Annotated in this window: 41 protein-coding genes, 2 tRNA genes and 1 pseudogene; 23 read left to right on the plus strand and 21 right to left on the minus strand. The window is 53.3% G+C overall.

What is annotated here, in order from left to right; genetic code table 11:
• Positions 1-995: M14 family metallopeptidase (locus VB712_RS09280; protein ID WP_323254280.1), on the minus strand; the 995-nt coding region annotated here is incomplete at its 3' end.
• Positions 996-1256: 261 nt separating this feature from the next.
• Here VB712_RS09280 and VB712_RS09285 point away from each other — a divergent pair.
• Both VB712_RS09285 and VB712_RS09290 read left to right on the plus strand, forming a co-directional pair.
• Positions 1257-3422: an ATP-binding protein gene (locus VB712_RS09285; protein WP_323254281.1), complete on the plus strand. Its 2166-nt coding sequence runs from the start codon at positions 1257-1259 to the stop codon at positions 3420-3422.
• Between the two features lie 103 nt (positions 3423-3525).
• A complete protein-coding gene (locus tag VB712_RS09290) occupies positions 3526-4902 on the plus strand; it encodes a diguanylate cyclase domain-containing protein (RefSeq protein ID WP_323254282.1) in 1377 nt (458 codons plus the stop codon).
• Here VB712_RS09290 and VB712_RS09295 read toward each other — a convergent pair.
• Together VB712_RS09295 and rpaB are read right to left on the minus strand one after the other, a co-directional pair.
• Positions 4893-5543, minus strand: a complete 651-nt coding sequence (locus VB712_RS09295) for a cofactor assembly of complex C subunit B (protein ID WP_323254283.1) — start codon at positions 5541-5543, stop codon at positions 4893-4895. The genes VB712_RS09290 and VB712_RS09295 overlap by 10 nt on opposite strands.
• A 7-nt stretch (positions 5544-5550) precedes the next feature.
• Complete coding sequence (rpaB, locus tag VB712_RS09300; protein ID WP_323254284.1) at positions 5551-6279, minus strand: response regulator transcription factor RpaB; 729 nt, start codon at positions 6277-6279, stop codon at positions 5551-5553.
• A gap of 434 nt (positions 6280-6713) precedes the next feature.
• On the opposite strand from rpaB, the gene radA reads away from it, so the two are divergent.
• Complete coding sequence (gene radA, locus VB712_RS09305; RefSeq protein ID WP_323254285.1) at positions 6714-8165, plus strand: DNA repair protein RadA; 1452 nt, start codon at positions 6714-6716, stop codon at positions 8163-8165.
• A 47-nt stretch (positions 8166-8212) separates the two neighbouring features.
• Here the strand turns inward: radA and VB712_RS09310 are convergent, their stop codons facing one another.
• Positions 8213-8794 (minus strand): Spy/CpxP family protein refolding chaperone, encoded by a 582-nt coding sequence (locus VB712_RS09310; RefSeq protein WP_323254286.1) that lies wholly within the window; start codon positions 8792-8794, stop codon positions 8213-8215.
• 484 nt (positions 8795-9278) lie between these two features.
• Here VB712_RS09310 and VB712_RS09315 point away from each other — a divergent pair, with 484 nt between their 5' ends.
• The 5 genes from VB712_RS09315 to VB712_RS09335 all read left to right on the plus strand — a co-directional run bounded on the left by VB712_RS09315 (position 9279) and on the right by VB712_RS09335 (position 13631).
• The gene (locus VB712_RS09315) at positions 9279-9806 is read left to right on the plus strand and encodes a hypothetical protein (RefSeq protein ID WP_323254287.1); all 528 of its coding nucleotides are present in this window, start codon (positions 9279-9281) and stop codon (positions 9804-9806) included.
• Positions 9807-10039: 233 nt separating this feature from the next.
• The gene (gene era / locus VB712_RS09320) at positions 10040-10981 is read left to right on the plus strand and encodes a GTPase Era (protein WP_323254288.1); all 942 of its coding nucleotides are present in this window, start codon (positions 10040-10042) and stop codon (positions 10979-10981) included.
• Between the two features lie 16 nt (positions 10982-10997).
• Positions 10998-12329, plus strand: a complete 1332-nt coding sequence (locus tag VB712_RS09325; RefSeq protein WP_323254289.1) for a GTP-binding protein — start codon at positions 10998-11000, stop codon at positions 12327-12329.
• A 7-nt stretch (positions 12330-12336) separates the two neighbouring features.
• Entirely contained in the window at positions 12337-13494 is a 1158-nt protein-coding gene (xseA, locus tag VB712_RS09330; RefSeq protein ID WP_323254290.1) for an exodeoxyribonuclease VII large subunit, read from the plus strand.
• Positions 13495-13559: 65 nt separating this feature from the next.
• Positions 13560-13631: transfer RNA gene (locus VB712_RS09335), tRNA-Gln, on the plus strand.
• A 161-nt stretch (positions 13632-13792) separates the two neighbouring features.
• Here VB712_RS09335 and VB712_RS09340 read toward each other — a convergent pair.
• Together VB712_RS09340 and VB712_RS09345 are read right to left on the minus strand one after the other, a co-directional pair.
• Positions 13793-14167 (minus strand): hypothetical protein, encoded by a 375-nt coding sequence (locus VB712_RS09340; RefSeq protein ID WP_323254291.1) that lies wholly within the window; start codon positions 14165-14167, stop codon positions 13793-13795.
• A gap of 54 nt (positions 14168-14221) precedes the next feature.
• A tRNA-Val gene (locus VB712_RS09345) sits at positions 14222-14293 on the minus strand.
• 192 nt (positions 14294-14485) lie between these two features.
• Between VB712_RS09345 and VB712_RS09350 the strand changes: the two genes are divergently transcribed.
• The 3 genes from VB712_RS09350 to VB712_RS09360 all read left to right on the plus strand — a co-directional run bounded on the left by VB712_RS09350 (position 14486) and on the right by VB712_RS09360 (position 17039).
• The gene (locus tag VB712_RS09350; protein ID WP_323254292.1) at positions 14486-14944 is read left to right on the plus strand and encodes an NUDIX hydrolase; all 459 of its coding nucleotides are present in this window, start codon (positions 14486-14488) and stop codon (positions 14942-14944) included.
• Between the two features lie 107 nt (positions 14945-15051).
• On the plus strand, positions 15052-15879 hold the full coding sequence (locus VB712_RS09355) for an alpha/beta hydrolase (RefSeq protein WP_323254293.1): 828 nt from the start codon (positions 15052-15054) through the stop codon (positions 15877-15879).
• Entirely contained in the window at positions 15876-17039 is a 1164-nt protein-coding gene (locus VB712_RS09360; RefSeq protein ID WP_323254294.1) for a glycosyltransferase family 4 protein, read from the plus strand. The genes VB712_RS09355 and VB712_RS09360 overlap by 4 nt, the downstream gene beginning before the upstream one ends.
• Here VB712_RS09360 and VB712_RS09365 read toward each other — a convergent pair.
• The 7 genes from VB712_RS09365 to VB712_RS09395 all read right to left on the minus strand — a co-directional run bounded on the left by VB712_RS09365 (position 17036) and on the right by VB712_RS09395 (position 24371).
• Positions 17036-17902 carry a pentapeptide repeat-containing protein gene (locus VB712_RS09365; protein WP_323254295.1) on the minus strand — a complete coding sequence of 289 codons (867 nt, stop codon included), beginning with the start codon at positions 17900-17902 and terminating at the stop codon, positions 17036-17038. The genes VB712_RS09360 and VB712_RS09365 overlap by 4 nt on opposite strands.
• 246 nt (positions 17903-18148) lie before the next feature.
• Positions 18149-19078, minus strand: a complete 930-nt coding sequence (locus tag VB712_RS09370; RefSeq protein ID WP_323254296.1) for a hypothetical protein — start codon at positions 19076-19078, stop codon at positions 18149-18151.
• A complete protein-coding gene (locus VB712_RS09375; protein ID WP_323254297.1) occupies positions 19075-20046 on the minus strand; it encodes a hypothetical protein in 972 nt (323 codons plus the stop codon). Before VB712_RS09375 ends, VB712_RS09370 begins: the two co-directional genes overlap by 4 nt.
• 152 nt (positions 20047-20198) lie before the next feature.
• A complete protein-coding gene (locus VB712_RS09380; RefSeq protein ID WP_416236300.1) occupies positions 20199-22673 on the minus strand; it encodes a glycogen/starch/alpha-glucan phosphorylase in 2475 nt (824 codons plus the stop codon).
• Positions 22674-22874: 201 nt separating this feature from the next.
• On the minus strand, positions 22875-23087 hold the full coding sequence (locus VB712_RS09385) for a DUF2839 domain-containing protein (protein WP_323254299.1): 213 nt from the start codon (positions 23085-23087) through the stop codon (positions 22875-22877).
• A gap of 69 nt (positions 23088-23156) precedes the next feature.
• Positions 23157-23549 (minus strand): DUF4346 domain-containing protein, encoded by a 393-nt coding sequence (locus tag VB712_RS09390; RefSeq protein WP_323254300.1) that lies wholly within the window; start codon positions 23547-23549, stop codon positions 23157-23159.
• Between the two features lie 39 nt (positions 23550-23588).
• Positions 23589-24371: a response regulator transcription factor gene (locus tag VB712_RS09395; protein ID WP_323254301.1), complete on the minus strand. Its 783-nt coding sequence runs from the start codon at positions 24369-24371 to the stop codon at positions 23589-23591.
• 196 nt (positions 24372-24567) lie between these two features.
• On the opposite strand from VB712_RS09395, the gene alr reads away from it, so the two are divergent.
• The gene (gene alr / locus VB712_RS09400; protein ID WP_323254302.1) at positions 24568-25737 is read left to right on the plus strand and encodes an alanine racemase; all 1170 of its coding nucleotides are present in this window, start codon (positions 24568-24570) and stop codon (positions 25735-25737) included.
• Between the two features lie 22 nt (positions 25738-25759).
• Positions 25760-27697, plus strand: a complete 1938-nt coding sequence (locus VB712_RS09405) for an FAD-dependent oxidoreductase (RefSeq protein WP_416236301.1) — start codon at positions 25760-25762, stop codon at positions 27695-27697.
• 143 nt (positions 27698-27840) lie between these two features.
• Here the strand turns inward: VB712_RS09405 and VB712_RS09410 are convergent, their stop codons facing one another.
• From VB712_RS09410 to murC, 3 genes are all read right to left on the minus strand, one after another.
• Positions 27841-28185, minus strand: coding sequence for a YbaB/EbfC family nucleoid-associated protein (locus VB712_RS09410; RefSeq protein WP_323254321.1), 345 nt, complete (start codon positions 28183-28185; stop codon positions 27841-27843).
• 125 nt (positions 28186-28310) lie between these two features.
• Positions 28311-29291: a UDP-N-acetylmuramate dehydrogenase gene (murB, locus tag VB712_RS09415; RefSeq protein WP_323254305.1), complete on the minus strand. Its 981-nt coding sequence runs from the start codon at positions 29289-29291 to the stop codon at positions 28311-28313.
• Positions 29292-29382: 91 nt separating this feature from the next.
• Complete coding sequence (murC, locus tag VB712_RS09420; protein ID WP_323254306.1) at positions 29383-30846, minus strand: UDP-N-acetylmuramate--L-alanine ligase; 1464 nt, start codon at positions 30844-30846, stop codon at positions 29383-29385.
• A 463-nt stretch (positions 30847-31309) separates the two neighbouring features.
• Here murC and VB712_RS09425 point away from each other — a divergent pair, with 463 nt between their 5' ends.
• The 3 genes from VB712_RS09425 to nfi all read left to right on the plus strand — a co-directional run bounded on the left by VB712_RS09425 (position 31310) and on the right by nfi (position 33616).
• The gene (locus VB712_RS09425; protein ID WP_323254307.1) at positions 31310-32326 is read left to right on the plus strand and encodes a type I glyceraldehyde-3-phosphate dehydrogenase; all 1017 of its coding nucleotides are present in this window, start codon (positions 31310-31312) and stop codon (positions 32324-32326) included.
• A gap of 97 nt (positions 32327-32423) precedes the next feature.
• A complete protein-coding gene (locus VB712_RS09430) occupies positions 32424-32978 on the plus strand; it encodes a Uma2 family endonuclease (RefSeq protein ID WP_323254308.1) in 555 nt (184 codons plus the stop codon).
• A complete protein-coding gene (gene nfi / locus VB712_RS09435; RefSeq protein WP_323254309.1) occupies positions 32975-33616 on the plus strand; it encodes a deoxyribonuclease V in 642 nt (213 codons plus the stop codon). Before VB712_RS09430 ends, nfi begins: the two co-directional genes overlap by 4 nt.
• Here the strand turns inward: nfi and VB712_RS09440 are convergent.
• Positions 33613-34011: a hypothetical protein gene (locus VB712_RS09440; RefSeq protein WP_323254310.1), complete on the minus strand. Its 399-nt coding sequence runs from the start codon at positions 34009-34011 to the stop codon at positions 33613-33615. The genes nfi and VB712_RS09440 overlap by 4 nt on opposite strands.
• A gap of 207 nt (positions 34012-34218) precedes the next feature.
• Here VB712_RS09440 and VB712_RS09445 point away from each other — a divergent pair, with 207 nt between their 5' ends.
• Both VB712_RS09445 and VB712_RS09450 read left to right on the plus strand, forming a co-directional pair.
• Complete coding sequence (locus tag VB712_RS09445; RefSeq protein ID WP_323254311.1) at positions 34219-34704, plus strand: J domain-containing protein; 486 nt, start codon at positions 34219-34221, stop codon at positions 34702-34704.
• Positions 34705-34714: 10 nt separating this feature from the next.
• On the plus strand, positions 34715-34987 hold the full coding sequence (locus VB712_RS09450; RefSeq protein ID WP_416236302.1) for a DUF3143 domain-containing protein: 273 nt from the start codon (positions 34715-34717) through the stop codon (positions 34985-34987).
• 39 nt (positions 34988-35026) lie between these two features.
• Here VB712_RS09450 and VB712_RS09455 read toward each other — a convergent pair whose 3' ends face one another.
• Together VB712_RS09455 and VB712_RS09460 are read right to left on the minus strand one after the other, a co-directional pair.
• A complete protein-coding gene (locus tag VB712_RS09455; RefSeq protein ID WP_323254313.1) occupies positions 35027-35539 on the minus strand; it encodes a pentapeptide repeat-containing protein in 513 nt (170 codons plus the stop codon).
• Positions 35540-35541: 2 nt separating this feature from the next.
• On the minus strand, positions 35542-37011 hold the full coding sequence (locus VB712_RS09460; RefSeq protein WP_323254314.1) for an LCP family protein: 1470 nt from the start codon (positions 37009-37011) through the stop codon (positions 35542-35544).
• Between the two features lie 227 nt (positions 37012-37238).
• Between VB712_RS09460 and VB712_RS09465 the strand changes: the two genes are divergently transcribed.
• The 4 genes from VB712_RS09465 (at position 37239) to VB712_RS09480 (ending at position 42403) form a co-directional block, all read left to right on the plus strand.
• Complete coding sequence (locus VB712_RS09465) at positions 37239-38297, plus strand: mannose-1-phosphate guanylyltransferase (RefSeq protein WP_323254315.1); 1059 nt, start codon at positions 37239-37241, stop codon at positions 38295-38297.
• 6 nt (positions 38298-38303) lie between these two features.
• Positions 38304-39623, plus strand: coding sequence for an ATP-binding protein (locus VB712_RS09470; protein ID WP_323254316.1), 1320 nt, complete (start codon positions 38304-38306; stop codon positions 39621-39623).
• Between the two features lie 46 nt (positions 39624-39669).
• A complete protein-coding gene (locus tag VB712_RS09475) occupies positions 39670-40212 on the plus strand; it encodes a hypothetical protein (protein ID WP_323254317.1) in 543 nt (180 codons plus the stop codon).
• A gap of 214 nt (positions 40213-40426) precedes the next feature.
• Positions 40427-42403: a ShlB/FhaC/HecB family hemolysin secretion/activation protein gene (locus tag VB712_RS09480; protein WP_323254318.1), complete on the plus strand. Its 1977-nt coding sequence runs from the start codon at positions 40427-40429 to the stop codon at positions 42401-42403.
• Here VB712_RS09480 and VB712_RS09485 read toward each other — a convergent pair.
• Positions 42400-42774 carry a DUF1499 domain-containing protein gene (locus tag VB712_RS09485; RefSeq protein ID WP_323254319.1) on the minus strand — a complete coding sequence of 125 codons (375 nt, stop codon included), beginning with the start codon at positions 42772-42774 and terminating at the stop codon, positions 42400-42402. The two genes, VB712_RS09480 and VB712_RS09485, sit on opposite strands and share 4 nt — an antisense overlap.
• 219 nt (positions 42775-42993) lie before the next feature.
• Between VB712_RS09485 and VB712_RS09490 the strand changes: the two genes are divergently transcribed.
• Complete coding sequence (locus VB712_RS09490) at positions 42994-44778, plus strand: M61 family metallopeptidase (protein ID WP_323254320.1); 1785 nt, start codon at positions 42994-42996, stop codon at positions 44776-44778.
• 170 nt (positions 44779-44948) lie between these two features.
• Here VB712_RS09490 and VB712_RS09495 read toward each other — a convergent pair.
• Positions 44949-45112 (minus strand): annotated as a pseudogene (locus VB712_RS09495) (photosystem II q(b) protein); the annotation flags it as partial.

The raw sequence follows: 45112 nt of genomic DNA on the forward strand, positions 1-45112 counted from the left end.
CGTTTGAAATTCAATATAATCACCATAACACGACTGGCCCAAGGAGGGCGACTAAAGTCCCTCGTGTCGTCTTTCATCCCCGCAATAAATTGACGTTGCTCTAAGACTCCCGCACTATTTTCGTAAATGCGCAGATCTGCTGGGGGCATCTCTTCATCGGGCTTATAACTGTGGGGGCGCAGGAGCACGCCGCTCATCGTGTGGAAGGAAATGGCGGCGGTGAGGTTGCGGGCTTGGGCAATAAACTCAACAGCGGCCCGCACCTCCGGTTCTGAGGTGGGGTAGGGGCCGGCTCCCGGTTGTTCGGATTGCGATCGCCAGGCCGCCGGAAAATTGCGGTTAAAATCTAACCCCTCCGGTACTGGCCGACGGGGAATGAGCAAGCCATCATAATTCAGAATTTCCCCCTCCGGCAGCAGCCGGTAATAGTCTCCCCCCGTTGCCGTCGGTTCGCGGGGAACCATGAGGCGGGGATCGGCGGGGTAGGCTTGCCAATGGCCTTGGGGATCGGGAATGCGCATCAACAGAATCCGCCCATCCCCATCCATATCCTGGGGGATTAACCCCTCAGGCAGGGGATCGGGATCCGGATAAAGCCTTGTTCCGGAGCGGACAAAACGGGGGCGATCGCCTAACGCCCACTCGGCCCCATCGGGGTTGAGGCGGGGGCAAATATAAAAGGCACGAGTATCTAAACAGCGCGTAATCTCAGGATCCTGGCCGTATTGAGTGACCAAGGTATGGATGAGATAAAGGGCTGCGGTGGAGGCCGCCACCTCAATACTGTGGATATTGCCATCTACCCATAAACTGGGTTTGATCGCAGCGGCTCCCGTCGCTTGGTTCGTCACGGTCAACAGCCAAATCTCCCGCCCCTCATGGCTTTGGCCAATACTCTGACATTGGAGAAGCTGGGGATAGGCTTGGGTATAGGCGATCAGATGCTCCCGGAGTTCATGGTAACGATAGTAACGGTCAAAGGTGGGGGGAACCATAGCGGGGCAAAAGGGAGACCAGCGCACTATTCTATCAAGAAAATGGGTAGAGGCAGAATTCTCTAGGGCGTAATCGTAATCTCCTGAAATCTTTGGTGTAGCATGGATGGTAAACGTTAGAGTTATGATGATTTGCTTCCCGATCTCCCTTCAATCACAGCCCATGATTTCCAGGAATTCTCCTTTCATCCCATTAGGGTAAAGATTGCCATTTTGCGTCAAGGAGAAGGCTTCCGTCCCCCAGTAGAGCAGTTAATCAGCATGAAAACTGAGGCATTAGAAACACTGACCAAGCAGGAACTGATTCGCTGTATTCAAGCATTGAAACAAACGGGTCATGATTCAAAACAGAGTGGCTGCTCTCATGCAGCCTATGAGCGTATTGCCGATCTAGAGCAGCAACTTCAGCAAAAAAACCACCAATTGGCCAATTATATCCGGCAGATTGAAACCCTCACCGCTGCTGTGGCTGCTGTGGAGGAGGGGCAATTTACTACCCAAGGATTACAAGCGATGGGCGATCGCCCCGATGAATTGGGGGAACTCGCCCGCTGTTTTCAGCAGATGATTGGCAACTTAAAATCTCGGGAGCAGCAACTGGCGGAAGCCAAGGAGCAATTGGCCGCCGTGCTCAATGCTGTGCCGGGAACCATTGCCTGGATCAGTGCAACGGGGCATTACATTGGCGTAAATCGCCATTTAGCGGATATTGTCAATCTTGATCCTCAGGATTTTGAAGGCAAAGAACTGGGGTTTTTAAATAGCTCTTCAGATTTTACCCAATTTATTAACGCCTTTTTACGCAGCCCTGCCACATCTTTGACCACGGAGTTACCCATTCCCGTGCGGGGCCAACTTTGCCATTATATGTTAGTGGCGCAAAAATACCATCAAGGCCAGGCGATGGTGTTGGTGGGTATTGATATCACCGAAAAACAACAATATTTTAATCATTTAGAGCAACGGGTTGCAGAGCGCACCCTTGAGTTAGCCATTGAAAAAGAGCGGGCGGAGGTAGCCAACCAAGCGAAAAGTACATTTATTGCCAATATGAGCCATGAGTTACGCTCCCCCCTGAATGCCATTTTGGGCTTTGCCCAGTTAATGATGCGATCGCCTCATCTCGATCCGGAACAATTGGAAAATGTCACCATCATTAACCGCAGCGGCGAACATCTGTTAAACCTAATCAATCATGTCCTCGATTTATCAAAAATTGAAGCAGGAAAAACTGCCCTTGCGCCTAAGAATTTTGATCTGCATCGCCTCCTTGATGATCTCGAAGATATGTTTCATCTCCGAGCAGAGAGTCAGAATTTACAACTGATTTGCGATCGCTCCCCCCAAGTTCCCCGCTACATTCGCACCGATGAAGTCAAACTTCGCCAAGTCTTAATTAATCTCCTCAATAATGCGATTAAATTCACTAAAATTGGGGGCGTATCGGTACAAATTGAAAGCGAGCCTGCCCTTGGCGAGACCCAAGCGATTACCTTCAGCGTCAGTGATACCGGCGTGGGCATTGCCCAAGAAGATCTGACCCAAATTTTTGAAGCCTTTGGCCAAACCCAAGCGGGTCAAGAATACCAAGAAGGAACAGGCTTAGGACTACCGATTAGTCAAAAATTTGTCCAACTCATGCAAGGCAATATTGAAGTTGAAAGCCAAATCGGGGTAGGCAGCCGCTTCTACTTTACAATCCCGGTGGAAGTGGTTGATCGCCAAAGTATCCCGGAATCCCGCACCCCCCAACGCCGTGTCCTCACCCTGGCCCCCAACCAACCCCAATATCGTATTTTGGTTGTAGATGATCAAGAAAGTAATCGACGGCTTTTGCGTAAACTATTGGCATCCCTTGGATTTGATGTGGAAGAAGCAGAAAATGGCCAAGCGGCGATCGCCCAATGGCAAGCCTGGCAACCCCATTTAATTTGGATGGATATGCGGATGCCCGTCATGGATGGCTATGAAGCAACCCGGCGGATTAAAAGTACCACCCAGGGCCAAGCCACCGCCATCATTGCCCTCACCGCCAGTGTATTAGAGGAGGAAAAAACTGTCGTCCTCTCCGCAGGCTGTGATGATTTTATCCGCAAACCTTTTTTGGAAGACACCATTTTTGAAACCATGGCCAAGCATTTAGGGGTTGAGTACCTCTATGCCGATACGCAAGAAACCCCCAATGACACCCTGATTCCCCCCCTGATCCCGGAAACCTTTGCCGCCATGCCTATCCTGTGGCAAACTCAACTTTACCAAGCGGCAACCGACTGTGATGATGAACATCTCCGGCAATTAATTGCAGATATTCCCTCTAGTCAAAGCGATTTGATTCATGCCCTCACGCATCGGGTGAATAACTACCGAATGGATGAAATTTGTGAAGCGCTGCAAGCTACGATTACAGCCTGTTCAGAACCAATCTGAATCCATGCTTAAAATCTCTCTGCCGGAAAAAGGGATTTAATCTGAGCATAACGGCTGAAGCAATGGTGAATAATCTGTACTCATTTTCTTGATCTTTAAATTTATGACTGTTAAACAATGCTCAGGGAATATCCTCATCGTTGATGACTTGCCCGAAAACTTAAGGGTTCTGTCCCAAATGTTGGAAAATCAAGGCTATAAAGTTCGTAAAGCCATCAATGGTAAAACCGCTTTGCGGGCAACCCAATCCACGCCCCCGGATTTGATTTTACTCGATATTCAAATGCCTGAAATGAATGGCTATGAAGTTTGTGAACAGATCAAAAAAACGGCGACTACCCAGGATATCCCGATTATTTTTATTAGTGCGCTGGATGAAGTGTTTGATAAGGTTAAAGCCTTTCGGGTGGGGGGGGTTGACTATATTACCAAGCCATTTCAAATTGAAGAAGTCCTGGCCCGGATTGAAACTCAACTGACAATCCAAAAACAAAAGCAACAGCTTCAATTGGAAATTGAACAGCGCCGAGAAGCGGAAGAAGTGCTTTATCAATCCCGGGCTATTTTAGCCAGTGTTTTAAATGCTTCACGGGATGGGATTGCGGCAATGCAGGCCCATCGCAATAATTTAACCGGCGATATTGAGGATTTTCGCTGTTTAGTGGTTAATCCGGTGATTGCTCAACTATTGGGCCATCGGAAGGAAGAGTTAACGGGTAAAACTGTCCTGAAGCAGTTCCTGAGTCGCATTGAACCCCGTTTATTTGAGGCCTTTGTGGCGGTGGTGGAAACCGCTGATCCCCTTGAGCAGGATTTCCGCTATTGCCATGAGGGCGAAAACCATTGGTATAACATCACAGCGGTGAAATTAGGGGATGGTTTTTCGGTGACGATTCGGGATATTACGCAACAGAAGGAAATTATTCTTTCCCTTCAGGATCAAAATGAAGAGTTGGCGGAACTTTCCACCATTGACGGTTTAACCCAAGTGGCTAATCGTCGCTATGGGGATATTTATCTTTATCAACAGTGGCAACATTTAATCGAAGAGGGGCGATCGCTCGCCTTAATCCTCTGCGATGTGGATTGCTTCAAAGAATATAACGACACCTACGGCCATCAAGCCGGGGACACCTGTTTAACGCAAATTGCCCAAACGATTAAAAACTTTCTCCGTCGCCCGGAGGATCTGGTTTCCCGCTATGGGGGGGAAGAGTTTCTCGTCATTTTGCCCAATGCCGATGTCAACTGGGGGATGCAGGTGGCGGAACTGGTGCGCACGTCTGTCCTGGCCTTGGAAATTCCCCATAGCTCTTCGGTGGCGGATCAATTTGTCACCGTGAGTATGGGGGTGGCGGCCATGTGTCCCAGTCAGAGCTTGACTATGGATGCGCTCATCGAACAGGCAGATCAGGCGCTCTATAATGCCAAACAATCGGGCCGCAACTGCACGATTATCGCCCCAGGGATTCAATCTTGAAATTCTTCTGTAAGGCTATTGGCCAATTTATCCGCCAACCCCGCAATCCAGCGTTCATCCTGCTGCGTATAACTGCGGGGAGCATTGGCCCCCAAAATTAATGCCCCTTGATGGCCCAAAGGTTGACAGATTAACCCTTGGGTATTGCTGGGCAGATAATCAAATTCAATGCGACCGGGATAGAGTTTGAGGGCCACTAAATAGACAGGTTTTTGTTGTTCCATCACCCGCTTGAGGATCGCCTTGGGGGTGACATCGGCTTTGGGGGGGAGGATGCCTCGCCGCAGCAGGACTTGACCTTGGTAATAGACGAGGAGCGATCGCGTTGCGGTATTGGTGAGCAATTGATGGGAAATCCAAGCCAATTCCGTTTGTAGAGCCGGGGAAAGCGTCGGGGCAAAACTCAAGACCTCCTCTCCTTCTAGCTCTACCACTTCCGGGGGTTGGGGCTGGATCTGCTGCCAAAGCAAGCCAATCAGGATCAATAATGCACTCAGTAAAATTCCCAGAGCATCAGAGCGAGATTGAGTGGTGCTGATGTCAACCGTTAGGCTCCGATTGATGAGCAACAATATTCCCCCCATCACACCGACAACGAGGGGCAGTTTTCGTAAAACTCGGTTGGGATCAGCAGCGGCCATGATCGGGTTATTCTTCCCCCGGTTCGAGAATGCGCTGGAAAAGGTAGCCGGTTCCCCTGGCGGTGAGAATTAATTCGGGATTGCTGGGATCATCCTCCAGTTTGGCCCGTAGCCGCGAAATATGCACATCCACCACCCTTGTATCCACATGGCGTTCAGGGGTATAGCCCCACACCTCTTGGAGAATTTCGGAGCGGGAAAAGGCTTCCCCGGAACGGCTCACCAGTAACTCCAGCAGACTAAACTCCATGCCCGTGAGGCGGATCCGTTCATCGCCTTTATAAACTTGGCGTTTGTTGGTGTCGATTTTAATCGAACCCACTTGAATTACGCCGGAACTGGGGATGCCCGATGCACCATTTTTATCCACTCGGCGCAGCACCGAACGAATGCGGGCCTCTAGCTCCTTAGGGGAAAAGGGTTTCACTACATAGTCATCCGCCCCTAGCTCTAAGCCGGTAATCCGATCTGCCACATCACCTAGGGCTGTGAGCATAATAATCGGAATATCCGATTCTTTGCGCAGTTCTTGACAAACACCATAGCCATCAAGCTTTGGCATCATCACATCTAAAACGACTAAATCTGGCTCACTGATGCGGAAGGTGTTGATGGCTTCTTCGCCATCAGCGGCGGTGACGACATCGTAGCCAATCATGGATAGACGAGTTTCCAAAATGCGCCGGATACTCGCTTCATCGTCAACAACAAGAATTTTTTCTTTATGAGTTTCCAATGAACTCAACACTCCTTATCTGTTCTGGGACGGTGATCTGCAAGCCATTAACGGCGTAAGCGTTAGGGCTTGCGGTGGGGTGGACATGAACTCCTGAGGTTCAACCAGGAGGCTTAGGGATTCAGTGATCTCTTCAGGTAAACCCTGATACAAATCCCCGAACCGAAGGCTGATGCCCCAGCCTGTGTAACAAATCTTATCTGAATATTATCCTGTCTGGGGGGAATCTCAAGGGTTGATCGCGATCTTTTTGAAGAATTGTCGCTGATTTTAAGATTCTTTTTAGGGTTTTTGGGGGGGAATTCTGGCCAGTTGTGGGCAGAAAGGGGGGCGATCGCTCCTTTTGGCCCATCGACTTGGGGGCAAGGCGGTAGATTTACCAGCAGTCCCGGGGGGGACGGGCTACATTGAAGGGGTGAAATTCCAGAGAGGCGATGGCGAAACCGCGAACCCTTTATCTCTGTCGTGAATGTGGGGCGGAATCTTCCCAATGGTTTGGGAAATGCCCCAGTTGTGGCACGTTTGGCACGTTGGATGAGCAGATTCAGGCCCCAGCAACTACGGCTCATCCTGGCCGCACGAAGACGAAATCTCCAGTGGGGCAAAAAAAACCTCACCCCCGCCAAGCCCAGCGGTTTTCTGAGATTTCTGATGAAGCAACGTTACGGATTAGCTCCGGTTCTGGGGCGTTTGACCGGGTGCTGGGGGGGGGGATTGTGCCGGGGTCTTTGGTGTTGATTGGTGGGGATCCGGGTATTGGCAAATCGACGCTGTTGTTGCAAACGGCCAATCAGTTGGCGGGGGGGGGCGATCGCGTCCTCTATGTCAGTGCGGAGGAGTCGGGGCGACAAATTAAGCTGCGGGCGTTGCGGCTCCAGGGGGATCAGGCTCCGGAGGCGGCAATTCTTGATCAACACCTTTATATTTTGCCGGAGACAGATCTAGAGGATATTTTGCGGGAAATTGAGGCGTTGCAACCGGCGATCGCCATTATCGACAGTATCCAAACCGTTTATTTCCCCGCTCTCACCTCTGCGCCGGGATCGGTGTCCCAGGTGCGGGAATGCACTTCGGCGTTGATGCAGATGGCGAAGCGGGCCAATATTGCGATGCTGTTGGTGGGCCATGTGACGAAGGAGGGGGCGATCGCTGGCCCTCGCGTCTTGGAGCATTTGGTGGATACGGTGCTGTATTTTGAGGGCGATCGCTATGCTTCCCATCGGCTGCTGCGATCGGTGAAAAACCGCTTTGGGGCCACCCATGAAATCGGCATTTTCGACATGGGCGATCGCGGCCTTTTGGAAGTCCCCAACCCTTCCGAATTATTTTTAGGCAATCGGGAAAGCCCCACCCCAGGGACAGCAACGATTGTGGCCTGTGAAGGGACGCGGCCCATTGTCGTGGAATTGCAGGCTTTGGTCAGTCCGACGAGCTACGCCTCCCCCCGTCGCTCCACCGCTGGTGTGGACTACAGCCGGTTGCAGCAAATTTTGGCGGTGTTGGAAAAACGGGTGGGGATTCCCCTTTCTAAACTGGATGCCTATGTTTCCTCCGCCGGGGGGTTGGCGGTGGCGGAACCGGCGGCGGATTTGGGGATGGCGATCGCCGTCGTGGCCAGTTTTCGCGATCGCCTCGTCGATACCCACACGATTTTGATCGGCGAGGTGGGTTTAGGGGGGCAAGTGCGATCGGTGACGCAAATTGAATTACGTTTACGGGAAGCCGCCAAGTTGGGCTTCAAACGGGCGATCATTCCCCAAAACCAAGCCTACAGCGAGGGCCTCGGTTTGGAGATTATCCCGGTGAGCCGGGTGATTGATGCAATTATCGCCGCTCTGCCCCCCCAAGCCCGCTACGATGCTTCCCCGGAGCGGGAGCAAGGTTAATGCGAAAAATCCCCGCAATTGCTGGCATTGCGGAGATCAGGTAATGATTAACGATTCATCGGCCGAGCATTGGGACGATTGCTAGGGCCTTGGCCCGTACCATCACCATTGCCCGGGCGGTTGCCGGGGCCGCGACCCATGCCCCCCATCTGGCCGCGCTGACTGTGCATTTCCTGCAATTTCGCCTGTTGTTCCGGTGTCAGCACCTCATGCACCGCCATCATCGTCGAAAAATGGCGATCGCCCATCTGTTGGCGCAAGGCCTGCATCCGGTCATGTTGCGCCTGTAACTCCGCTTGCGATGCGCCACTGGTCATCAGCGTATGCATCTGTTCGCGGGCCGCTTCCATTTCCTGCAACAGCGGTTCATTGGCAGTCTTCGCCTCCGCAAAAATGTTTTGGATTTGGCTCCGCTGGGCATCACTTAAGCCCAGTTGATCCGCCATCCGCAACAGGCGTTCACCGGGTTCGCCCATGGGGCCCATCCCCGGCTGGCCGGGAGGACCCGCTTGGGCCACCTCTACAGGCACAGCGTTAGCCTCAGGCATGGGGGGCGTGAATAACATCCAAGCAGCCAGGGGAGCAGCAACGGTGGTAATCGTCAGTAAGGTTAAAGCGTAGCGTTTCATTAGGTTTAATCCTGTCTTAGTCTGTAAGGGTCAATCTCAGGGATTGCTTTGAATACTTTCATCCTAGAGAGTTTCCCCGCTAATGCCCTGAGTCGATGGGTTCAAATTCCCTAGGCCTTTCTGGGGGGGCGGATCGTGACTTTTGGCCCATAGGTTAAGGGAGAAATGGGTTCAGATTGCCCATGATTAAGGGTTTGGGGGCGATCGCCTCTGGTGAAAATCACCACCGGCATTGTAGGTAAAGACCGAGTGTTTTATTGATTTCTAGTGATTTTGAGATTAACCATCATGGATTTATATCCAAACCCACTGTCTATCTCTATTGTGCATCTTAGTTACCATAGTTATTAAGCTGTTGATTTTTTAAAAAAACTGACTATAATAAGGCGATGCTTGCCTATCAAAATATTGCTGTCTCCAATATCGACGATGGCAATTCAACTTTTAATTGATCGTTCTTTTTTGGTGAGGAGTTGCCTGTCCTATGAAAATCTCGAAAATTTTAGTTCTGTTGGTAGCGACTTGCTTTTTAGCAACGACTGTTGTTGCCTGTGGCGGTGGTAATACCGATAGTGCTGGCGAGTCTGAAGAGAGTGAAGAAGTAGCAGAAGAGGCAGAGGAGGAAGAAGTCTCTGCGGATGAAGCAGCGGAAGAAGAAGTAGCTGAAGAGGAAGAAGCGACAGAAGGGGAGGAAGTCGCAGCAGCGGAAGGCGAAGAAGAAGGTGAGGTTGAAGCGGTTGAGTTTACCCTTGTCAACGAAACCGATCGCCCCTTGACTGAATTTTATGTTTCAGCACCTGAGGACGAATTATGGGGAGAAAACTTAATTCCCGAAGGGTATATCCTTGCCTCTGGTTCCGAAGTGGGCGTGATCATTGATGATGGTCGCCCGGGTTGTGACTACGACATTAAGGGTGTTTTAGGTGAATCTGAGGATGGTTCTGTGGGTGCAGGAGAACTGATTCACAGTGGGGTAGAAATTTGTGATGGAGCGGTCTACACCTACAAATAACGGTAGTCCTACAAGCTTGACGTTAGTTACTGTTAAAATCCTTGCTGTATAAGGCTTTTAGCTCAGGATCATTACCTATTTTGGGCAGTACCCCAAATAACTTCGTTGCTGGGTGCATCTGCCTAGGGGGCCTTGTTGCGGTGGGGTAGCTTCCGCATCAGGCTAGAGTCGGGCCTGCCAAGGTCATCGGCCCCTTGTTTTATGATGGAGGCATGATTTATCCCACCGCCTCCATGACCTCACTCCCTGCTGATTTGATTACCGTTCCCCAGGCTCCCCCCGGTTTTAAATCGGGGTTTGTGGCCATTGTGGGGCGGCCCAATGTGGGGAAATCCACGCTGATGAATACGTTGGTGGGGCAAAAAATTGCCATCACTTCCCCCGTGGCCCAAACCACCCGCAACCGGCTGCGGGGGATCCTCACCACCGATCAACAGCAAATTATTTTTGTTGATACCCCCGGTATCCATAAGCCCCACCATGAATTAGGGCGGGTGTTGGTGCAAAATGCCCGCGCTGCCATTGATGCGGTGGATTTGATTTTGTTTGTTGTCGATGGTTCCGTGGAACTGGGGGGGGGCGATCGCTTCATTGTCGAACTCCTCAAAAAAAGTAAAACTCCCGTGCTATTGGGGCTGAATAAAGCCGACCAACAGCCGGAGGAAGCTGAAGCCATGGATCGCACCTACGCCGATGTGGCCGATGCGGAAGGCTGGGCCTGGGGGAAATTTTCCGCCCTCACTGGGGAAGGCTTAACGGAATTACAGGGGGAATTGGGCGATCGCCTCGAACCCGGCCCCTACTATTACCCCCCAGATCTCGTCACCGATCAACCGGAACGGTTCATCATGGGGGAACTAATCCGTGAGCAACTCCTGCTGCTCACCCGTCAAGAAGTCCCCCACTCGGTCGCCATCACCATTGATCGCGTTGAGGAATCCCCCGAAATTACCCGCGTCCATGCCGCCATCAATGTGGAACGGGGTTCCCAGAAAGGCATCGTCATCGGTAAAAATGGAGCCATGCTCAAGGCGATCGGCACCGCCGCCCGCGAACAGATCCAAAAACTGATCGCCGGCCCGGTGTACCTCGATCTCTTCGTCCGCGTTCAACCCAAATGGCGACAATCCCGCCTCCGGTTGGCGGAATTGGGCTATCGCGTTGAACAGGATTAGCCCCCGATTAACCCCCATGTCTTCCCCCGACCAAGCCGCCCAACGCAGTCTCCAGCAAACGCTGCAATGGTATAGCAGCTTTCACCGCCACGGCCGCTATCGCCCTAGCCCCGAACTCCAAGCCGCCGTCCGCCCCCAACTGCAAACCCTCCAAGCCGCCTTAACGAAACTGGAACACAACGCGATCCGAATCGCGGCCTTTGGGTTGGTGAGCCGGGGGAAATCGGCGGTGCTCAATGCCTTGATGGGGGAGCAAACGCTGATCACCAGTCCGATTAATGGCGAAACGAAATACCCCCAATCGGTGCGGTGGCAGGTGGGGGATGGGGTGCAAATTGAATTGATTGATACGCCGGGCTTGGATGAAATTGCCGGCCAGGCGCGGGCCCAAATGGCCCAGGATGTGGCGCGGCAGGCGGATTTAATCCTGTTTATTGTGGCGGGGGATATGACGCGGACGGAGTATGAAGCCCTGCGGGATTTACGCCAAAGCCAGAAGCCATTAATTTTGGTTTTTAATAAAATTGATCTTTATCCAGAACTGGATCAGGGGTTGATCTATCAGCAGTTACAGCGGTGGGCGGGGTCGGGAGCAGAGGATCGGGCGTTACAGGCGTTGCTGTCTCCGGCGGAGGTGGTGCGGGTGGCGGCGGCTCCGGCTCCGGTGTTGGTGCGATCGCAATGGCCCGATGGCCGCATTCAGGAAACCTGGGAAACGCCGCCCCCGAATATTGAACCGCTGCGGGGGAAAATCTTGGAGCTACTCCAACGGGAGGGGCGATCGCTCCTCGCCCTCAATGCTTTAGTCCAGGCAAGGGAAGCAACGGAAACCCTGGTGCAAAAAACCCTGGAACTGCGGGCTACGGAAGCCGAGACGATGATTCTACAATATGCGCGGTGGAAGGGGTTGATCGTGGGGTTAAACCCGATTGTGGTGTTGGATGTTTTAGGGGGGGCGATCGCCGACCTCGCCCTGATTCGCAGTTTAGCCAAACTCTACGGCCTGCCGATGACCAGTTTTGCGGCGGAAAAATTATGGCGAAAAATCCTGTTTAGTTCCGGTACGTTGTTACTCTCAGAATGGGGCAGTACCTTGGTATTGGGAGCGGGAAAAACCGCCAGCCTCGGGGAGCCTTCCCTCTGGGGAACCTGGACAACCACCGCCCTTCTCCAGGGGGGTTTAGCCGCCTATGGGGCCTATGTGGTGGGCAAAGTGGCCCAGCAATACCTTGAACAGGGTTGCACTTGGGGAGAAGGGGGCATCAATACAACCATCCAAACCATTCTCAACCAAATGGATCGCCACATGGTACTCGCCCGTCTCCGTCAAGACTTGCAACATTTTTAAATCAACCATGGACACGCTCAACAATGCCCTTTCGGTGGCAGGTTTAACCGATTACCTGAAAAGCACCCTCGAAGAAGACCCCAACCTCCGCCATATTTGGGTGGTGGGGGAGGTGACAGCGGCCAAACAGCATCCGGTGGGGCTATTCCTGACGTTGGGCGACCCCGATGCGGAGGCCCAAATTCAGGGGGTGGTGTGGAATGGGGTGCGATCGCGCCTCAAGCATCAACCCCGACCCGGCGAACGGGTGGCGGTGTTAGGCTCCCTGAGCCTCTATAGCAAACGGGGGGAATATCGTCTCCAGATTGTCCAAATTCTCCCCCAGGGGGAAGGATTCCAGGCGCTGCGCTTGCAACAGTTGCGATCGCGCCTCGCCGCTGAAGGCCTCTTTGATCCGCTGCAAAAACGCCCCCTTCCCCCCCATCCCCAAACCATCGCCGTGATCACCGCCCCCACTGCTGCGGCTTGGGGAGATATCCAACGCACGATCTCATCCCGCAATCCGGGGATAACGCTCCTGTTTGCCCCCGCCACCGTCCAGGGGGAACAGGCCCCCCCTAGCATTGCCGCCGCCTTTGCTCAGGTGGAGCGGGATGGCCGGGCGGAGGTGGTGATTTTGGCACGGGGGGGCGGTGCCACGGAGGATCTGGCTTGTTTTAATGATGAGCGGGTGGTGCGGGCCATTGCGGAATGTACCCGCCCGGTGGTGACGGGGATCGGCCATGAGCGGGATCAGACGTTGGCGGATCTAGTGGCGGATGTGAGCGTGCATACGCCGACGGCGGCAGCGGAATGGGTGGTTCCCCTGGCGAGTCAGCAATGGCGGGAGCATCAACAGCGGGGCGATCGCCTCCATCGTGCCTTTACCCATCGCCTCAACCAAGAACAAAACCGCCTCACCCAATTAAAAACCCGCCTTGGCCGTCTCCCCCATCAAGCCCATAGCCTCCAACAGGCCCGGATTCGCCATCAAATCCTCCGGGAAAAACTAGCGGCCCTTGATCCCCATGGGGTTTTGCAACGGGGGTATGCGATCGCCCAATATCCCCAAGGGGGTTTACCCTTGGTTGCGGATCTGCGGGGGGGAGAAACGTTAATTTTGCATTTGGCCGATGGTCAAGTGGAGGTGCGGGTGATGGCCATTGGAACAGATCCGAAAAAATAAGCCGAAAACCTTGACAAAATCCCGAACGACGCTGCTATACTTACAAAGGTTAAAACAAAACGTATTGGGGCGTCGCCAAGCGGTAAGGCATCGGGTTTTGGTCCCGACATTCCCAGGTTCGAATCCTGGCGCCCCAGCTTTCAAAGGCGAGAAGCATTGACTTCTCGCCTTTTTGTTGTCTTGGAGCGCATTGTTGTCTTGGGGCGAAAAATTTTTGTGCCTCCGGCAGGCTTACGCCAACGCCCCTACAGGGATCCTCTAGATCGACGACCGATTCAGCCGACCACTGAATGCCCCATTAAACCCGCGTTAGGAGTTGATTGAGAATCTCCTGGCCCCGCCCATTAAACACCTGCACCCGAATCGTGTGGGGTTCACTGGGTCGCCAAGCCACCTGATAACGAATATCACCATTGCGCCAAGTATAAATACGCCGTTGGGCATTGCCGCCCACCGTTGCCCCTTGCAGGCTAATGCTGCTCCCGTTGCGCTTATGTTCACCATAATAGGTGAGTGTATTGTTGTAGTAGTCGATCGCAACGTACCAAGTGCTATTGGCAAAGTTGCCCACCGGCAAGCTTTGTGCCTCTACGGCTGCGGGCCAACTCCCCTGAACGACCAAGGGCGTACCTAATCCCAAAAGCGCAATCAGTGCGAATTCACTTACTTTCATCGGTCTATTACCAAAAAGGGTTAAACCGTTCCAGTATATTCGCGTTCTTAAAAATGGGCGATACTGGATTTGAACCAGTGACCCCTTCCGTGTGAAGGAAGTGCGCTACCCCTGTGCTAATCGCCCGTAGTCCTTTACCTTAAGGGACAGGAATCAAGCTTGTCAAGTCTTTTCCTCGGCAGTAGGGGCGAAAAATTTTTAAGGGCGAAAAATTTTTCGCCCCTACAACGATTTGGGAGAATGTCCCTATTCGCATCGCGTACCGATCAATGCTACAACCAGATTCCAGATAGCCTAACGTTGCAGAGGGATGGAAGAATGTTGCGCCGCTGGAAGCAGTTTATTTTTACCGTCCTGGGGATTATTTTTCGTCATCCGGTCACAGGCACAACGCTGATTCCGATTTTGCCTGATGGTCGCATTGTTCTAGTCCGGCGACGGGATACGGGAACTTGGGGGTTGCCCGGTGGTTTAATTGATTGGGGTGAAACCATCTCCGAATGTGCCGGGAGGGAACTCAAGGAAGAAACCGGCCTGGATTTGGTGGCGATTCAGCGCCTGGTGGGGGTTTATTCTGCCCCTGATCGCGATCCCCGCTTGCATTCCCTCAGTATTTTGTTGGCGGTGACGGTGCGGGGACAGTTTGCGGTGGGGGATGCGGTGGAAATTAGCCATGTGCAAGCCTTTGAGCGCGATCGCCTCCCCTTGGGTAATCTCAGCCATGATCATGACCGCCAACTGCAAGATTATCTCAAGGACTTAACCACTATTGCCTAGGAAAACCCTGAACCGAGAAAAATTTTTTTGCAATTTGTAAAATTTGTGAAATCATGGGTCACAACGCTTACTAAAATTGCTCGCTTCTTAGTAGTTGAATGATTACAATGCAGGCTCCGCCAATTCGCATCGCTCGCATTCGCCTTGCTCAAGGGCAAATCTTTTGGCGTGAAGTGGGCAAAGGCTCAACGATTATCTTTCTCCACGGCGCATTGACTAACGGCAGTCAATGGCTGCCGATTTTAGACCAATTGGGCTGCCGCTACCATTGCATTGCTCCGGATCTCCTGGGTTGTGGGGAATCAGAATCGCCCCCAGCGGCCCAGTCCATTCATTCCCAAGCGGAATGTTTAGCGGACTACATTGAAGCCCTCCATTTAGAGGATGTGTATTTGGTGGGCCATTCCATGGGGGCTTGGATTGCCTCCCATTATGCGATCGCCCATCCTGAGCGGATCGCGGGGATGATCCTCCTCGCCCCGGAGGGGGTGGATTTGCCCGATCGCCACCAACGTTGGGCCCAAGAATTGCAACTCACCAGCCCCATGCCCCTCATTCCCTGGGGTCTCAAGTTGATTAAACCTTTCAGCAAACTGTTCAACCGTCACCACAGGATCAGCCAACTTTTAGATTATCGCCATCAACTCCTGGCCTGTCCCACCAGTTGCCGGTTGTTGTTTAAGCGACGGGAAGCCGAAATTGCCCAGGAGATGCTCAATGAGAAATTAGGGGATTTGAAAACCAAAATCCTCGTTTTACAAGGGGGCCAGGATCACCCGATGCAAATTCTCCAAAGTAAGACCTATACCAAGCTGGCCCCCTATGCCAAGCTGCGGATGCTCAAAAATGGCGGCTGGGATTTGGTGGAGCAATGGTCGGAGCAGGTGGCCCGGGAAATTGAACAATTTTTAGTGACGACGGTGACAAGGCGATGAGCCATGTGCTGATCATTGCTTCGCACCCGATTCCCTACATTGCCCCCCTGTTTCGGGAAATGGTGGCTCAGGGGTGGTCTTTTGAAGTGGTTTATTGCTCTGGGGAGGGTTTGGAGGCTTATCAGGATCAGGATTTTGGCGAGGCGATCGCCTGGGATCTCCCCCTCCTCTCTGGTTATCCCGCCCAAATTTTACCCAATCAATCCCCTTGGCCGGGCTTAGGGCGGTTTTGGGGGTTGTGCAATCTTCAACTTTGGCAACAGGTGAGGGGGGCGGATGTGGTGATTTGTTATACCGGCTATGTTTACGCCAGTTTTTGGATTGCGGCCCTCAGCGCCCAATGGCATCGCAAGGGCTTTATTTTTAGCAGCGATGCCCATAGCCTCGCCTCCCGCCATGGCCAAACCTGGAAAGCTAAACTGAAACCCTGGATTTTACCCTGGCTCTACGGTGTGGGGGATAGTATTTTAGTTTCCACAGGCTTGGCGGTGGAGATGGTGGCGGGTTTGGGGATTGAGCGCGATCGCATTTTTTTCACGCCCTTTGTGGCGGATAACGCTTGGTGGCTAGCCCAATCGGCTCAGGTGGATATTGCCGCCGTGCGGGCGGAATGGGGGATTCCCCTCGATGCCGTCGTGATCATCTTTTGTGCCAAGCTTCAGCCCTGGAAACGGCCCGCTGATCTCCTCGCTGCCTTTCAAACCGCCAATGTTCCCAATAGTTATCTCCTCTACATTGGCAATGGCCCCCTCCGGGACGAACTCACCAGCCTGGCCCAGGGGGATGAGCGGGTACGGTTCCTCGGTTTTTGCAATCAAACACAATTACCGGCGATCTACACAGCGGCGGATCTGCTTTGCCTCTGCTCCGATTATGAACCCTTTGGCGTGGTGGTCAATGAGGCGATGCTCTGCGGTTGTGGCGTGGTGGTGAGCGATCGCGTTGGGGCGCGGGAATTGGTGGAGCCGGGGAAAACGGGGGCGATTTATCCCTGTGGCGATCGCCCTGCCCTCAAGGCTGTTTTACAGGATCTCCTAGCCGATCCCCCCCGGCTCCGGCAAATGGGCCAAGCCGCCCGCGAGCGCATGGCCCAATGGTCGCCCCGGCAAAATGTTGCGGCTCAAGGGGAGGCGATCGCCCGCGTTCTCCAAAATCGCTAAACCGCCCAACTTAGGGTTGGCTCAACCCGACGAAAACTCAACCTTGGCGTTTCTGGAATCTGAATTTGGGCCCCCTCCCAATCCACCCCACTGAGGATCGCCCGCTCCCAATTTACCTGTTGCAATGTGGCTTGCTTGAGAATCGCATCCGTAAGATTAGCCCGCTCTAAAGAAGCTCCCGACAAGTTCGCTTGCGTGAAGTTCGCCCCCTGAAGATCCGCCCCCTGGAAATGGGCCGATTGGCAGTTGGTCGCCGTCAGATTGGCCCCGCTCAACTTCGCCCCCTGGAGGCGGGTATCGGTGAGGTTTACCCCTTCAAGATCCATCCCACTGAGATCCACATCCCGGACAAAGGCCGCGCTCAAATTAACACCATTGAAAGATGCGCCGCTGACATTCGCTTCACTGAGACGCGCTTCTGCTAAATTCGCCCAATTGAAATTACTGCCGCTGAGATTAGCTTGACGGAGATTGACCTTTTGGAGATTGGCCCCACAAAGGTTTGCGCCCCAGAGATTAGCGCGGCGCAGGTTCGTATGACTGAGATTGGCCCCTGCTAATTTAGCGCGGGGGAGTTTGGCCTGCACCATAAAGGCCCCCGAGAGATTGGCTTTGGTTAAATCCGCATCCGCCAGCTTACTATCGCTGAGTTTAGCGCATTGCAAATCTGCCCAATTCAAACAGGCTCCGGTGAAATCCGCTTTCGTCAAAAAGGCGCGACTCAACTGCACACCCCGTAAATTGGCTTCGCGAAAGTTGACCCCGATCAGGGTTTGACCCCGCAGGTCTGCACCACTGAGGTCAATGCCACTGAAATCACGTTGGCCGCGCTCATATCGTTGGAGAAGTGAATGAACATCCATAGGGGCAATTCACTAAATGGGGTGGAAAAGCCAGCGATCGCCCGACAACCCTGACGCATCTTCGCTATCTTTTGCCTATTGTAAGGGCGATTTCTGCTGCCTTGAATCTCAAGCCGCCAATCTCCCCCAATTGTTTAAAAAAGTTTAAAAATCTACAATCCTCACTCTCCTGTTGCCATCACTGGTTGCCATCACTTCCGAGATTTTACGGAGGAATTGAAACAGAGGGGCAAAGGAGCCAAAAAGCTACAAAGAATAGATTTGGCCATCCAGTAAAATGCGTGTGATCCCCTTCGCTTGTAAATAAACACGGGTTTTTTCAAACAGCTTACTATCGGGAACTTTAATCACTCGATGCGATCGCTGCTGAGAAAATCGCCGGGCCACCCGATGATTATCAAAAATGGGTAACGTCCGTTGGCCCGTTTCATCGGAGGGAATGGCCCCCAAATCGCCAAATTCATGGAGGGGGCGGGTAATCAGTTCCGCCATGCGGTCAATCACCAGATAACAAGTACGGGGCAGGGTAGCGCGGGAAAGGGGTAGGACTTCCACCTCCGTAGGGGAAGATACGGACGGGGAAAATTCCGCAGGATCCTCGTCGTCTTCATCATCATCGTCCTCCTCCTCATCCCAATCGCCATCATCATCAAATTCATCATCCTCATCCCCCAAAGGATTGACGTTATCCTCCAAAATATCTGCGATCGCCTCCTCCGGTTCCTGCTCCTGCTCTGGGGTTGAGGTGCTATTAACCCCCGTTGTAATAATACGACGGGCTTTTTTCGGCATGACGATCGGGTTCAAGTCAACGGATTCAGTCTCCGTCGGCGTGGACACCTTGGGTTCAGGGGCAATCGGTTCGGGAAAAATGACGGCTTCCGGTGGAGGGGATGGCCGCTTTTGTGGCTTCGGTGTCGCCGATTGAACAGGTTCCTCATCCTGATGGGTATATTGCTTTAACACCGTTGCCGCTCCATTGGGGGTGCGGCTCAGGCGTTTTTGTTGGATCAGGTGTTCATATTCCTGTTCATTCAAACGACTTTTGAGAAAGCGACTAATGGTCGAACTACTCACACTAAAGCGTTCCGCCAGCGTTGAGGTGGTCTCATGGGGGGTTTGATACAGGGTGAGAATTTCCTGCTTATCGGACTCCGTTAACTTTCTGGGACTCATGCTTCTTCTGCGGTAGCGGTGGCTCGTCTGCGCCGACTCTTACGGGGCCGACTAGAAATTTCAAATTCGAGCGCGGCTCCAATGGCTAATAAGATACCACTAAAGACGAAAAACACCTCGATAAAGCCGCCACTGGTATAGTCTGGCAGGGTAGCTGCATATTTAAACCACATATCTGCAAGATATTTGGCCAGAGCAGCGGCGGCAATCATCTGCCAGGAGCGGGCAAAGGTTCCCCCCCAGAAGGCAAACAGGAGCATGACGGCAATGATCAACAGTGCCACGTCAGAGATGATGTAAAAAGAGTTGATCGGGCTGGCAAACTCTTCCAGGGTTGCTTGGAGGTGATCGACCCAGACCGGCACAGGGTGGGCGGGGGCTGATTCCTCCGGCTCATCGGCCAGTACCACTTCAATGCTAGAACTGACGGGTTCGGGGAGTTCAACGGCGGCGGCGGGTTGGGCGATCGCAATCCACACCGCTAGGGCGATACCCGCCAAGGCAATAATACTCAGGGTAATCCACTGCCAAACCGCTAAACTTAAACGCTTCGAGAGTACCGCCAGCACCATGCCAACGCCCAGGGAAATATAAAAGACCATGTAAAACAAATCAGCGGGGGATACCTCCGGGTCAAGTTCCCAATAGATTTCCCAAAATCCAAAAATCACATCAGCAATGAAGTAGGCCAAAATTCCCAAGCCAATGCCCAGCCAGACGTTGCGACCGCTGGCAATCTTCGGACTTTGCCAGTTGCGATAACAGAGGGCAACCCCGGCTACGAAGGGGACACATTCAGCGACATAGGTTCCCCAGAGATACCACAGGGTTTCTTCTACCTCCGGCTGTACCACACTCAGCAGGAAAAAACCTAGGGACAGTACGCCCCAGACAATACCGGCAATAATCACAGTCTTGCTGGCCGGCCAAGATTGGGATTCCGATGGGTTGTCAACAGAGCTAGTCATAGGTTACTCAGTGAGGTGGACGGTTCTGTAATCCGGCGGATAGGGTGCAACGGGGTGCGCAACCCTTTCCTATATTAATCCAAGAAATGCCCCAGACAAGGCTGGGGCATTTTTTCGCGAAATCGGGGTAGGATACCTACCCCCACCGATGGCTATTGAAGCAACCCGGCACTTTCTTGGTTGTACTCCTCTAGCTCAATGGTGACGGGCTTGGCGTTCCAAATTTCCGTCACATATTCATGGATGGTGCGATCGCTGGAGAACTTACCCATGCGAGCGGCATTGAGGATTGACATCCGCGTCCAGCGGTCTTGATCCAAATAGGCCGCCCCCACCTTGACCTGACATTCCAGATAGGCCCGGAAATCCGCCATCAACATATATTGATCATGGTAGAGCAGGGAATCAATCAGGGGTTTAAACAGATCGCGGTTGCCGTGGGAGAAATACCCCGAAGCAATGCGATCGATCACGCCCCGCAGTTCCGCATCATTGTGGTAATAGGCCATGGGGTTATAGCCCTGCATTTTCATCGCCGCCACTTCTTCCGCCGTTAAACCAAACAGGAAAAAGTTTTCCGGCCCGGCTTCTTCGCGAATTTCAATATTCGCGCCGTCCAACGTGCCGATGGTCAGCGCCCCATTCATGGCAAACTTCATATTTCCCGTCCCGGAGGCTTCTTTGCCAGCGGTAGAAATTTGCTCAGAGAGATCAGCGGCGGGGTAAATTTTTTCCCCTAGGGAAACATTGAAGTTGGCTAGAAACACCACCTTGAGGCGATCGCGCACATCGGGATCTTTATTGACAATCTCCGCCACCGCATTCACCAGCTTAATCACCAACTTAGCCATAAAATAGCCCGGAGCCGCCTTACCGCCAAAAATAAACGTATAGGGGACAATCTCCACCGCTGGATTTTGCTTAATGCGGTTGTACAGCGCGATGATGTGCAGCACATTCAACAACTGGCGTTTATATTCGTGAATCCGCTTCACCTGCACATCAAAAATTGAATTGGGATTCACCTCAATATTGTTCTTTTTCCAGATGTAGTCCGCTAAGTCCTGTTTATTCGCGGCCTTGATCCTTCGCCATTCCTCACAAAACTGGGGATCATCAATGAATTGCTCCAGTTTACGCATTTCATCGAGATTTTTCACCCAGTCCATGCCAATGCGATCCTTCATCAGCTTTGCTAACCGGGGGTTACAGAGCAACACCCAGCGGCGAGGGGTCACGCCATTGGTTTTGTTGATGAATTTATCGGGCCACAGTTGGGCAAAATGCTTCAGCGTATCCTGCTTGAGCAACTCCGTATGCAACGCTGCCACCCCATTGATGGCATGGCTGCCTACACAGGCTAAATTAGCCATGCGGACAGATTTGTGATCCCCTTCTTCAATAATGGAGAGTTGACTGAGTAACCCCTTATCTTTCGGGAACCAGGTGCGAATATCTTCGAGGAAACGATGGTTAATTTCATAGATGATCTCTAAATGGCGCGGCAACAGCGTGCCAAACAGATCCACAGACCACCGTTCTAAGGCTTCCGGCATCAACGTATGGTTGGTATAGGCCAGGGTTTTTTGGGTAATGTACCAAGCCTTATCCCAATCCATATTGTGCTCATCCACCAACAGACGCATCAGTTCCGCCACACTCACCGCTGGGTGGGTGTCGTTCAACTGAATGGCGAAATGCTCATGGAGATTGTCCAGACTGGGATTAATCCGCAGATGGCGGCGGATAATGTCTTGCAGGGATGCGGAGACAAAGAAATATTGCTGTTCGAGGCGCAATTGCCGCCCTTGGGGGGTGTTGTCGTTGGGATACAGAACTTTAGAGATATTCTCGGAGGACATTTTGCTGGCCACCGCGCCATCGTAGTCCCCAGCGTTAAAGGCATCAAAGTTGAAGTCTTTATCTTCCCCTGCCTCTGCCCGCCACAGCCGTAGGGGATTCACCGTGTTCGTGTTAAAGCCGGGAACCGGCGTGTCGTAGGGAATGGCGGTGATGGTGCGATCCGCAACCCAGGTGACTTTGGGCTGGCCTTTCTCGTTGTGGGCCATTTCCGTATGGCCACCGAGTTTCACCGCTACCGTGGCTTCCGGGCGGGGAATTTCCCAAGGATTACCATAGCGCAACCATTTATCGGGAATTTCCACCTGCCAACCATCACGGATCTGTTGGTGGAAAATGCCAAATTCGTAGCGGATGCCGTAGCCAATGGCGGGAATTTCTAAATTGGCGAGGGAATCGAGGAAGCAGGCGGCGAGTCGCCCTAGGCCGCCGTTACCGAGGCCGGGATCATGTTCTTGATCGAGGATTTCACCCCAGTTGAGGCCGGCATCTTCGATCACTTTTTTCATGTCCTCGTAGATGCCGAGGTTGATCATGTTGTTTTCCAAATGGCGGCCCATGAGGAATTCGGCGGAGAAGTAGCAAACGACTTTGACGTTTTGCTCTTCGTAGGTGTTCATCGTTTTGATGAAGCGGTGGATGAGGCGATCGCGCACTGTATAGGCCAGAGCCATATAGAAGTCGTTCGCCGTAGCCCAGCGATAGTATTTGCCTTGGATGTAAAACAAATTATCGGCAAAAGCCCGCTTCAGGGTCTCCGGACTCATACCAGTCCGGTCATCTTCAACCCGAATTTGGACGGTTTCTTTGGGGGGAATATTCGTTTGCACGGGAATTGCTTGCTCCTAAATCCGGCAGTGCTTGGATTTATTGTGCCGTGATCTGGGCAATCATGTGTGCTTCTTAATACTCTCTTTGAGTCATCGAGTCATTTAGGACGCTCTGATCGAGAGATTGGCCCCATGGGTTTAATAGACTTCCCACCAGCCAAAGGCAGGGCCAATGAAGCGGATCACGAACCAACCTGTAGCTAAGGTGCCGATCCCAATCCAGGCTCCCCGGGTGGTGATCTTCATGAATTGCTCAGATTGGCTTTTGGTGATCGGGATCCACGGCAAAATTCGGGATTCTTGGCCGTACTTTTCACCGAGGGATGCTTTGCGACGTTTGGATTCACCCATGATCGTTTCGATAGTGAGGTTGGGGTTTATGATATCAAACCCTGGGGTTGGGGGGATAGGAAACGGGGTTTAGTCTTGGATGTAGTCGGTTCCTTGGATGAGGGCGAGTTCGGCGCGGACGAATTCTCGGCCCAAGTAGAGGGCATGATCCAAACGGGAGAGGGGACAGGGTTGAGCCTGCTCGGTGATTTTCATGCCCAGTTCTTTGGCGGTGCGGCCCGTGAAGGTGGCGGTGGGGGTGCGCTGGACTTTGCCCCGCACGGGGATGGGTTTGCCGGTCTCAGGGTCGAGGGCGAGGCCTTTTTCGCTGATCGTGTTGGTGTAGTGGGCGGCACAGATTAAACCGGCTTCCCGATTGAGGAAGATGATGAAGTAACCATCGGGATCGAGGTCAATGAATCGCTTGGAGAGTTGGTCGTCGAGGGCCGCTAAGTCTGTGGCCTGGGGGGAAGATTGCACCATGGGCATTCAATGAAACAGTCCGGCTCCCCATTGTACCAATTAGCGGCCAGCGGGGACGGGGACGGGGGCGGGCGATCGCCCCAAGTTATGGCTGGTTTCTCCCTCGGTTTTCAGTACGTCAATATTGAAGCAGTAGCCGACGTTGCGGACGGTTTGGATTAAGCTCGGCCGGTCAGTGCGATCCGCGCTAGCGTACCCATCGCTCTGAGGAACGAGTTTTTTCCGCAAGGAAAGGACGTGGGTGTCAATGGTGCGGGGATTATCAATGGCATCGGGCCAAGCACGATGGAGGAGTTCTGAACGGCTCAGAGGTGCGCCTTCGGCTTGGGCAAGGACGTAAAGGAGGCTAAATTCTTGGGGGGTGAGGTCAATATAGCGACCGTAGAGATGCACCCGCCGCTGAACGAGATCAATGCTCAAATCGCCATAGTTCAACAACAGGGGTACGCTGGTGACGCGACAACGGCGCAACAAGGCATCCACCCGCGCCATTAATTCCTGCATCCCAAAGGGTTTCTTTAAATAGTCATCGGCTCCGGCCTTCAGGCCGGTGACGACATCGTGACTACTGTCTTTGGCGGAAAGGATGAGTACGAGGGATTGTCGCTGCTGGAACAGCCATTGACAGAGTTCTAAGCCATTGCCATCGGGGAGATCTGGCTCCAGGATCACCAAAGGGGGCTGATGGCGGTTGAGGAATTCCCGCGCTTGCTGCAAACTGGCAGCTTGGTGGATGCGATAGCCCGCCTGTTGGAGATGCCAACCGAGGAGCGATCGCAAATGGGGATTACTTTCGATGATGAGTATTTGACCTGAACCCACGGAGCCAAACCTACCAAGTGCGCAATGTCTCCTTACCATAACAAAGACTGTTACAAAATGTTGTAACACTGGCTACGAGTTAATTTCCGAGGCTGAAAGGCCAGCATTCTCTGAAATTCAAGCTAGACTAACCCCTAATTAACCCGGATGGGGTTTGCTCCCTTTCGGATGTGGTGTGAGTTTGAGTTTTGCAGCCATGGTACTACATTATCGAAATCCCCAAACCCTGACAGCGGCAGAAGATCAACGGGCTTGGGTGGAAATTGACCTCGATGCGTTACGGTGCAATGTTCGGCAGATTTTGAGCATTTTGCAACCGGGGACAGCATTGATGGCGGTGGTGAAGGCGGATGCCTATGGCCATGGGGTGATCCCCATTGCCCGCACGGTGTTGGGGGCGGGGGCGCAACGGTTGGCGGTGGCCACCTCCCAGGAGGGGATCGCATTGCGCCAAGCGGGGATCACTGCGCCGATTTTGGTGTTGGGGGCGATTCACCGTCGCGATGAAATTGAGGCGATCGCCGATTTCAACTTAGAACCTACCCTCTGCACCCCCCAACAGGCCCTCACCCTTTCCCAGGTGTTGGAGGATTTGGATCAAACCCTGCCGGTACATCTCAATATTGATACGGGGATGTCGCGGTTGGGGACACCCTGGCAGGAGGCTCTAGCTCTGGTGCAATGGGTGCAACGCTTGCCCCGCTTGGCGTTGGCCAGCGTCTATTCCCACTTTGCCACCGCCGATGACCCTGATCCCCAGTTCATGAATTGCCAACATCAGCGTTTTCAGGCCATGGTGGCGGAATTGCGATCGCACCAGATCCATCCCCCTGCTCTGCACATTGCCAACTCTGCGGCCCTATTGAGTGATTCCAACCTGCATTACGATTGGGTACGGGCTGGTTTAGCTCTTTATGGCCTTTATCCCGCCCCCCATTTAGCCCACACTATCCCGCTAAAACCCGTGATGACGGTGCGGGCGCGGATTACCCAGGTGAAGCAAATTCCCGCCGGAACAGGGGTGAGCTATGGCCATCATTATGTGAGCGATCGCCCCATTACCTTAGCTGTCGTTGGCATTGGCTATGCCGATGGTATCCCCCGGCTCCTCAGTCAGAAAATGCAGGGGTTACTGCGGGGGGAATGGGTGGCGCAAATTGGCGCAATTACGATGGATCAATTGATGATTGATGTGAGCGATTTTCCTGATGTGAAGCCGGGGGAAGTGGTGACGCTCCTGGGCCAGGATGGCAAGCGGCACATCACCGCTGAAGATTGGGCAAACCTGATAGGTACGATTAGCTGGGAAATCCTCTGTGGATTTAAGCAACGTTTACCCAGGGTTTATCGGGATGGGGAGAGCTAGAGCCATTGGTTTGAGTTTATTGATGATTTTCGGGGGGGTAATCCCTCCCGCTTGGGGACAATCGGAGCAGGTGGTGGCCTGCGAGATCCTGATTGCTGGGGGAGGATTAGCAGGAACCGCCGCCGCCTATGAGGCCCTGTTAGCGGGGCGCACCGTTTGTTTAACGGAAATCACCGATTGGATCGGGGGTCAAATTTCCGCCCAAGGCACATCGGCCTTGGATGAACGTACCACCCAACGGCAACAGAACTTTTTCCCCCGTGGCTATCAAGACCTGCGATCGCGCCTCGCCCACCATTATGGCCGCCTCAATCCCGGTAACTGTTGGGTGAGTGAGGCTTGCTTTTTGCCCGCCGATGGCGATCGCCTCCTCCAGGAAATGCTCACCGCAGCAGCCCGCAAGGGCCGGGGCAAACTCCACTGGTTCCCCAATACCGTAATTAAAGATTTAGAGATGGGGGAAAGCAGGATTGAGGGGGCGATCGCCATCCAACACCGGCCCGCCCCCGGCACAACACCGTTAAACACAGAACCCCTTTCCGCCATCCTCCTTGATGCCTACGATCCCCAACCTTCCCCCCGCCTGAATAAAACCCTGATCCGCTTTGTCCCCGCTGGAGAGCATTGGATTGTTATTGAAGCCACCGAAACCGGCGAACTCCTCCCCCTCGCCCAAGTCCCCTACCGCCTCGGCATCGATCCCCGCTCCCCCCTCGAACCTTCTGCATCTAGCCCCACCCCCGACCCCTACTGCACCCAAGGCTTCACCTACACCTTCGCCATGGAGGCCACCGCCGACCCCCAACCCCAAACGCCGCCCCCCTTCTATAACCGCTACGCCCCCTACTACAGCTACGAACTGCCCCGCCTCGCCAATTTCAATCTCGTCTTCACCTACCGCCGCATTTGGGATCACAACCTCAACCGTACCGGCACGCGCCAGGATAACCGCCTCAGTGTCAGCCCTGGGGATATCTCGATGCAAAACTGGACTTGGGGCAATGATTATCGCCCCGGCACGGCGGAGGATAATCTGATCTATACCCATGAGCAGCTTCAGGCCTTGGGGCAACTGGAGCCGGGGCAATGGCAGGGGGGCTTAAGGGTGGTAACGCTCCAAGCTGCTGAAGAGTTAGCCCTCAGTTACTACTATTGGCTCGTGGCAGGAACCACTGATTCCCAATTGGGGGACGGCGTGAAACAGCCCCACCCCAACCACCGCTATCTCCAAGGCTTTGAGAGTCCCATGGGTACAGCCCACGGTTTATCGAAATACCCCTATATGCGGGAGGGCCGCCGCATCATCGGCCGCCCTAGTCCTGGTTATCCCGATGGTTTTGCCGTCGCAGAAATTGATATTAGTCGCACCGATTATGAGCAGTCTTTTTATCGGGAAACCCTCAGTTCCGCCACCTATCGCGCCCTGCGCACGTTCCTCGCTGGCCGTCAAACCGCCGTCGTCGTCGCTAACCAAACCCCCTACCCCACGGCCCCGATCCGTCGTCGCGCCGCCATTTTCCCCGATGCTGTGGGCATTGGTCATTATGCGATCGACTTTCACCCCTGCATGGCCTTGAGTCCGCCGGAAAAGCCGGGTAATTTTGAGCGGCCCGGTGAACGTCAGGGAGCCGGGGCGGCTTATCCCTTTCAGATTCCGCTACGGGCGATGATTCCCCAGGATGTGGATAATTTATTGGTGGCGGGGAAAAGTATTGCCACCAGCCATATTGCAGCGGCGGCCTATCGGGTGCATTCCTTTGAATGGTCGGCGGGGGCAGCGGCGGGGACGGTGGCGGATTTCTCGCTGCGCCATGGGATTTTGCCGCCGGTTTTGATTGAGGGTTTGCCCCGGCCGCAACCGTTGTTGCGGCAATTGCAAGGGGAGTTAGACCGGGCGGGCAATTACACCACGTTTCCCAATACATCGATCTTTAACGAAGATTGGCAACAGTGGCGATAGATGATTAAACCAATCTCGTGCCATGGCTCTGCCGTGGCACAGGGATGAGGCGGCTCTGCCGCCTGGAGGCAGAGCCTCGGAGATGGCGTTACTTGGCAGAGCCAAGTAACGAGTTGGAACGAGTGGGATCCAGCAATGGGATTTTACAAACCGGGCAAATTTAAGCCGCTGGTGAGTTCTTCCATCCGTTCCCGCATCGTTTGGGTGGATTTATCGTAGGCATCCATCATGGCTTCAAACACCATTTTGGACAATTCTTCAGCCCCAACTTCGAGGCCCGCAGGGGTAATTTCGACGCGGCGGGGTTCTTGGTTGCCGCTCAGAACCACCGTGACGGTTCCTGCTTCGTTGTGGCCGAAAATCTCCATTTGCTCTAGCTCATCTTGGAGCTTTTTGGCATCTTGCTGCACCTGCTGGGCTTTTTTGAAGGCTTCGGTAAGTTCCTTCATTTTGCCCAGACCAAAACCAAATCCTTTTCCTTGCGTCATACCTAATTTCTGTTGGGGATGATTGTACTGACCCTGACGATTGTAATGGATTGTCGCCGCCATCGCCGGCCTTGGGAGGGGATTAATGGGCGATCGCCTCCCCTCCAATGCTGATGGCCATGGCCTTAAGCCACGCTAAATTCCCCTAAAACCTTCACCTCTGGCCGCAGGGTTAACGACCAATGTTTTTCCACTTGGCTCTGGACATGGCGAATAATTTCAAAAATATCCTGGGCTTTGGCGTTGCCGCAGTTGAGGATGAAATTGGCATGGCGATGGGCCACTTGAGCGCCGCCAATTTGGAACCCCTTGAGGCCAATTTGCTCGATCAGCCAGCCAGCGGTATAGGGGTCGGGGTTACGGAAGACGCTGCCACAACTGGGGAGGTGGTAGGGCTGGGATTGTTTGCGGTTTTGGAGGTTTTGGTTAGTGAGGGCCATGACTTCGCTGCGGCTGCCTCCAAGTTGGAGTTGGAAGGTGGCCCGGAGCACAAGGCGGCGATCGCCCTGCAAACTGGAATGGCGATAGCGATAGTGAAAATCTTGAGGATAGAGGGTTTCAATCCTGCCGTCGGGGTTGAGGATCTCCGCCTCGATCAAGGAATCCGCAATACAACTGTGGTGCGCTCCGGCGTTCATCACCACCGCTCCCCCTACGGTTCCGGGAATGCCCACTGCCCACTCTAGCCCCTGCCAACCCCGTTTCGCCGCCCGCCAAGCTAACCGAGGAATCGGCTCCCCCGCCCCCGCAATCACTCTGCCCGTCCCTTCATCAAACTCACTAAAGCGCAGATGGCGAGTGCTGATCACTAAACCGGGCAGGCCGCGATCGCTAATTAACAAATTTGACCCTGCCCCTAAAAGAGTAATGGGCAGATCCCGTGCATCTGCCCAAGCAAAACAGGCTTGCAAATCGGTTTCGGTTTGGGGAGAGGCATACCATTCCGCCGGCCCACCGACGCGGAAAGAAGTAAAGCTGGCTAAGGTAACGCGGGGTTTAATCTGGCATTGTCCACCGGGAAGGTTAACCGGGTTGAGAGCATAGGTAGACGAACCAGGATAAAGATAGGTTTTCGTCGTTGCGGGAAGATCGGAGGACAGAGTCATGGCCACAATGGTTTGAAAAAGCAAAAGGTTTCAGGGCGGAAGCGGTCAACGTGCAGCCTGATGGAGCGTAATCCTAGGATGGGGAATGAACTTAAGCCAGCAACTCCGGAATGATTTGATTGAGGTTGCCTGCCCCTAAAAATAAAGCAAAATCCCCCGGAGAGAGAAAATTCTGTAGAAAATCCTTTAGCTCGGGGAGCGGGCCTTGGTAAATCACCTGAGGATGGTGTTGGGCGATCGCCGTTGCTAAGGCTTGCCCGGTAATGTTTTCCTGAGACGGTTCCCCGGCACTATAGATATCGGTGATGATCACCACATCCGCATCCTGAAAAGATTGGCTAAATTCGCTAAAAAAGGCTTGGGTGCGGCTATAGCGATGGGGTTGAAAAATGGCGATAATCCTTTGCCCCGGTTGATCCTGCACGCGCAACTTCGCCGCAGCGAGGGTGACTTGCAGTTCGCTCGGATGGTGGGCATAGTCATCAATCAAGGTGACACCGTTCACTGTGCCGCGCACTTCAAACCGGCGTTTAGCCCCAGCAAAAGTTCGCATCGCCGTGGCAATGGTGGCAAAATCCACCCCCACTTGGCGGGCCACGGCAATGGCCGCGAGGGCATTGCTCAAATTATGCTCCCCCAACAGAGGCAGGAAGAACGTTCCCAGGGATAAACCCCGCTCCCACACTTGGGCCCGGGTGCCATCGGAACCATAGATCACATCGGTGACGGTATAGGTAGCGGCACGGTCGGGCTGAATACTATAGGTAATATGGGGTTGGAGGCGATCGCGCACCGTCTCACAATCAATGCAGCCCACCAGCAGGGGGCATTGGGCGGCAAAGGTGAGGAAAATATCAACAACCTCTGACAAACTGCTGTAATGATCCGGGTGATCCAGTTCAATATTCGTGACAACGCCAATGGCTGGACTCATTTTCGCCAGGGAGCCATCGGACTCATCAGCCTCCGCTACCAAATATTGACCCTCGCCCAATCGAGCATTTCCTCCAATGGCATCCACCTCACCCCCAACCACCACCGTTGGATCTAAACCCGCTTCAAGGAGCAAGTAACCAATTAAGCTACTGGTGGTGGTTTTGCCGTGGGTTCCCGCCACCGCAATGCTTTCATACTCCTGCATCAGCGCCGCCAACACATCAGAGCGGTGAAAAATCGGGTAGCCTCGCTCTAGGGCAGCACAGTATTCTTGGTTTTCAGACCGGATTGCCGTTGAGCAAATTACTTGGGGGGGTTCGGGGGCGATCGCCATTGTCCCGAACGTTGTGCCTCTCGTTGCTGTCGCCCCAGCGGCTAGGGCCACCGTTGAATGCGATCGCGTTGCGGTCTGGAAAAATTCTAAATTTGCGGCCTCTTGCTGGTTAAAAATCCAGGCTCCGACGGATTCCAGCCTTTGAGTAATATGGGTTGAGCGTAAATCTGACCCTGAAACCGGCAGATGGCGCTTGGCCAAAATGTATGCAAGGGCAGACATGCCAATGCCGCCGATCCCGATAAAGTGAAAAGGTTTGCCTTCAAAATCAACTCTTTTGGACATTCAGTCTCCTTGCACACCACACACCGAAAGTTATTGTCGAGATGACACGCGCTCATATTATCAAGAATTGTGAATGCCCGCGCAGTCACCTTGATTTCTGTTTCTCCCCTTTATAAGGGTTATGCACCAGATTGGGCAATCTCATTTCTGGAGTAAAACCAAATATTTTTGTCCCCAGGCAGAAAAAAACTACCCTGCTCCAGCCCTCTTGATCTGCCACGTTGACCCTTGATCCGTAACCAGGAGGTTGAGTCTGCAACGGTCAAAATGAGGATTTCACCGTCTACCCCGCGATTTTTCTGCGATCAGGACATTTTTGGCCCCAAGGGCAGGAAGGCGATCGCCTCTACAGGCAAAAAAAGTTTTACCAAGAAGGCGCGGGATGGGCCAGCCTTTGCGATATGATTTGGGGTATTAAGATTCGTTTAATGTTATTGAGCTTAGAGACAGAGGGCAAGACGCAGTGATTAGAGTAGCCATCAATGGATTTGGACGTATCGGGCGCAACTTCCTCCGATGCTGGTTAGGACGGGAAAACTCCCAACTCGAAGTAGTGGGGATCAACGACACGTCAGATCCGAGAACCAACGCTCATCTTCTCAAGTATGATTCCATGCTTGGCAAGCTCGATGCGGAAATCGATGCCGATGATAATTCCCTAACCGTCAATGGCAAAACGATCAAATGTGTCTCTGATCGGAACCCCCTAAACCTACCTTGGGCAGAGTGGAACGTTGATCTGATCATCGAATCCACCGGGGTGTTTGTCACCGATGAAGGGGCTTCTAAGCACATTGCTGCTGGGGCAAAACAGATCCTGATTACCGCACCAGGGAAAGGGGCAAACATCGGTACTTATGTCATGGGTGTTAATCATCATGACTATCAACACGGTCAATATCGGGTGATCAGTAATGCCAGTTGCACCACCAACTGCATGGCCCCAATTGTCAAGGTGTTGCATGATAACTTTGGCATCATCAAAGGCACGATGACCACCACCCACAGTTACACCGGGGATCAACGGTTGCTGGATGCCAGCCACCGGGATTTACGGCGGGCGCGGGCAGCGGCCTTGAACATTGTACCCACCACCACCGGGGCCGCTAAGGCTGTGGCTTTGGTGATTCCCGAAATGCAAGGGAAGCTCAACGGCATTGCGCTGCGGGTTCCCACCCCCAACGTTTCCATTGTAGATTTGGTGGTACAGGTGGAAAAAACCACGTTTGTGGATCAGGTGAATGAAGCCCTCAAAGCAGCCGCCGATGGCCCCTTAAAGGGTTTCCTGGGCTACAACGATCTGCCCCTCGTCTCCTGCGATTATCGCGGTACAGATTACTCCTCCATTGCCGATGCTAGCCTCACGATGGTGATGGGTGGCGATATGGTGAAGGTTGTGGGCTGGTACGACAACGAATGGGGCTATTCCCAACGGGTTGTGGATTTGGCTGAACTGGTTGCCGAAAAATGGCAAGCTTAGGCTTGTTAACCTGCGGATTCACCCCAAGGATAACGCTATAATTTTTGCCAAGGACGCTAATCATTAGCGTCCTTCTTTGATCTAGGGATAAATCAAGATGGTTGCAACGGTTGCCTCAACCCAATCTTTGAGCTTGGCTGAATTTTTGGCCATGCCCCCAGGGGATCAACGCTATGAATTTTACGCAGGTGCGATCGCCCCTAAAATGGCCCCAAAGCGCATTCACGCCGGCTTACAAAAAAAATTGCTCCAACTCATTGATCCTTGGGCTGTGGATCGGGGGCATTTTTATCCCGAATGGGCTGTCCTGCTCACTAGAGAGGGCCAGCCTTGGGTTCCGGTTCCCGATCTGACCTATGTTGCCTTTGAACGCTTGGGGGCGGATTGGTTCGAGGATGAAGCCTGCCCAGTACCGCCGGATTGGGTGATGGAAATTATTTCCCCTGGTCAAAGTTTTGGGGCGATAACGGCCAAAGCTTTAGCCTACTTAGAGGCGGGGGTATTGCGGGTGTGGGTGGTGGATGGCATCAGTCAAACGATTACCGTTTTTGGCCCTGATCGCCTCCCGCAAATTTTTGGGAGGGTGGATGTGATCACCGATCCCGCCTTGCTGAGTTTCACCTTGTCTTTAACGCTGCTCTTCTCCCCATGATCGTCAATTCCTTTGCTGAAGCCAAAGCGCTACAACTGGATTGGCGATCGCGCCTCATCCTCACCGATCAACTGGGGCCGATTCACACCGTCGCGGGGTTAGATGCGGCTTTTGATCGGGAAGCCGGGATGACGAAAGGGGCGATCGCCGTCCTCCGGTTTCCAGAATTAACCCTGGTGGAGCAGGCCACGGCACAAATCCCGACGACATTCCCCTATGTTCCGGGTTTTCTCTCCTTTCGGGAAGTGCCGGCCCTGGCTCAAGCTTGGGAGCAATTAACCACAAAGCCAGATCTCTTGCTCTGTGATGGCCAAGGCTATGCCCATCCCCGCCGCTTTGGCCTCGCTTGCCATTTGGGGGTTTTGCTCGATCGCCCCGCCATTGGTGTGGCTAAATCCCGGTTTATTGGTACGCACCCAGAACCCGGCCCTGAAAAAGGCGATTGGGTTCCCCTCATGGATGGGGGGGAAAGGATTGGGGCGGTGGTGCGATCGCGCCCCCAGACGAAACCCTTGTATATTTCCGTCGGCCATAAAATCAGTTTGGAAAGGGCGATCGCCTACGTTCTGCAATGCACCCCGAAGTATCGCCTCCCCGAAACCACGCGCCAAGCTGATCGCCTCTCCAAAACCCCCTAAGCCGAAGCCGCCATCATCCCCTGAAACACCGGGGAAATATCCGCTACGGTGAGCAGGAGATGGACAGGGATGGTTCTAGGGTTGGGGGTGGGGGTGATGGGAAAGGGGAGGCGATCGAGGCAAACCCCGACCCATGAACGGCCATCGGGGCGCACCCAATCACAGGGAAACCAACGGCCCCAAGTTAAGGCTTGATCTGGGGGTGGGGATAAATGCACCAGTAACGAGCAGTAGCGACGGGCCAAATGGCCAGATAGCGGCATCGGGTAAAGGGCCGCATGGATGCCATAATCGCGATTGGCTTGAATTTCTCGTGGCTTAAACTGCACCATGAGGCGAAGGGGCAAACGGGGGAGTAGGGCCGATTGTGAGGCAAGGTGTTGAATGTGAGCCATAGAAATCCAGAAAAATTAAGGATGCACTGGGCGTATGGCTTCACCCTAACGAAGCGGTTTTAACCTTGCCAAGATCACTCTTCAGCAAAAACTGATCTTGACAAAACAATCCTAATCGGCATCACCATTTTGCCCCCTCAACACCCGCCGTCAGTGAGCGAAGCCGAACCGACGCGATACAATGGGAGGCAATTTCTTGCCCTTGCTATGTCCCAAGAGCCACCCTATACCCAATCTTTGCCCCCAGAAACCCGGATTCTCAACAGCTATTACGGCATTTTGGGGCTACATCCAGCGGCCTCCGTCGCAGAAATTCGGCGTAACTACCGGGACTTAAGCAAGAAATATCACCCCGATACCACAGCACTTCCCCAGGATGTGGCCACGGCAAAATTTCAAAAACTCAACGAAGCCTATGCCACGTTAAGCAACCCCCAACGCCGCCTCCTTTATGATGCTCAAATTGGCTATTCCCGTTGGACGGTGATTCAGCCTCAGGGGCCTGATGCCCATCATCAGGATGACCATCGCTGGCAACGGTCTGCTTACTTAGATCCCAGCGATCGCCCCCTCTCCCCTGGGGAAATGTTTGTCCTGTTGATTTTAGGCTTAACCTTTCTCGCCTGCCTCCTGCTCGCTTGGTTTGTGGCCCTCGCTCAAGGCCCAACTGCACTGCAAATTCCTACCCCCTAAACCAATGCTCATGACCCTACCCGACTCCGAAACCCCCCTCTACAATCACCCCCTGCCCAAGTTAGAGCAATGGCTTGAGGAACTGGGTTGCCAGCAAGACCGGGATCAGCTCAATCGGTGGACGGTAAAACGCCCCACCTGGGAAGCGGAAATCCTGTTTGAGGTGGAGGAGCTTTCGGTGCGCTATCTCCATGCGGGGGAGGGAACGAAGGATATTGTCCGCTCGTTTAAATATTCCTTGAGTCGCGATGATGTGGAGGCGGCGGTGTTTGCGGGGCCATGAGTCAGCGGTAGGGGCGAAAAATTTTTCGCCCTTCCATCCTTAATCTTGACAGCCGAGGCTCTCACGGGTACTCACCCCCGTCACGGGATTCACGCCCTCCGCCCGTTGGCACAATTGCACCACTTGGTAACGGTCGAGGAATGTGCCGGAGAAATCTGCGCCGGTAATTTTGGCATGGAGAAAGTGGGTGCTGCTGGCGATCGCATCGGTAAAAATCACATTCGTTAAATCTGCCTCATCGAACACGACGCGATCGGCAAAACTTTCATGCAAATTTGCCCCGGCCAAATTTGCCCCTAAAAACGTTGCTTTCGTGAGGATGGTCTGGGCCAAATTGGCCCCTTGGAAATCTGCCCGTTGAGCTTCTGCCCCGGCCAGGGAGGAGCCTTGGAGGTTTTGGCCGGCAAAGTTGCGATCGCGCAGATCCGTTAGGGTATAGTTCACCCGATTTGCCTCCGCCGCCCAAGCAGGTCGCTCCCCCAGGAGTAACCAGCCGCCGGTTAAGATCACCAGGGCGATCGCCCACAATATCCACCGCCACCCTTGCCCCATCATCATCCCCCCGTGCTTGCTGCTGCTTCCTGTTCTTGACCAAGTTTAGACATCATCTCAAACCAATCAGAACCGACACGGATCGTAATTTCCGAAGCCAGATCCCCCGTGGAATCCGCCTGAATCACGCCAAAGCCCATCGCCTCTTGAATCGCTTCCGCTGCTGCTGTATTCCCCTGCTGAACGATAATCTCACTGCGCCGCAGTAACCGGGAAGCCCGATAACGGGAATAAAAGACATTGCGGAAACCCTGCTCTGCAAGATAGCGGGCCGCTTCTTCCACAACAGCGGGGTTATTAGTGGCATTTTGCAAGCCAATGCGTACCCCCTGTAAAGAGCGATCGCCCATGGCATAGCCGGGACTGATATCGAAGAAATCCTGCATGACGCGATCGCGCCCCTGGTGGGACATAATCCAATAACTGATCCCTTCAAACTCAAATTCCTCACTGAAGCGACCGGGCAACAGCACCATCTTCACCTCATCCTTATCCAACTGCATCCCGAAGTTCACCAAAGCGAGAATCTCTTCGAGACTCATATCCGTATCCACATAGTTGATCATCGTCTGCACCACCTTGGGCAAACGGGGCAACAGGGAAGGCGTTTGGAGTCTTTCCCGCAGCGATTGCAACAACACCTGTTGCCGTTGCACCCGGCCAATATCCCCATACTCATCCATCCGGAACCGCGAAAACTGCTCCGCCTTATCCCCATCAAGGACTTGCCAACCCTTGGGTAAATTAATCTCAAGCCCCTGGGTGCGATCGGTATAAACCATCGGCTGAGGCACAAACACCTCCACCCCCCCCACCAGATCCACCAAACGGCGAAAAGCATCATTCGTCACCCGCACATAGCGGTCAATGGTGACACCATTGAGGGTTTCGCCCACCACTTCCATACTGAGTTGAGAGCCGCCGTGGGCATTGGCGGCGTTGATTTTCGTCGTGCCGACATTGGGAATCGTCACCTGGGTATCCCGGGGAATCGAGAGCATCCGCACTGAATTATCGGTGGGATCGAACCGCATTAAAATCATCGTGTCGGTGTTGCCGGTAAAGGCTGCTTCACTCCCATCTTCAGCATCGGGAACGCGATCTAACCCCATCACTAAAATATTGACCGGCCGCTCAATTTTGTATTCAAAAATCGCCGGAATGGCCGTATTTTTCGGTTCATCATCATCAAAACCATTGCCTTCAGCGGCCAATTCCCCCCCGACATTCCAGGCTTGCAACGCCGCTGGGAGCGGGCTAACCATGGCGACCGTGGCCCCGATGGTAGCGGAGAGACTCGCTGCAATCACAAAGGCACTGCCCCATAAAAACCGCTTGCCAGGGGAAACCCGTGGCGTTGGGTTAGCAACGGGGGCTGGATTGGGTTGGCTTGGAGAACTGGCTATTTGTTCATTTTCAGGGTTAATCACACTGGCCGTACCTTTAGACCGCATCTCAATGCTTTTGTTCACGCTTACCTCACCACCACAATTAGGTTTCCCGCTGGGGATACCAAAAACGAGATTCCGACAAAATGAGCCACTCATGGCGCATTATAGCGTTAGCTTGAGATTGTTTCCGGATTTTCTGCGCGAAATCGGTGAAAAGGCGACGGGGACGAGGGAAGCCGTTGCACAGCAGCGGAAATTACCCCCCAAGGGGCTAGGATAGGAGCATCCCCACAACTCGAAATGTTGTTATGAAACCATCATTAATTCCGGTGATTTTAGCAGGGGGCAAGGGCGAGCGCTTCTGGCCCTTGAGCCGTCGTCAGCGTCCAAAACAGTTTTTATGCTTGGATGGGGGCGATCGCAGTCTCCTCCAAAGCACAGCTGATCGTCTCTTGGGGATGGCTGGCGGTTGGGAGAATCTTTGGGTGATTACCGCTGAATTCGTGGCCGCTGGTGTGCGGGAACAACTCCCCCAATTGCCGGAGAGCAATTTATTAATTGAACCGGAAGGGCGCGATACGGCCCCGGCGGTGGCTTGGGCAACGTTGGAAATCGCCCAACGCTACGGAGAGGAGGCGCTGGTGGGGTTTTTCCCGGCGGATCATTGGATTGGGGATCAGGCTCGCTATGAGGCCACATTGCAGGCGGCGGCGGATTTAGCACGGCGAGAGGCGGCAATTGTGACGTTGGGGATTCGCCCCAATGCCCCCGCGACGGGCTACGGTTATATTGAGCAGGGGGAACCCACGGCGGCGGGGGATTTACCAGTGTTTAAGGTCAGCCGTTTTACGGAAAAGCCCGATGTAGCTACCGCGCAAGGATTCATTGATACGGGCCGGTTTAGTTGGAATAGTGGGATGTTTATTTTCCGAGCCGGGGTGATGTTGGCAGAACTGGCCCGCCATGCCCCTCAGGTTTTGGAACCATTGCGGGCCCAAGGTCAGGCGGCCTATGGGCAATTGGAGAAGAAGAGTATTGACTATGCCTTGATGGAAAAAACCCAGTTGGCCTATGTGTTGCCGGCGGATTTTGGTTGGGATGATTTGGGGGATTGGAATGCTCTGGAACGGCTCAACCCTAAACAGGGGGAGAATGTGGTACTGGGGCAGCATATTGGCCGGGATACCACGGGGGCGATTGTCTATGCTAGTGATCCTGATGAGGTAGTGGTGACGATTGGTTTGGAGGATGTGGTGATTGTGCGCGATCGCCAGGTCACGCTCATCGTTCCCAAACACCGCACTCAGGAGATTAAAACCCTCCTAAAAGATATTCAGGGTGACACTCAATACGATCATTTGCTCTAACCCTCCATGGCTGCTTCTTCTCTCCGTACCGTTCAACACCAAGCCGCCGGCCTGCTGCTCTATCAGGATGTGCTCAATCATCCTGTGGGTGAGACTTTTTTCGTGCTTTTGGATGCGCTGCAAGCGGGCCATGTGGTGGCCTGTTTACGGGCCTATGGGGCTTGGTTTCAGGCCTTGGCTGATCTGGGCCAAAATTGGTCAGGGTTTATCAAGGCGCAAATTCTCCAGGCTGATAACCCCTTTAGTCAACAGGCCCAACGGCGGCCCTTAGCAGAGATTCCCCCTGGAATTGTGGCGGGGGCTGAGGCGGATTTAATCGCCCTCCAAGGGTTGTGTGATTGTGATGCAGGGCAAATTGCCCAATGGGTGAAGACGGTTTGCAAACCCGCGATCCCCCCGATTCCCTGGGAAGGCCAGCCGGATCCGGTCAGTTTATTCGATGATCTCCCCGATTGGAGAAAGGCGATCGCCCCCCTGGCCCAGTATTACCAACGCCAAGGCGTGGGGATTTGGGGACAGTACCGCGCCCTCCGGTGGCATGGGGGGAAATTGGTGGGGGTGGCCCATCCTGATCCGATTCAATTAAGGGATCTGGTGGGTTATGAACAGCCTCAAGCCCAACTGGTGCAAAATACCGAATTTCTGCTCAACGGTTCCCCCGCCCTCCATGTCTTGCTCTACGGCAGCCGGGGATCGGGGAAATCTTCATTAGTGAAGGCGTTGGTTCAGGAATATGGCGATCGCGGCCTGCGACTGATTGAAGTGGCGAAAGGGGAGTTACAGGCCCTGCCGATGATTGTTGAGCAATTACGGGATCTGCCGCAAAAGTTTATCATTTTCGTCGATGATCTCTCCTTTGAGGAGGATGATGAAGCCTTTAAATCGCTCAAAGTCGTTTTAGAGGGGAATATCACCGCCCGTCCTGGCAATGTGGTGGTTTATGCCACCTCCAACCGCCGTCATTTGGTGCGGGAATTTTTCAGCGATCGCCCCCGCCCCCAGGATGGGGATGAGGTACAGGCTTGGGATACGGTGCAGGAAAAACTCTCCTTTAGCGATCGCTTCGGTCTCACCCTGACGTTTGGGCCAGCGGATCAGGAAACCTATTTAGCAATTGTGCGCCATTTAGCCCAAGGTTATGGCATCTCACTGCCCGACCTTGATGCCCAAGCCAAACAATGGGCCACCCGCCATAATGGCCGCTCCGGCCGATCTGCCCGTCAGTTCATCGACCACCTGCGAGCAACATTGGGTTTAGGGCAGTCAGACACCATTACGCCCATGGAAACGTCCGGGGAGGAGTTTGGCGATCGCGTACTGATGTGATCACGGTGCGATCGCCCCTCATCAAGCCAATCATCTGAAAACAATCATGGGAATCCAATTCAGGACATTACGCCACGTCCCCTTTACCCTGGTGACAACGCTGCTGCTGATCACCGCCACAATCCCCAGTCGCGCCCAAGTCAGCGGCGGCGAGCGAATTTTTGAAAATCTGCGCATGGGGTTATTCAGTCCCCCAACGGTGACATTGCGGGGGGTGAGTGGGGGCGCAATACCGCTGCGAGGTTTTGTGGAGCGGGATAGTACCGATACAGGGCTGTGTGCGGGTTTTATTGATACCCAACCGGATCACCTGCTGACGTTGGATCAATTTTTTGATTTTCTGAGCCTGGAAATTTTGAGTCCAGAAGATACAACGCTGCTGGTTCAAGGGCCGGGGGGAAGTTGGTGTAATGACGATTATGCGGGCCAGAATCCGGCGATTTTAGGGGCCTGGTTGCCGGGAACCTATCAAATTTGGGTCGGTTCCTATCGTCAAGACCGCTACCACCCTTACTTGTTACGGATTAGCCGTGATCCCGACGCACCGGATTTGAGAGAGAGTGAAACTGATCAACTCCCGAACAACTGAGTCGGCTCACAGTTTGTAATCCGTGAAATCACAGATTAGAATTGCCACAGTGATGGCTGAAGGCTGCTTCGCTACCCGGTGAAGCAGCAAAGTGGCTGAATCAATGCGGGTTGCTAAACGCTGTGGTGTCGTGGGTAGCAAGGTTGATGGGTGCAGATCCCGATTGAGGCGTAATCATGAGCACCAATTTTTTGATCTAAGGAAAAGGGAATTCATGCCAAGATTTTCGCAAATGCTGCACCATGCCCATTGCTTGGGGCTATTAGTGGGAACCTTAGGGTTGTTGGGATGGGGGGGGCAAGGGGCGATCGCCAAAAGCATTGAACCTAATTTAACCCATTGGTCAGGTGGAGATCTCGAAAAAGACCAGCCTACCTCTGACGCAACGGCTACTCCACAACAAGAGAATATTGAGGATATTTCAGCAACAACACAACAGTTTGGGCTTCTAGCGAAACCAGAGAAGGAGCAACGGACGATCCCAACCGTACCCTTTGATGATTTATTCAACTTTAATACCGCTCCTGGGCAGACTCTCCCCACCACATTACCCATTACACAAATCCCAGAAACCAATCAAGACCGCTTCCTACAACCCAATCTAGACCTACCAGAACCTCTACCCCGCGACCCAGATCAACCCCCACCCCCCCCCGAACCGGCTCCCGCTCCACCGGAACCTGCCCCAACCAACGAGTCTGAAATTTTTGTTGAAACGTTGAGCATTAGCGGCAGTAGCCTGTTTACCACCTCGGATTTTGACGAGGCGATCGTCCCCCTCCTCGGTCGTTTCGTCTCGGAAAACGAACTGCAACAGATTGCGGATCAAGTGACGGAACAATACCTGGCCCAGGGTTATATCACCTCTCGCGCAGTACTTAATCCTGAGAGTATAGGGACGGGGAACATTGAAATTCTGGTTTTGGAGGGGGGAATTGAGTCCATTGAAATTGAGGGTACTCAGGATTTGAATCCGAGTTATATTCGCGATCGCATCGCCCTCGGAACCCGCCCCCCCCTCAACACCGCCCACCTTGAAGATCAATTGCGGCTCCTGCGCAATGATCCCCTGATTGAAAATATTGAAGCCAGTTTACGCAGTGGCACAGAGCCAGCCAAAAGTATTCTTGTCGTGCGGGTGACGGAAGCCCGGCGTTTAAGCGGCAATGTTAGCCTCGATAACTATTCTCCCCCCAGTGTTGGCTCTGAACGGATGGGGGCCAATCTCAACTATCAAAACCTCACCGGAGCCGGGGATAGTTTGGGGGTGGGGTTCCGCCGCACGACGCGGGGGGGTTCCGATACGCTGGATTTTACCTATCGCTATCCCCTCAATGCGATGGATGGAACCCTACAACTGCGCACCTCCTTTAACCGTAACAATGTCGTGCAAGAGCCGTTCAATATTCTTGACATTAGCGGCAATTCTGCCCTCTATGAACTGAGCTATCGTCAGCCATTGGTGCGCAATCCCCGCACAGAATTTGCCCTTTCCACGGGGCTAACCTACCAAACGGGGCAGACGTTTACATTTGCTGGCCCCACCCCCTTTGGATTGGGGCCCGATAGTGAAGGACGCACCACCACTACGGTTTTAAAGTTTGGCCAGGATTACCTAAGCCGGGATACTCAGGGGGCTTGGGCGGTGCGATCGCAATTCAGCCTCGGCTTAGATGTGTTCAACGCCACCCGCAACCCCAACCCGCTCCCCGATGGCCAATTTCTCAGTTGGTTGGGCCAGGTGCAGCGGGCGCAAATCCTCAATACCAATAACTTTTTAATCTTCTCCACCGATCTGCAATATGCCTTTAATCCCCTCTTAGCCTCTCAGCAGTTTGTGATTGGGGGAGGGCAGTCCGTGCGAGGTTTTCGCCAAAATGCGCGGGCCGCAGACAATGGCCTACGGTTTTCCGTGGAAAATCGCCTCACCCTAGCCCGCAATGAAGCGGGGGATGCCATGGTTATCCTTGCACCCTTCCTCGATGCGGGCTGGGTCTGGAATGCCCAAAACAATCCCAATCCCTTACCCCGCCAACGGTTTATTGCTGGCGTGGGCATGGGGGTGATTTGGCAACCTGACCCCAAAATTACCGTCCGTCTTGACTATGGTTTCCCCTTAGTAAACTTAGAAGACCGAGGGCAAAATGCTCAGGATGATGGCATCTACTTCAGTATTGGCTGGCGGTTCTAACCCTGAATGCGGGCGCGGATCGCTTCCACCCGTTGACGATTGACCCCTAAATCCGATTTCCCCAACCGGGAAGCCGAACGCACATGGGTGACGTTGGCGGTGCGATCGCCATAAAACTCCACATCATCCACAAAGCCCATCAGCTTACTGGTAAATTCAGCATAGAGGTAATCCTCTGTGGCCTTGATAATTCGGGTGCGCTCCATCGATTCAATGATTTGCCGCAATTGGGGAATGGCGATCGCCGGTAAAGGCTCAATTTTTGACCCAGCGGCCAAGCTCTGGCTACAAACACAGTTAGGGGTTCCTGGGCAGGGGGCAAGTTTTCCCTGTTTCACACCTAAATTTTGCGGACGTTGACCAGAAAACATAGTATCTCCTCAAAAAAACAATCAAGCTTGATTGTAGAGGCCAGAGTCCCTCGGTATACTGCTAGAGCAATCCTCTGTGCATCATTCCCACTTGACCCCTCCGGTGAAAAAACTCCTCTGGGGTTCCATCGACGCAACATCAGTCAGATTGCCATTCAGCTTTCGAGGGTGCATTCAATATTGATCAATACCTGTTGCTAATTTTCTTTCTTCCTCTTCATGACCCACGCTACTGCTTTGTTTAACGCTGCTTCCCTCGATCAAAGGATGAGCTTGCACTATCAAGTTGCCATGCCTCTGCCCCAAAACCACTACTTCCACGTCACGCTCAAGGTGGAAGCCTGGCAGGCAACTAATCTAGAGTTGATCATGCCGGTATGGACTCCCGGCTCTTATCTGGTGCGGGAATATGCCCGCCATGTCCAGGAATTCACTGCCACTGATGGAGCCGGGCAACCTTTGCCTTGGCACAAACTCAGCAAAAATCAATGGCGTATTGATTGCTCGGATACTCCCACCATTACCGTTCACTATCGCGTCTTTGCCAATGAACTGACGGTGCGCACGAATCATCTCGATCTCACCCATGGTTATTTCAACGGTGCAGCCCTATTTTGCTATCTACCCGGCTACGAGCAACATCCCTTAACCGTGGAAATTATCCCCCCTTTTCCTGATTGGCAGATCACCACGGCATTACCGGCAAAGGGAGAGGGGTTATTTTGGGCAGCGGATTTTGACACCCTCGTGGATAGTCCCTTTGAAATTGGCCCCAATCAAATCTATGACTTTGAAGCAGAAGGCAAGCCTCATCAATGGGTGATTTGGGGGGATGGGAATTTTGACATTACCCAACTGATCCAGGATACGCAAAAAATTATCACCACAGAAGCGGCGATATTTGGGGGGCTACCCTATGATCAGTATCAATTTATTTTGCATCTCACCGCCAATAATTTTGGCGGTTTGGAGCATAAAAACTGTTGCTCGCTGATTTATTCCCGGTTTGCCCTGCGCGTTGGCGCGGGCCTTGCGGAGCAATATCGCGAGAAATACTATCGCTTTTTGCAACTGGTGGCCCATGAGTTTTTCCACCTTTGGAATGTGAAGCGAATTCGCCCCATTGAACTCGAAACCTTTGACTATACTCAGGAAAACTACACCCCTTCCCTGTGGTTTTGTGAGGGGATTACCAGTTATTACGATCTGCTTATTCCCCATTGGGCGGGAATTTATGGCGTTGATACCTATTTAGAGAGTTTGAGCCGCGATATTACCCGTTATTTACTCACGCCGGGACGGAAGGTGCAGCCCTTGAGTGAGTCTAGTTTTGATGCCTGGATTAAGCTTTATCGCCGTGATGCCCACAGTGATAATTCCCAAATGTCCTACTATCTCAAGGGGCAGTTGGTGGCGTTGTTGTTGGATTTAAAGATTCGGCAGTGCCATGATAATGGGCGATCGCTGAATACGGTAATGGTGCAAATGTGGGAGCAGTTTGGCCGGGAAGAACGGGGTTATAGTGCGGCACAGTTGGTGGCGGTACTCGAAGCAGTGGCGGGTTGTGAGTTGAGTGACTTTTTAACGCGGTATCTCCAGGGTTTGGATGAGTTACCCTTGCAGGAGTATCTACAGCCCTTTGGGTTGAAATTGGAGGCGATCGCCTCGAAAACTCCCGATTTAGGCCTACGCACTAAGGAAGAAAATGGCAGAACAGTAATTACGTTTGTGGTGGCAGATTCCCCAGCGGCGCAAGTGGGGATTGATCCGGGGGATGAGTTGGTGGCGATCGCCGGTTGGCGGGTGAATACGGAGCAATTGGAAAGCCGTTTGCAGGATTTTCAGCCGGGGGATGAGGTGGCGATCGCCTTTTTCCACGATGAGCAACTGCGCCATACCACCGTCACCCTAGGGAAACCCCAACCCAATCAATACAAACTAATCCGGCTCAAATCCCCCACCCCGGAACAAAAAGCATTATTAGCAGGCTGGCTGCGGTGTTAAATCTCCCATTCAAAGCTCTGGGGATTGATCGCTGAAATCACTACAAGGGAGCGGACTTTAGTCCGCACAACGAACGAGGAAAGCGGACTGAATATCATACCTAAAACAAAGCCCCCTCATGATTGAGGGGGCTTTATTCAGTTATGGATGAGGTTTATTCAACCCGAATCTTAACCGTTGATGGCAGGAGCGGTCAGAGCCACAGGTGCAGACTCAGCAGAAGCCAAATCTAAGGGGAAGTTGTGGGCGTTGCGTTCGTGCATCACTTCAAAACCGAGGTTAGCGCGGTTCAGGATGTCCGCCCAGGTGTTGATGACGCGACCTTGGCTATCCA

Source organism: Spirulina sp. CCNP1310, assembly GCF_034932185.1.
Taxonomy (GTDB): domain Bacteria; phylum Cyanobacteriota; class Cyanobacteriia; order Cyanobacteriales; family Spirulinaceae; genus Spirulina.

Excerpts from the sequence above, each read along its gene's own strand:
- VB712_RS09285 (WP_323254281.1), top strand. The coding sequence starts at position 1,257 with ATGAAAACTGAGGCATTAGAAACACTGACCAAGCAGGAACTGATTCGC.
- VB712_RS09290 (WP_323254282.1), top strand. The coding sequence starts at position 3,526 with ATGACTGTTAAACAATGCTCAGGGAATATCCTCATCGTTGATGACTTG.
- VB712_RS09295 (WP_323254283.1), bottom strand. The coding sequence starts at position 5,543 with ATGGCCGCTGCTGATCCCAACCGAGTTTTACGAAAACTGCCCCTCGTT.
- radA (WP_323254285.1), top strand. The coding sequence starts at position 6,714 with ATGGCGAAACCGCGAACCCTTTATCTCTGTCGTGAATGTGGGGCGGAA.
- VB712_RS09310 (WP_323254286.1), bottom strand. The coding sequence starts at position 8,794 with ATGAAACGCTACGCTTTAACCTTACTGACGATTACCACCGTTGCTGCT.
- VB712_RS09315 (WP_323254287.1), top strand. The coding sequence starts at position 9,279 with ATGAAAATCTCGAAAATTTTAGTTCTGTTGGTAGCGACTTGCTTTTTA.
- era (WP_323254288.1), top strand. The coding sequence starts at position 10,040 with ATGACCTCACTCCCTGCTGATTTGATTACCGTTCCCCAGGCTCCCCCC.
- VB712_RS09325 (WP_323254289.1), top strand. The coding sequence starts at position 10,998 with ATGTCTTCCCCCGACCAAGCCGCCCAACGCAGTCTCCAGCAAACGCTG.
- xseA (WP_323254290.1), top strand. The coding sequence starts at position 12,337 with ATGGACACGCTCAACAATGCCCTTTCGGTGGCAGGTTTAACCGATTAC.
- VB712_RS09340 (WP_323254291.1), bottom strand. The coding sequence starts at position 14,167 with ATGAAAGTAAGTGAATTCGCACTGATTGCGCTTTTGGGATTAGGTACG.
- VB712_RS09350 (WP_323254292.1), top strand. The coding sequence starts at position 14,486 with ATGTTGCGCCGCTGGAAGCAGTTTATTTTTACCGTCCTGGGGATTATT.
- VB712_RS09355 (WP_323254293.1), top strand. The coding sequence starts at position 15,052 with ATGCAGGCTCCGCCAATTCGCATCGCTCGCATTCGCCTTGCTCAAGGG.
- VB712_RS09360 (WP_323254294.1), top strand. The coding sequence starts at position 15,876 with ATGAGCCATGTGCTGATCATTGCTTCGCACCCGATTCCCTACATTGCC.
- VB712_RS09365 (WP_323254295.1), bottom strand. The coding sequence starts at position 17,902 with ATGGATGTTCATTCACTTCTCCAACGATATGAGCGCGGCCAACGTGAT.
- VB712_RS09370 (WP_323254296.1), bottom strand. The coding sequence starts at position 19,078 with ATGAGTCCCAGAAAGTTAACGGAGTCCGATAAGCAGGAAATTCTCACC.
- VB712_RS09375 (WP_323254297.1), bottom strand. The coding sequence starts at position 20,046 with ATGACTAGCTCTGTTGACAACCCATCGGAATCCCAATCTTGGCCGGCC.
- VB712_RS09380 (WP_416236300.1), bottom strand. The coding sequence starts at position 22,673 with ATGAGTCCGGAGACCCTGAAGCGGGCTTTTGCCGATAATTTGTTTTAC.
- VB712_RS09385 (WP_323254299.1), bottom strand. The coding sequence starts at position 23,087 with ATGGGTGAATCCAAACGTCGCAAAGCATCCCTCGGTGAAAAGTACGGC.
- VB712_RS09390 (WP_323254300.1), bottom strand. The coding sequence starts at position 23,549 with ATGGTGCAATCTTCCCCCCAGGCCACAGACTTAGCGGCCCTCGACGAC.
- alr (WP_323254302.1), top strand. The coding sequence starts at position 24,568 with ATGGTACTACATTATCGAAATCCCCAAACCCTGACAGCGGCAGAAGAT.
- VB712_RS09405 (WP_416236301.1), top strand. The coding sequence starts at position 25,760 with ATGATTTTCGGGGGGGTAATCCCTCCCGCTTGGGGACAATCGGAGCAG.
- VB712_RS09410 (WP_323254321.1), bottom strand. The coding sequence starts at position 28,185 with ATGACGCAAGGAAAAGGATTTGGTTTTGGTCTGGGCAAAATGAAGGAA.
- murB (WP_323254305.1), bottom strand. The coding sequence starts at position 29,291 with ATGACTCTGTCCTCCGATCTTCCCGCAACGACGAAAACCTATCTTTAT.
- murC (WP_323254306.1), bottom strand. The coding sequence starts at position 30,846 with ATGTCCAAAAGAGTTGATTTTGAAGGCAAACCTTTTCACTTTATCGGG.
- VB712_RS09430 (WP_323254308.1), top strand. The coding sequence starts at position 32,424 with ATGGTTGCAACGGTTGCCTCAACCCAATCTTTGAGCTTGGCTGAATTT.
- nfi (WP_323254309.1), top strand. The coding sequence starts at position 32,975 with ATGATCGTCAATTCCTTTGCTGAAGCCAAAGCGCTACAACTGGATTGG.
- VB712_RS09440 (WP_323254310.1), bottom strand. The coding sequence starts at position 34,011 with ATGGCTCACATTCAACACCTTGCCTCACAATCGGCCCTACTCCCCCGT.
- VB712_RS09445 (WP_323254311.1), top strand. The coding sequence starts at position 34,219 with ATGTCCCAAGAGCCACCCTATACCCAATCTTTGCCCCCAGAAACCCGG.
- VB712_RS09450 (WP_416236302.1), top strand. The coding sequence starts at position 34,715 with ATGACCCTACCCGACTCCGAAACCCCCCTCTACAATCACCCCCTGCCC.
- VB712_RS09455 (WP_323254313.1), bottom strand. The coding sequence starts at position 35,539 with ATGGGGCAAGGGTGGCGGTGGATATTGTGGGCGATCGCCCTGGTGATC.
- VB712_RS09465 (WP_323254315.1), top strand. The coding sequence starts at position 37,239 with ATGAAACCATCATTAATTCCGGTGATTTTAGCAGGGGGCAAGGGCGAG.
- VB712_RS09470 (WP_323254316.1), top strand. The coding sequence starts at position 38,304 with ATGGCTGCTTCTTCTCTCCGTACCGTTCAACACCAAGCCGCCGGCCTG.
- VB712_RS09475 (WP_323254317.1), top strand. The coding sequence starts at position 39,670 with ATGGGAATCCAATTCAGGACATTACGCCACGTCCCCTTTACCCTGGTG.
- VB712_RS09480 (WP_323254318.1), top strand. The coding sequence starts at position 40,427 with ATGCCAAGATTTTCGCAAATGCTGCACCATGCCCATTGCTTGGGGCTA.
- VB712_RS09485 (WP_323254319.1), bottom strand. The coding sequence starts at position 42,774 with ATGTTTTCTGGTCAACGTCCGCAAAATTTAGGTGTGAAACAGGGAAAA.
- VB712_RS09490 (WP_323254320.1), top strand. The coding sequence starts at position 42,994 with ATGACCCACGCTACTGCTTTGTTTAACGCTGCTTCCCTCGATCAAAGG.